This is a genomic window from Pradoshia sp. Z6_59, from assembly GCF_058267515.1.
Window position 1 is genome coordinate 1 of the sequence record NZ_JBZCPP010000025.1, and the last position, 50,570, is coordinate 50,570.

Here is a 50,570-nt window from a genome sequence, read left to right on the forward strand (position 1 = left end):
TTCATTATTCTTAAAGGCCTTCACATTTTTAAGAGCCGGATCCTTTTTCCATTCCTCGACGAATGTTGCTTTTGAGCCATCATACTGCCAATCACTTGTAATAATCACATCTGGATTTAACTCAACTAATTTTTCCTTTGAAAGATTCGGATAATCAGGATACTCTTCACCGGTAATGCCCGCTTCTGTAATGGCATTTATCCCGCCTGCTAAGGTGATGATTTCTCCTATTGTAGTATTCTCAGTAACTGAAGAATTTTGCTGTGTCCAGTAAACCACTCGTTTTTTATCTGTTTGTGCTTTTGCTTTCGTTTGTAAATCTGACATCCTCTTTTTGACATCAGCTATGATTTCTTCTGCTTTATCTTCTTCGCCAACAATGGTACCAACCTCCATTAGACCCTCCAATACACCTGATATAGAGGAATCATCTTTAAGTTGGTAGGTGGTGATGTCTGCAGCATCAATTTGTTTAAGAACCTCAGGATCTACATAGGAAGGAATCAGCACTAAATCAGGCTGAAGTGACAGCACCAATTCAGATGTAACTGATTTAATTTTTGTATCAATGCCATCTGTTAAATCTGCTACATTTGAAATCCCTGAGTCTGTCGACATTTTCGTAACCGCTGCAATTCGGTCCTCTTCAACCAATGGCAGTAAATATTCATCAATAGCTAACGTGGTTGAAACAATTCTTGAAGGTTTTTCTTTTATTGTTATCTCTTCCCCACGACCATCTGTTAATGTTTTCGGATACTCGCTAGTTTCCTGGTTTGTTTCTTTTTTCTGGTTGTTTACTGTCTCATCATTTCCGCATGCAAACAATGCAAAAACGGACAAGAACACCAAAAATGTTAAGCTTGCAATTTTTTTCATCTCACTATTCTCCCTTTAGTAAAATTTATTTATATTTAGCGATTTTACGCTGAAATATTAAACATAAAAAAGCCTGTCTTCCCGGTTAAGGAAAACAGGCTTGATTCATGCACAGACAAAAGAACGCTGTCAAAATCAGCGTAAAGACAAAATCATCTCTACGTTCGCCATCCCTTTTCCCACCGAAAAGTAAGCAATACACATTCATAAGCAGGTTTCCTGACTCTGAGCTTCACTTTACTCTCACACCTTCCCTTATTTAAAGGTGGTCACGTGATTTCATCAGCTCTTACAGTAGCGGGGGCTGTTCCAGATTTACACTGGATTCCCTTTTACCTCACAAAAGTGAGCACTTATGATTGTTTTAAATTTTCGTATTATTAATATATCATGTTGAAAATGTAAACGGAAGAAATTTTCTATATATAAGAATCTCATAAATATAAACAAGCGAAATGACTGTTATAATTGACCCACTGAATTACACGCATCATCAAGTCGGGCTATTACTTTTATCACCATCCAATATATGGATTACTTTTCTGTCCAACCCATATATCTGATTGCTCGATGAACGCGCCTATTTTTAAAAGCCAATCTTCCCTTCCCTTTGGAGCCATCAATTGCACTCCAATAGGTAAGCCTGAATATGTCATATGAACAGGCAAGCTAATCGCAGGCTGTCCAATGATGTTTGCCAACTGTGTAAAAGGTGTATACGTTAAACTTGGTTTAAACATTTCATAGACCATTGCTAACTGTTCAGAAGGTTTTAGTTCATTCACCTTTAATAGGTCTATACACTGTTCAGCCGTATGCGTCAATTCGCCCACCTTTGGCGCTGGAAAAGCTGTTGCCGGCGTCAAATATAAATCATAATCCTCATTGAACCTGGCCATTTCTGCAGCCGCCGTATCCCATTCAGCTAAACTGCGTGTAAACTGAACAGCTGAAACATTCTGCCCGGCAGTTCTGAGTACCCATGTGACGATTTCTATATCATTAACGGTAATCGGCCGTCCCATAGCTTCCTCAATCGACAGTATATCTGCTGCCATTTCTCCGCTATTCATAATATAGTAATTTTCCATTAGGCGGATTCCATCTACCCCATTATCACATTCTTCTATGGTGAATCCTGCCTGTTCCAGCCATCGGACTGTCTTATGTACTGCTTCTACAGCTTCTTCACTAACGGGTGTTCCCACCGGAGATTTTGTGGAAAAAGCAATTTTAAATGTTTCTTTCAATGGATTCGAAAGCTCGTTCAAATAGCTCCCATTATATAAAGGTACCTGAAAGGCAGTATCTGGCTGAATGATTTGCAGAGCATCCAGCATAGCTGCGCTATCACGAACCGTTTTGGTTAAAGCGAAATCACCCGCTGCTCCATGCCATTGGCGCCCTACACCCGGACCAACGGGTGTCCTCCCCCTTGTTGGCTTTAAGCCTACTAAACCAGTGAATGATGCCGGTATTCGAATAGAGCCTCCGCCATCACTGGCACCGCTGATAGGAACCATACCTGAAGCTATACTGGCTGAAGCTCCGCCGCTTGATCCACCCGATGAATGCTGCAGGTTCCATGGATTACGTGTCGGTCCATATACAGCTGGCTCAGTAATATTTTTCAAACCAAACTCCGGAGAACTCGTCTGTCCAATAATGACAAATCCTGCCTCACGAATTTTTTTCACAAAATTAGAATCCCGTTTAGCAATCCGATTTAAAAGTAATTTTGAACCGGCTGTAATTGGTTCTCCTTTAATGGATTGAGATAAGTCTTTTAATAATATAGGTACTCCCGCAAAAGGTCCGCGAATAGATTCAGACCTTCCAGCTTCCATCATTGCCTTTTCGAATCTAGTTCGAATAACTGCATTTGTTTTAGGATTTAGTTCATTTATTTGTTCAAATGCGTCCTCTATTAATTCTATTGCGGATACTTGTTTTTCTTTTACAAACTTCGCTAACCCAAGTCCATCATATTGGGTATAACATTTAAGATTCATTGCTGCGACACTCCTACTTTTTTGCTACAAATCCTGTTTAGTTTTCTGTTTTTATGATTTTTTTCGTATATAGAATATTACTTACTATTTGAACATTAAATTTTATAGGTATCAATCAATTCGTACAAGCGTTCCAGACCATCTTCTTCCTCAAAATGTTTCATTTTATCGATAATCATCTGTTTGTTTCTAAATATAGCTTCCACCTTATCAGCTAGCATGTTAAACGAAAGCTCATCCTCTTCAATAACATAGGCAAATCCCTGCTTTTCAAATGATTCGGCATTCATGATTTGATCGCCTCTGCTGGCTTGCTTTGATAATGGGATTAAGACCATTGGAATCTTTAAACTTAAAAATTCAAAAATAGAATTTGATCCGGCCCTTGAAACAGCAATAGCTGTCATAGCCAATATATCTGCCAAGCCTTGGTTCATGTATTCAAACTGAGCATATCCATTACGATGTATGGTGGAATCTACTTTTCCTTTTCCACATAAATGAATGACATTAAAGGTTTTGAGCAATCTGTCCAAGTCCATACGCACAGCCTTATTCAATGCTTCAGAACCCTGACTGCCTCCCATGATTAATAATCCTGGTTTTCTTGCAGTAAATTGGCACATTTTCATTCCATTCGATGGGTCACCCTGACGCAGTTCATCTCTTACAATCGGCCCTAAGAAAAAAGACTTTTCTGCGGGAATATGATTTTTAGCCTCAGGAAAGGTATAACAAATTTTTTGAACAAAGGGCAGCGATAGCTTATTGGCCAATCCTGGTGTAATATCTGACTCATGTGAAATAATCGGTATGTTCCTGCTTGCTGCTGCAAGAATGACAGGAACGGAAACAAAACCACCTTTTGAAAAGATAATGGACGGCTGTACCTGCTTAATAAGCTTTCTAGATTGCATAAAGCCTTTCAAAATATTAAAAGGGTCTTTTACATTTTTTATATCCATATATCGGCGAAGTTTACCTGTGGATATAGGAAAATAAGTGACACGATCAAACTCCTTTATCAAAGAGACTTCAATTCCATCCTTAGACCCTATATAGAATATCTCCCAATCCCTTTCAAGCAAATAGGGAATGAGCGCTAAATTGACAGCAACATGCCCAGTTGAGCCCCCACCTGTTAAAATGATTCTTTTTTTCATTTTATAAACCTCCGACAAATTTAAACGAGTTATGGAAAATACCATTATTGCTATGTATGTTAAGATATGAAATTTAGTATTTAATCTCTCCTATTCATCCTTTAATCAAAATCGGGAATTTTATCAGTGACTTATTTCCACACCCTTTTGATATCGATTTGATTCCCATCTAACATCAAACAATACACATCCGGATTAGTCAGTCCCAACCATGTATCGTAACCAAAGGATTCATCCAGATGATTTAAAATTAAAGTCAGTAAATTACCATGTGTTACAATTAATGTATTGGTATACTCGCTCTCCAATGTCTCCTTTATTACAGAAAAGCCTCTTTTAGCAGCCTCATTGCTTGATTCTCCTCCGGTTAATTTAACATCCCGTTCCAAAAACGATTCGTATAATCTTTTTTCCAATCAGGTAAATCATGTTCAGATAAGATTCGTTCCTTTAAACGTTCATCATACTCGAGCTGTACATTCTTTTCTTCAGCAATCGCTTTACAAGACTCAATCGCCCTTTGATATGGACTGCAAACTATGCGCTCTATTGAAATAGAGTTAAAAAAATCTGCCAGCTCACTTGCCTGTCTTTTTCCTTCTTCAGTTAATTTACACTCCGAACCCTGACCGGCAGCCTCACAATGTCTAACTAAATATATGTATTTCAACATGTCACTCTCCTGCTCTCTGCTCATTATATTTACTATATTCTACCATATAAGAGTTTTCACGAAAGCTACAGATTGTGATTCATCCTATTGTTGATAGTTAACTAAAAAATAAGTACCATTAAAATATAGGAATATACATTTAAAAACACTATTCTAGTGTTGAGGTAGCTAGTCGTGTACATACATCAAAATTCTAAATATATAGATACTTGGATTCTATCTATGATTAGGAGGATAAATAATGAAGCAATATCATATTATCGTCTCTGGGGTCGTTCAAGGTGTAGGATTCCGCTATTTTACTCTGCTTACAGCAAAAAATTATGATATACACGGGTGGGTGTGTAATTTAGCAAATGGTGATGTAGAAATTGTTGCACAAGGGACAGAAGAAGCATTAGATCATTTTCTTGGTAAAATTAGAATTGGTCCAAAATATAGTCAAATAAACCATGTGGAGGTTAACACCCAGGCCGGTAATGAATATAAAAATTTTACAATTAAGTAAACTTATCCAAAACACAGAAAACTCACTTTTATTACAATAAACTTTCTGTTTTGTTACATTTAGGAAACATACCTAGTAATTTTTTGTCGAATCTACTACACTAGGCTAGTACTTTAAAATTTTACTAAGTTTAGTGGGGGTCTACATGAAGAAAAAAGTTTTATCTATTACTGCTACCGCTGTCCTGGCGTCTTCTATCTTTGCTGGTGCTGCTTCTGCTGCTACCGTTACAGTTGCCAAAGGTGATTCACTATGGAAATTAGCAGTTAAATATAATACTACTGTGTCTGCAATTAAAAAAGAAAACAACCTAACGTCTGATACTATTTACATAGGTCAAACACTTAATATAGGTGAAAAAACGACTGCAAGCACTTCTACAAAGAAATATACGGTAAAATCCGGTGATTCTTTATGGAAAATTGCAAATACCTATAATACAACTGTTGCAAACTTAAAATCTTGGAATAATTTAAAAAGCGACACCATTTATGTTGGACAAGTATTGGTTGTAAGCAAATCAACTACTTCAACTGGTACCACTTCAGGCAGTACGGTTACAAAATCAGAAGCTGAGCGCATGGTTGCTACGGCAAAAAGTTTAATTGGCACTCCTTATAAATGGGGTGGAACAACACCATCAGGATTCGATTGCAGCGGGTTCATTTACTATATCGTTAAACAAGAACGCCCAAGCTTTACACGTACTAACACAGCAACTTACTTCTCTACTATGAAGAAAGTAAGCACACCTTCTGTAGGTGACTTTGTATTCTTTGAAACATATACTTCCGGTGCTTCTCATATGGGAATCTATGTTGGAAACAATAAATTCATCCACGCTGGCTCCAGCGGTGTTGTACAGGCTGATATGACATCATCCTATTGGAAACCAAAATACTTAGGCGCAAGAAGCCTATAATATATTTAATCGGTGAGCATATCTGGCTTGCCGATTTTTTATTTTTTCTCAAGAATTATGATCTCATTATTTGAGGATTTATCTAAATTTATACAATTAGAAATTAGCCGTATAGCCGAATATCATTCGGACATCATATTCTTAAATCGGTTATGCAAGGAGATTGTCAGATGGCTAAAGTATTTGGAAATGACCCATTACATATACTATTTGCATCCATTCCCGGAGAAACTGAGCTGGATTTCTGGGAGCAACAAAATAATGGCTTATCCTATCATAAAGGGATATCATGCCTGGAAGACGGCAGTTACCTAATTATTGAACAAAGGCAATGGGTTGAACAAGAAAGCATCGGCTACCCCATTTCAAAAGAAGATGCCCTAAAGGAAATTCTCTTATCAGATAATCTTCATTTATTAAATCACCCTAAATTTTGTGATTTAAAAATTCTTTATGAAAAGACAAAGAATACTCCATAATCAAAGGAGTATTCCAGTTAAATGAACCTATTCTTTTTCTACCCATTCGCCATCATCGTTTTTCTTGTATTTATTTTTCACTGCACTCCAAGCTACTTTAAAAGCTGTTTCTTCTTCATCGTATTCTTCTCTTGCCGAATTAAAGGCTTCTTTAAATATTTCCTGAGCATGATGCGGCAACGAGTCCTTTACGGAATCAGGGAGTTCACTAACAGATTTGTAGGGCATATGATAAACCTCCAGTAATAAATGTTTTAACATTCTATTACCTTGTACCCCATTCTTTAAACAAAAAGTCTCTCCAAAGGAATACCTCGGAGAGACATTAAATAAAAATTATTCACCAAGATCAACATTATGATAAACTTGCTGAACATCCTCTAAATCTTCAATTGCATCAATCATTTTTTCAAATTGCGCCTGTGCATCTGGATCCAATGTTACATCATTTTGAGCAAGCATGGTAAGCTCTGCCACAGTGAATTCTGTAATTCCAACATTTTTCAATGCTTCTTGAACAGCATGGAATTGATGCGGTTCTGCATAGATAATAACCGCCTCATCTTCTTCCAGGATATCACGAACATCTATGTCTGCTTCCATTAGCAATTCAAGCACTTCATCAGATGTTTTCCCTTCAATACCAAAAACTGCTGTAGCATCAAACATATAGGCAACAGATCCGCTGACACCCATATTCCCGCCATTCTTACCAAACGCTGCACGGACTTCTGAAGCTGTACGATTAACATTATTCGTTAATGCATCCACAATCACCATGGAACCATTTGGCCCAAAACCTTCATAACGAAGCTCATCATAGTTTTCTTCTGCTCCGCCTTTAGCTTTCTCAATCGCACGATCAATAATTGCTTTTGGTACACTGTATGTTTTTGCACGTTCAAGTACCATTTTTAATGCTTGGTTAGATTCGGGGCTTGGTTCACCCTGTTTTGCAGCTACGTATATTTCACGTCCAAATTTGGCATAAATACGACTGGTATTAGCATCCTTAGAAGCCTTTTTCTCTTTAATGTTATTCCATTTACGTCCCATTATGAACACTCTCTTTCCACTATATCTACTTAAAAATAGTAATACGAATAAGCTTTTACTTCAATACTTTTTGTTACAATCCCTTCGTTTCTCCAAGATTCTATGTATAAATGAAGCAACTTTACTATTATACCTCATATATTATACATTTTACGGTTAAGATAATGAAGGAATAGAGATTTTAAATTTAATATCAGGGAGCGATTCACTCAGTAAAGAAACCCTTTAATTAATCTTATTAATGCTACTCAATATCTAACACAAAGGTATAAGAAATCGTACCATCATTCCATTCAGCTAAAACTTCATATATATAACGGCCTTTACTTGCAGGAATATAAAACTGATTATTTTTATGTTCAATTTCTTGTCCTCTTCCCTTTTCATTCCATAAATAAATTTTAATATTCGGGTTGTCTTCAATTTCAATAGTGGCTTTTTGAATAGATTTAACCTTAATTGGTTCCATGTTGTCTGCTATTTGGTAAGGAGAGGCGTAATCTGTTTGCACCATTTCCTTCTCACTCCCGATAATCCTTTCCCAATTATAATTCCCTTTTTCCATCTGATACTCAATTCCATTAACCAATACTAGTCCCTTCATAGATGGAGGAAATTCATTCGCAATGGTTTCTTTATCGGCATTATTTGAACAACCTGTCATTAGAAGTATAACGAATATTAACATACCCATAATATAGTTTCTCATATACTGTTACCTCCATTCTCTTAACTCTCAAAGAAGACTTATTGGGATTTTAAAACTGTCACCTTTTACATCTATACAAAACCATAATTATATTATGTAAATTAATAACCCTCTTACGAGTATGGATATTTTAATAAATCTTATTCTATAGCGGACAATGCTGATGAACAATCTCCAATAGATATTTAGATTTTTCCAAGGAAAAACTCATGTAGCTTCCATTGCAGACATTACTCCAAAAAACAATAATATATATCACCTGACCACTTCTTTATATTTCAACAAAAACTGTGTAATTCCTCTTTCTATAGTACGTTTAATTACCGCTTATCAACAATAGAGCCTCATTTAAGGATGCATTTAATATGGCTTATTATACAAAAATAAAGTTTGCAATTAACTTCTTATAATCACAATCTATCCATTCATTCTGGCAATATGGACATTAGGAAGTTGCTTTGGCCTAATCCGTAAGTATTCGAATTTCTTTACCTTGACGTAGTCATCAATAAAATGTAACTTATTACCAAAATGCATAAAACTATTTCTTTCTTCCCTGATGTTCATTAAAATGTAATTACAAAAATAGGTATCTTACGTAAGAAAGGAAAAAAGGCATGAAGAAATTATTGTTTATAATACTTACACTTGTAATGTGCATGGGATTAGTTGCATGTGGCGGTTCATCTAGTAATAAACAGGAGGAAAATACACCTGCTAAACCACTAGATCTTTCAGGTACTTGGGTTCAAATTAATAGCAATTCTGATGAAGCATGGCAGGAAGCTACAATTACAGATAGCACAATTGAAATCAACTGGATCAGTGATAAAGGGGAAACCAAATCATTGTACTGGTCTGGCACATATAAAGCGCCAACTGAATCCACTGATGAATATGAATGGACATCTAAAAATGATAAAGAAAAAACTGACAGTGCCTTATTAGCATCTGGTGCTGACACTAAAGATTTCACTTATAAAGATGGTGTGATTTCCTATGAAGCATCAGCTATGGGAACTACTACTACTATCAAATTGGAAAGACAGTAAATCATCCTTAAAAGCACTTGGAAAAATACAGGTCAGAGGCCAAATGCCCTCTGGCCTTTTCTCATGAACATCATCATTTTTTTAAATTGAACACCTTTTCAAAGGAAGTATCCCTTTAAATTAGCAACGCCAACTGTACATGATCATCTACTTTACCTCCCTTTCTCTATTTGGGTTGTACTTTCGCAAACTAACTACACACTGCACCGATTGCTAATAACAAAATCTGAATAATTTATTTTCCACCTTTTTACTTCCGTAAATTTCATGCAAACAATGAATTCCTGAAAATCAGCCATGTGTAATTAAGGATCTCTTAACAAATAAAAATATTAAGCATTATTTGTTCACAAAATATACACAATCTGTTACGATAATTGTAACAATTTAAATTGTTTTACTATTCCTACAAAGGGTGGGGTTCAAATGAAATTAAAAACATACGGACTATTTATACTTTCCATTATTTTTGCCGCTATAGGACATTTTAAAGTTTCCGGAAGCATACAGCCAAATGGTGTTGAGGTATACTCCAACACAACCGTTTTGGAGAGTATTTCCAACGGAGTTTTGTTAGGTGGATTTGTCTTCTTTATCGGAATGGCAATGCTAGGATATTCTGTTTATAACTTTTTAAAAGAACATTCTTAATGTATGACCCTCAGTTACCTGCTGAGGGTTTTTTATTTGCTTTCCTTTCGGCCCTATACCTCTTTAACTGTTAAGCTACAACCTTCACTTTTTCTACCGCAAAATACCCCAAGCTTTCCTGTTTCCCCCTTTATCGTGCATTTAATTGCCATGCCTCGTCCCTATTATGAATCCTTCCCAGCATTCTCTGTTTTTAGATAGGTAAACCTCCCGAAATGAACATAAAAACAAGGACTCTGAAGAAATACAACTTGTTTTGATAGCTTTTGTCATGCAGCAGGAAAAGTATATTGCCTGTGAAGAATACATGTATTAGAGAGATACAATAAACCCAAATGACAAAGGGAAAGGATTGTTAAATATGAAAGATAATCAAATTTTACGAGCATATTCCATTAAAGAAGTTTCACGGAGAATAAATGTACCTGCAGGAACAATCCGCCAATGGGAAAAAGACTTAAATGGTGTATTAATTATTCCGCGTTCTAAACAGGGAGCCCGTTTTTATACAGAAGTTGAAATCGCAATTTTAAAAAGAATAAAAGAAATGCGTGATAAAAATCTCAGTAAGGAAATTATTAAAGACATGCTGCAAAAACATTTAACTCAAGAAAAACAGCCCGTTTCAGAACCCGCTTCTGAAGATTCCGGAACCTCATTGGCTGTTGTAGAGAAACCAGCTGAACCAAGGATGGAGGATTTCTTGGTAGCCATGGATGATTATAAGAATAATTTAATGAAAGAAATGTCTGCAGAGTTACGAAATAATCGGAACCTTATGATTGAAGAGGTAAAAAAAGAAATTTCACAAGGTTCAATTGATACGATTAAAGGCCTATCGAAAACAATTCAACGATCCAATATAAAAACAAATGGGGAGTTACGAAAGCTTTCTTTAAATGTTTCAAAAGCATCAGAGCGTACATCCGAGACATTCGGAGCGCTAACGACCACCATTGCGAGGTCTTCAGAGGGAGCCTTTGAATCGTTTTCCAAACGGATATCCGAAGCGGCCGCAGACGGTTATCGCGACTTACTTGCAGATCTCTCTGCTTCCGTAACAGAAACACAACAGGAAATTAAAAGTGTAACAGAGGCCATGTATCAGGATCGTGAGCAATATTTTGAAACGATGAATAATGAATTAGACCAATATCGAAATGACATCCGTCAACGGGAGGAAGCTTTTAAACAAATGGTCATGAGCTTCAGAGATGCGGCACCTACAAAAGAATTAGAAAAACCAAAAACGGTGAAATTCAAAGATGTTAAAAAGAATAAAACAAAGGAAAAAGGAAAAGTCAAACCAGAAAAAAAGAAGCAGGATAAACAGACTTTAAAAGAAAAGGATACGGTTACAGCAGAAAAGAAATGGTGGAGTTTTCGACGCAAGAAGTAAAAACTAAAGGTGGTGTCAAAATGAATACAAACGAAGTAGCTAAAATATTAGGCGTTTCATCAAGTACAGTTAAACGTTGGGTTAAACACCTATCTATTGAACCAGCCAGAAATTCCAAAGGGCACTTTATCTTTACAAAGGAAGAATTCAGCCAATTGGAGCACTATCATAATCAAGATCAATTTCAATCCGTTCAAATGCTCCCTCATCCAAATAACGAAGAGGTAGAGAAACTGAAATTAAAAGTTAATGAGCTCGAATTAAAACTATATAAAAAAGCTGATGGTGTTGCATCCATCCAGCTATTGCAGCATCGAAATGAACTTGAGGATTTGTTGGCTATCGTTAATGAACTGACAACTAGAATCGATCATCTTGAGACCCAATTAAGCGGAACAAAAAAACCTCCCGCTATTTCTAAGCCGATTGCACTTGAAACCATAAAGTCCAGGCGAAAAAGGAAACGAAAAATAACACAAATCATGTTTGGGTTATAAGGATATTAACTTAGAAGTATAACGGGACTTTTTCAATAAGTTCCGTTATTTGCTTTATTATTGTCTGTATACGTCCAACCGCCGAAAAATAATACAGCGGAGTATTTATCAGTGTTTCCATTCCGGTTTCGTAATTGAAAATACATAGGCATCATGTGATTGATTTCTCTGATATAAATATCCTCGAAGTGTCCCTTCTAATGTAAAACCCATTTTCAGCAACAAATGATTAGATGAAGTATTAGCCGGATACGTAATAGCCCCTATCCGGAATAAATCAAGTTGATGAAAGGAATAGTTTACTACTGATATAATAGCTTCTGTTGCATATCCTAACCGCCAAAAATCCGGATGAATCTCATACCCAATCTCGGCACGTTTGCTTTTTAAACTAAGATTATTTAAGCCAACTGTACCAATTAACTGACCAGATTCCTTTAAAGTAATACCCCACCTTATGGATTGCCCAAGTGCCAGCCCTCTATCCAGAGTTACAAAAATTAAAGCAGCATCTTCCTTTTTGGTCAAAGGCTCCATCCCATAATACTCCATTACTTCTTGTTTAGACATGATCGTAAAATACTGGTTTAGATGAGAGGTATTTAATCTTACTAATTGTAAACGCTTAGTTTCTAATTCTACAAAATCCATTTAAACTCCTCCATTTCTTATCCCCTTTAAATCTTCAAATGCAAAACCATTTGTTCTCCTCTTTTCCCCATTCTCCTCTCCCCCATATCCTTAAAGCCGCAGTTTATGTATAAGGATTGAGCAGGGATATTTTTCAAATTCACTAGCAGAACAACTTCATCAATTTCCTCAAAATGATTTTTGATAAAGCTGGAGATCGAGTATAATGCTTGTTTGGCAAACCCTCTCTTTTGGTATTTATAATTAACTGAAAAACTGGTTAATAACAGTGCTCTATGGTTTGTCGACACTTCAGCCACCCTTTTGCCACTGTATAAACAGAAAAAGCCGACTGCCTTTCCGTTATTAAGAATCAACACTGGAAACTTATCACAATCCTGATATACTTGTTCCAATACTTCAAGCGGATATGATGTAAATAGATATTGTTCAGGGGGTAGCATATAATCTCTTATACCTTCTATATATTCGTCGGAATAACTAGCTAATGTAATTTTAGAAGTATCCAAATTTCATCCTCCATATTTTTCAAAATAGAAGTAATAATTTATAATACCTAATTTATTTTAAAGATTCAATTTTTTTATGAACAATATACTTTTGACGAACATATTAATTAAAGTATAGAATTATAATCTATAGAGTTATATTTTGATTTTACTTGATTCAAAAAGGTACACTATGTTTAAGTTATAAGATTAGAGAGGTTTTCATAATGGATCAAACTATTTTATTTGCCTTTGCATTAACACTCATGGCTGGTTTAGCAACAGGAATCGGGAGCTTGATTGCTCTGTTAACATCTCGTACCAATAAAATGTTTTTATCCGTTTCCCTTGGCTTTTCTGCCGGAGTCATGATTTATGTTTCAATGGTTGAAATTTTTGTTAAAGCAAAAGATTCTCTTGTCAGTGCTTTAGGTTACGAAAAGGGCTATACAATGACAGTGGTTGGTTTTTTTGGCGGTATCTTACTTATCGCCTTAATTGACCGTTTCATCCCTAAGCAAGGGAATCCTCATGAACCAAAAAAAGTAGAGGACATGAATAAGCCGCGAAGTGAAATTCATAGTGATGAGCTTATGAAAATGGGTGTGTTTACCGCTTTGGCTATTGGTATTCACAATTTCCCGGAAGGTATCGCTACATTTACATCAGCAATACAGGATCCTGGCTTAGGAATAGCTATTGCAGTAGCCATCGCTATTCACAACATACCCGAGGGGATAGCCGTTGCCGTGCCTATCTATTTTGCGACTGGGGATAAACGAAAAGCCTTTAAACTTTCATTTCTCTCCGGATTGGCAGAGCCAGTCGGTGCTCTAGTAGCTTACTTACTGTTAATGCCATTCTTAACTGATATGTTGTTTGGAATTATCTTTTCGGCGGTTGCGGGGATTATGGTATTCATTTCGTTGGATGAATTATTACCTGCAGCTAAAAAGTATGATGAAGGACACCATGCCATCTATGGTTTGATAGCAGGGATGGCGTTAATGGCAATCAGTTTATTATTATTTATTTAACCAGCTATTTCAAAAAAAGCAGCTCCTGAAAATTCAGGACCTGCTTTTTTTTACTAAAAGTTTTAAAGAAATCTTTTGATAGCTTGTTGAAGGCTGCCCATGGTAGTAGCTTTGTTTTCAAAATTAATCCCCATATGGATAATTTGCTGTACAATATCGGGGCGAAGTCCTGTGATAATGGATTCACACCCCATCATTGAAGTACCCTCAATTAACTTCATTAGTTGATCAATAACATCAGGATCCATCTCAGCTATACCGGATAAATCAATAATTAAGGTTTGGATATGGTGTTCTCCAACTGCCTGTAACGCTTTCTTTTCTATAATTTTCGACCTATTATCATCCCATACACCGATTAGTGGTAAGATACAAATCGTCGGTGTGATCGGTATAATCGGTACGGATAAATTTTCAACCATTTTAGTCTGCTTTTCAATTAATATATCTTTATAATTCGAATAGCTGATAAAGAAAGTATTCAAGAAACTATCAATTTGATTATTAATTTGTTTCTCCATAATAAAAAAATCTTCCATATTAAAAGATTCTTCTGATTGTTGAACAAATTGATTGATAAATGCCCACATCGTTCTTCTTATTGCCTGTACCCATTCCAATTTAAAATTCAAAGTAAGGGAATGAGTAGCCCAAGCTATGCCTTCTTGCTTAGCAAAATCAATAACTTCTTTCTTCTCCTGGTCAAGAACGTATATAACCAGTTTATGGGCGTTATTTATCAAATCAATATTGCCAATCAGTAAAATTTCTTCTATTTTCCGCCTGACATTTACTGCTTCAGATAATAACATATCGCTAAAGGACTGGCGATTTTCCACGATATATTCTTTGATCATGGCAGCTTTATCCAAGGTTGTATCCATTCTATCCCTCCTATTATAGTCGTCTGGCTACATAAATTTTATCAGACACTTCAATAATCGTAAAATTTAAACTCTTCCCTTTCTAAGGTATTTAATAGGTCATCTTATTAATTCGTATGACAGAAAAGCTACAAAGGATATTACCCTTTATAGCTTTTCATATAGTTTGTTGTTAGTAGTCAAAGGTTGAGTACGAAAATCCAAATTAAAGGAAAATAAAGTAAAAAATTCAATAGATACGAAGATAAATGTGATATAAATATTTGCAGTATTTTAATTAGATAGGGGATTCAATGTATAAAAGATTTTGGGGAGTTTTAACATTTTTGAGCTTATATGTAGTTGTTCCTATACGTGTTTTCCACACCTAAACTCTTTCCTAATTTAAGCCAGCGAAACCAATTGAGGCAGTTATTCAAATATTAAGTTGGCAATAACTTAAATATGCTAATGGATTTTCAGTCTACTATAAAAAATATCGTTATTCCCTCTTTAAGCTTATTATATCAACCCCCTTTTCGTATCACCACTACGAAAACAGCCTTTAAAAAAGAAAAGTCATGAAGGATTATGTATGCTGGAACGAATCGTTGGTCACTTAGAAGAACATAAAAAAAACTAGAATGAACCCATATAATCTCGCTTACAGAGTTCATTTTAGTCTCATAGTAATTGTTATATTATAAATAGTTAACCTTGATTTCACTACTTTTTTGTAAATACATTCATATACTAATATGGATTATGAAAATTTTTAACGGAGGTTCAGGATGCTAACGATAAAATCCTTATATGGAGTCACAGCCATGAATTTATTTATCCTTTTGCCCTTATTAACAGAGTCCTTATTTCACGATTGGTCATTTTCATTTTCCCAGCTCGCTTATTTTGTCTGTCCCATTATTACCTTGATCATACTTATGAAGATTGTCCAATTAGATTTATTAAAATCCTATCATGGTGCCTTCAACTTTGTTATTCAACTGCTAATTGGATGCACATCAATTATTATCGCGTTCAATGAGTCTGGCTAAGTCACCTCTATTTACTCTTTTAGTTCTATCAACTAAAGAGTAATCTTCCAGCTATACGGTACTATTCGCAGCTGAATGACTCCTTTTTTGAATAGCATTTACACCCATAACAACAGCTATCATTTCACCTATTTCAATTTCATCGGAAGTTTTAGACAATTCATAGGCAGGACTTGATAGGATGGAGTTGACTTTTCTAAATCGGCCAACTTGCTTTCCTTTTTCACTGAGGATTTCATATCTTTTAGAAAAGGTTTCTGAATCGATGCGGAATATACCCCGATCATGAGCTGTGTATTCATATTTTTTAGCAAAAAAGCTAAATCTCGCACGTACAAAACCAAGTTCATCCCCTTCTTGATTTGTAACAATCCACCTGTTGCTGAAAAGCGGGAATTTGCCGCTTATCAAAATATTCCCCTTCAGATCTAATACATCAATCGTGGAAGTAAAAGCACTTTTTAAATCTAATTTACCAACAATGTGTTCATCCTTTGTATAAATATCTTTTTGACCAGATGAAAAAAAACTATCTGTAAAGTATAAATTCTTATAATCCATATTGCCACTCCCTGACATTCTTAATTCCCTCTTCATTAACATTTCTACATCTAAAACCGTATTCCTGCCTTAAAATATATATTGCCACTGAAGTTTGTCTACCTTTATAATGAATACAAAATTATCCATTTTGACGATATACCCTAAATGAATCGCATTCGTTGATGAAGCCCTTTATCCTGCTGTCCACCAATCATTTTTCAACTATTAAAAGAATAACTAATAAAGGAGTGGAGACATTGGATTGGAATTTATTTGGCGCCTTAGCAATTGCTCTCTTTCTTATTCGCTGGGATCAGAACAGCATTACACTTATTAATTTATTTAAAGAACTGTTGATGATCGGCTTGTTTGTATTCATTTTATCCTTTAGCCTTAAAGTTGAGAACCTAGCATTTTTCGTTTTCAACTATGTTCCTGAACAATTTGAAATATGGACTGGCGCTCTTCTCTTCATTTCCTTTATTGGTGCATTGACTCACAGAGGCTGGCGCACTTTCACCACAAACCATATCAATCGTCATCATTAAATATCCATTCCCTACATAAACGAAAGGACTGCCATACTGAGCTAGCTATTCAGTGTGGCAGTCCTTTTTATGGTTAAGCGGCCAATCTCATTATCACTGTTATATTGAAGCTTTTCAAATTCTTCTCAATCGCATCATAAGTCTATTTTGCACTGCCAACCCTCTACATATTTATAACATCATTTAAAGACAGTTTATTAACCAGCTCTGTTAAATAGTCAGGGGCTGTCAAATACAGCAAGCCATTTCCCTCTAATTTAGGTGAGTTCCCAAGCGGTATTGTTCTCTTAATTAATTGTGCGTATATTTCAGGCTCACTTAAGTTACGTTCAAAGCTGTTATTGGTCATAACCTTAATAAGAGCCATTGCTCCTGCCACATGAGGCGTAGCCATAGAAGTTCCACTTAAAGTCGCATATTTTCCGTTCAAATAAGTGGATAGAATTTTCTCACCAGGTGCTACCAAATCGATTTCTTTATTGGAATTAGAAAATCGGGATGACCGGTGTTCGAGATCAATCGCGCCAACACTGATGACTTCGTTGTAAACTGCCGGATAGCAAAGCTCTTCCGTCTCTTCTTTACCATCTCCATCATTGCCTGCGGCACAAATAACTGCAATATTATTCATAACTGCCTTCTTAATTGCTTCATGCAGCTCAGGTACATCTTCTGTTCCCCCTAGAGACATAGAAATAATATCTGCTTTTTGCTCGATCGCATAAAGAATCCCGTTAATAATCCAGTCATATTCACCGGAGCCATCCTTATCCAATACTTTCAGAATAAGCAGCTTGGCAGCTGGAGCTACCCCAACTACCCCACTTTTATCTTGCGTGGCTGCAATTGTTCCCGCCACATGTGTACCATGCCCGTTATAATCCTGGAATTTATCAGGGTCACTATCATCGTCTGCAGTAAAATTCCGGCCGCCAATAATTTGCTTAGCCAAATCAGGATGGCTCACATCACAACCAGTATCCAACACTGCAATGGTTACACCCTCACCCATCGTAACATTCCAGATTTCAGGGGCTTCAATCATTTCAATTCCCTTTGGCACCTCATTGACCGAATCAAGCTGTTGATCAATATGATATGGTATAACTTGCACTTCTCTCTTCATCTTATCTCCTCCACTTGAGATTAATTTGAAGCCGGTACCAGTTGTTACCCATATTTTAACAATATATACAAAATTATTATAGATACATTCGAACTGATTTTAAATCTGTTTTTTTACATAATTATTCAAAATTCATGGTTACTACTAATCAATCTTTATATTTTGACAAGTAACGTTATGATCTACCTTTAGTTTAAAACTAATGAACAATTTCTGATATTCAAATATGAAAGACAAATCCTATTTATATCACTATTATATAATCCGGTTATCTCACCTTTTCCCTAATTGCAAAAACCAATAAACAGTATAATGAATATTCAGAAAATAAAGTTTAAAGCTAGATAGATTATTTTATTGAATATTGAATTGCATACCATATACCTTTTTTAATAAATCCTTAATAAGCTACCAGCTTCCTGATCTAATAAGAAAGTTGTATTTTGGTGTAAAGATTTCTTTTGAGTATGTAAGTGTAAATTGTCCTTTAGTGTTTTCCTGATTATTTGTGCTTTATGCAAACCATTCGCCAACACAATAACTTCCCGGGCTCCCATTATATGCTTATATCCTACCAAGTAAGCTGCAGGCAGGTCCTGTGAATTAAACTGATTATAATAGGCCTTATCTCCTATACGGCGAACATGTGAATAACAAGAAAAAGAGCTACTGGCACTAATAAACCCAATCTTGCAATCTCCACCAATTCCTAATAGGACTAAATCTAATCCCCCATTTTTAATGATATCATTATCAATTCTCTTACATTCCTTATGAGGTATCTCAGATTTCCCGTTAAAAAAAACCAATTGTGAAGCTTTGACATTAACTTTAGAAAAAAATTCTTTATAAAGGAATTGATTGCAGCTGCCTTCATCATAAGTGCTTCTGCCCATCCATTCATACATAACTGCAAAGCGGCACTCTGAAAAATCAACCTTCCCCAATGAATATTGATTTGCTAATATCTCCAATATTCGCCTAAGACTATTTTCGGCTGGGAGACCTATAAAAAGGTTCGGTTTTTCACTGATTTCTTGTATGATTATTTCAGCCGCAGATGTAGACATCTCTTCATAATCTTTAAAAATTGTATAATTCATTTTCTCACAATACTCCTTCCAATGTTTAAACAATTAATTCATTATCTAAAAGATGTATATCTATTCGGTCATTCATTAACTAATTCAATTTGTGAAATTCAAGTGAAAGTATAGACGCGGAGTAAGTAAACATTATGTGAAAAACCGAGGAGGTAATATACTGTATTGAAGTTAGAAGTTATAAAGAATTGTTGGTTTATCAAACTATCTTTCCAATAATACAATGCTTCTATCCTCCTAGGCAAGAAAAATGTCTGAAATTTTTGTTAAATTAATCAGAAGAAAGTCTTACTAGGAATTAAAAAAAGAAAAAATGTCAATTTCAGCAGAATTAACATTACAAGTGGATTACTATTGATATATTTCTACCTTTTTACATATCTTTTGCATTAATCGTATTCTCTTTTTTCTCAGAAGAACTTAAACTATGCAAGACCATTCCAAATATGACAATAAATATTCCAATCATAGCCGAGGTGGAAGGAAATAAAATAGATAAGAATAACATTTCACCTGCTAAAGCAAACAAAATTTCCATGGATTGAGTTGCCTCTACCGCTGCCATCTTTTTCATATCACCATTAACGAGATCAGTTGCTTTAAAAAATAGAACGGTGGCAATGACTCCTGAAGAAATAGCAACTATTAATGTTTGAATGTTTTGCATAGGGCTTGGCGATCCAACTGTAGACAGCGCCAGAATGGAGATGATAATCCAAAGAGGTAAGCTAGCCAAGGTCATTCCAAGTACTCGTTGATATGCATCCAACCGACCTTTTGTAATTTCCATCATTTTACGGTTTCCTAATGGATAGGCAAATGCTGCAATCAGGATTGGAATAAAACCGAATAAGAAATCATTTATTGTTAACCGATTCATATTTTCCATCTGTATCAATAGAATCCCCAGTAAAATAATGCATGAGAAAAACAATTGCTTTTTAGGTATGATACCTTTTTTTGAATAAATCCCCTTTGCAGATTCAAAAAATAATGGAGTCAATAAAGTTCCTGCCACTATAGTAATTTGCCAGGTTCCCGCTATAAGCCATCCTGGAGAATACGCTGCCGCAAAACATAAAGGCAGATAGAACATACCAAAACCAATGAAACTCCAAAAAAACCATTCCTTTAAGTTTTCTCGCATAATGACAAACAATTGCCATAAATTCTTTCGGAAATAAACAATTGCCATTAAAAATGGAATCATATAAATATAGCGTAATGACGCACTCCAAAGCCAGCTACCTCCCGAAAGCTCCATTGACCTGTTTAGTATAAATGTCACCGCAAAGAAAAAAGATGCCAATATGCCTAACAATATAAATTGCACCCACATCAAATCCCTATATTGGAATTCTTTTCAAAATTACTATCTCTTCCTCTTAATTCATCTATTATAAAAGGTATATCAAAGGGAAAGATGTGTTTGTTAAATGTTTGTGGAGTTATTAACCACTTTATAATAAAAAGCAAATTATTCCTTTCCTAAAATGTTTATTTATTCAATGTGTAATATACAGAACGAAAAATAAGTTGGAATTTCACATTAATCAGTCAGCTTTTATCGAATACAGCCTGTATCTATTATCACCGGTATCCAAACTGTATACATAATGAATAATGATTACTTTAAGCCCTTTTCCCTCAACTAAAAAACTCCATATGCGTTTTCAATTCTTTATAATAAGAAAGCGATCTTCTAAATTCCCGGTATGAAACTCAAATTTATGTCCATCAGGATCAGTAAAATAAACAGATTGCTTATCTTTTAGATCTCTTCTTCTTCCCGGAAGAATATTTACGTTTAACTTTTTTAATTGATTTATACATTCATCGAAATCTGCTTTTTCTACGGAAAAAGCTATGTGGGTATATGAATGTTCTATGTCCCTCCGAGGTATGGTTGTTTCTTCATTCAACGCTAACCATAAACCATTTAAATTAAAATATGCGGTTGTTTTTCCTTTAACAAGTAATTTTGCTTCAAACACTTGTTCATAAAATAAAATGGAATTTTCCAGATTGGATACAGAAAATAACAAATGATTAATTCCTTTTATATTCATCCTTTATTCACCCTTTGTTTTTGCTTCATTATACTTGAAAACAGATCAAATTCCCCGGATAAAAGATACTTCCAAAATATTAAACTCATGTTTTCATACTCTCTTCTATACATATAATGGTAAAGTATTATAGAATGATTTATTAGGTGTTTAATTTAAACTAAAGGAGTCAGATGGATTGGTAAATACAGAAGATTTAAAAAATCAATCGCTATTTTCTATATCATGGCCATTATTTATAGAGCTTAGCTTACATATAGCAATGGGGTTACTGGCTACATTGATGCTTGGACATTATTCTGACCTAGCTGCCGCAGGTGTAGGTGTCGCCAACCAATTAATGAGTATTTTTATCTTAGTTTTTAATGTTTCTTCTATTGGTGCAATGATCTTAATTGGACAGAGGATCGGAGCACAGCGTCTTGATAAAGCAAGACAATTATCAAGATCTGCGTTTAGCATAAATGTATGGTTTGGTATTCTCATATCTCTTATTGTCGTTATTTTCGGGCCGAGTTTATTAGGTTTATTTGACATTAGCGGAGAGGTTTATGACTATGCCCTTCTATTCATAAGAATTGTAGGATTTTCTTTATTTCTGGAGTCAATTTCACTTGTCCTTAGCGCTATTCTCAGGAGCCACGGGAGAACAAAGGAACCTATGTATGTTTCACTCTTCATGAATATTATCAGTACAATAGGTTATGTCATTAGTATTTATGGAGTATTCAATCTTCCGATAACCGGTGTAACTGGTGTTTCATGGACAATGGTTATTGCTCGAATTTTTGCAGTGGTCGCTTTATTAATGATCGTCGCCAAAGAGCTTGCATTACGATTCCGATTAATTGATTTATTTCATATTAACATTGAAGACATGAAAAATCTGTTTCAAATAGGTATTCCCTCTGCCGGTGAAAATTTATCCTATCATTTTTCACAGCTGTTGGTAACTGCCTTCGTAGCCACCCTTGGTGATGCCTCGTTAGTTGCACGCGTTTATTTAACGAATATTACAATGCTCTGTTATTTATTCAGCGTTGCGATTGGCGAGGGAACACAGCTGTTGGTTGCAAGATATATAGGGGGCGGTCACTTTGATCAGGCTTTAAAAAGAGGATTGAAAACCGTTAAAATTGCTGTATTTGCCTCTACAGCTGTGTCACTGACACTTGCATTAATGGGAAATACATTGATTGAGTTATTTACCTCTGATGCGGCCATCTTAGCGATTGCTTTGCCTGTCCTCTGGGGAATTGCCTTTGTTGAACCTGGCAGAGCTGTCAACATTGTTTTAATGAGCTCATTGAAATCAGCGGGTGATGTTCGTTTCCCGGTCATAATTGGTATATTATCCATGTGGATATTCACTGTAGGCTTCGGCTATTTGTTTGGCATTACATTCGGGCTTGGTTTACTCGGAATTTGGATTGCTCAGGGAATCGACGAATGGTTCCGTGCAATCTTTGCAGTCAAACGCTGGCTCAGCCGTCCATGGGAGAAAAAATTTGCTCATCAAACAAAAAAACAAAATCCTATTCATATATCTTAACTGACAAAAAGCCTCTAAATCCATTGTTGTGGATTAGAGGCTTTTTCAATATTTGAGTCTTCTTATTGAATTCGATCCCAGTGGCGATGCTTAGCAACCGCTTCAATAAACTGCTCAACTGACTTATTAATTGATTCGTCAGCAGCCGAGGTAATAATACCGGCAGCTCCATTAGATGTCCGGATAAAAGGAGCAACCAAATCTGCAGCTTCTTTTGGGGCACCTATTGCTTTAAAGTGATTAAATGCATCCATTATAAACTCATTCACTTTGTTGATCGTTTTTAGAGCATCTACACTATGTTGGCCTGAAGCAAGATAGATAGCATCATATAAAACTGAATCTGCTGTCAAAAACGTCTGATCTACCTTTAACTCAGCTCCATTAGCACTGGTTATTTTTCCTTGGTTCTCAGAAACAATTTCCGCTGTTAAACCGGCTTCCTCAAAGGCTACCAACACCTGTTTTAAATCAATCCCATCAAATCCATTATGGACAAGTACAGCAACCTTTCTTGTCGCGGCACCCATGGTTGTATTCAGTTGACTGAGTGCAGGTGATGAATCAGTTACTTTTGATTCTTTAACTTCTGTATTTGATGGTACCTCAAGACCTAACCCAATCGCAATTTGTTCAGCCAAATAATGATCCACATTCGCGTACATATTAACAACTTGTTGTTGGATATCCTTACTTAGACATTTACCAAGCTCAAAGCGGAATGCATCGATGATATGTTGTTTTTCTACTGAAGACATACTGTTCCAAAATAACTTAGCTTGGCTGTAATGATCCTTAAAACTTTCACTTCTCTTACGAACTTTAGATCCATCTACCTTTTCCTGATAATGCTCGAAACCGCCTTCTTCAGGAGATGCCGGTGATGGAGAATTATGGGCTAACCCATTTTTATTGTAGCTAACCTGTCCTTTATCGATACGCATTTGATGATATCCGTCACGTTGGTGATTGTGCACGGGTGAAATCGGGCGGTTAATCGGAATTTGTTGAAAGTTAGGTCCCCCCAGTCTTAGCAGCTGTGTATCCGTATAAGAGAACAGACGCCCCTGTAATAATGGATCATTGGTAAAATCAATTCCCGGTACGATATGACCAATATGGAAAGCTGCCTGTTCCGTTTCCGCAAATACATTATCTACATTTTTATTAAGCGTCATTTTACCTATTTTTTGTACAGGTATCAGTTCTTCAGGCCAAACTTTAGTTGGATCCAATATATCGAAATCAAACTTAAATTCATCTTCTTCCTTAATTACCTGAATACCAAACTCATATTCTGGATAATTCCCCATTTCAATCGCTTCATATAAATCTCGGCGGTGAAAATCGGGATCTTTACCTGCGATTTTTTGCGCTTCATCCCAAACAAGAGAATGGACCCCAAGGACTGGTTTCCAATGGAATTTAACAAAATGGGCTTCTCCTTGTTCATTTACAAGTCTAAATGTATGAACACCAAACCCTTCCATCATCCGATAGCTTCGAGGTATACCCCTGTCAGAGTTTGTCCAAAGAACCATATGTGCAGATTCGGTATTATTTACAACAAAATCATAAAAAGTATCGTGGGCTGTTGCTGCTTGAGGCATCTCGTTGTGTGGCTCAGGCTTAAAGGAATGAACTAAATCTGGAAACTTAATTGCATCCTGAATGAAAAATACAGGAATATTATTTCCTACGAGATCAAAATTACCTTCATCCGTATAAAATTTGGTTGCAAATCCACGGGCATCCCTTACAGAATCAGCAGATCCCCTGGAGCCTGCCACAGTGGAAAATCGTACAAATACTGGTGTTTTTTTAGATGGATCCTGCAAAAAACTTGCTTTGGTCAGCTTCGTCATTGGTTCATACACCTGAAAATATCCATGTGCACCAAAACCACGAGCATGGACGATTCGCTCTGGAATTCTCTCATGGTCAAAATGGGTCATTTTTTCCCGAAAATGAAAATCCTCCATGAGAGTCGGTCCACGGTCACCCGCTTTTAAAGAATGTTCATCCTCAGAAACTCGTACACCATGATTGGTTGTTAATTTTTTTTCGCTATTATCTACTCTGAAATCATCCAATTGCTTGTCTTTTTCGTTTTGAATATGGTTATCAGCCATTATCTCTACCCCATCTCTTTGTTCTAATGGTTTCAAATATATGTATACCTATGTAAAAATACACATTTTCCATTCTTTCTCAAAAAGTACCACTGATTCATTATTTTTAAACCTTAATAAATTATTTAGAGACAATTATTAAAGCAGTTTTATTTGTGTGGAAATTAAAAGTCATATTGCTGGCATAAATCTAAACTGAGACAGCCGAAGCCATAGAACATTCTGGTTGTTGAATGGGATGGTTATGGAATAATAGCTTATAATTCGCCAACATACGAATTAATTAACCAAAACAAATAAGAGGAATGCATGCTTCTTCCTCATGCATTCCTCTTATTTTCACTATATATTATCCTATTCTCGTAACCGATAAAGCCGGAAATTCATACGTATCACTTGCACTTACTACACTGGCACTTCGTATTCGCAATGTGATAACATCATTTGCCGATAAAGTTCTTTGTATCGTTTTTGATATATTAAATCGCATTGTCAGACCTATAGTTAGTGTCCCAGACATCCCGCTGGTCCCTATACTTAGGTTTTCCTCAGACCCATTAATAAAGACCGAAATAGATGCTAGCTCGTTAGAAATTAATGCGCCCAATTCTAAATTGACACTAATGCTATAAGTAATTATATATACTCCGGCAACCGTTACTGTGATAGTATCATTAGCCGTGTTGAGAATAGTTAATAAACTGGGACCGCTTTGGTTAAAATCCACTATTGCCCCTGGTGTGAGGGTAATTGTCCCGTTGGGTCGATATAAAGATCCATAGCCTAATGCTGTCCCAGCGGTACCAGTAGCTCCGGTCCCACCCGTCGGTCCGGTTGGTCCAATCTCTCCTTGAATCCCTGTTGCTCCGGTTGGTCCCGTTGGTCCCTCTATTTTCATCGGTCCAATCGGACCATTGTAAAATGGCGATGATACCGCCTGAATAAAGGATTGCATATTTATTAATTCTCTTTGAAACCCTATCGGTAAGATATATTGGTTTCCTCGTTTGCTCTCATCGAACGAGTCATTAGTCATCTTTACCAACCCTTTCAAAAAAAGAGTTTTAATGTAAATTATACATAATTTTCCATTTACATTCCAATTAAAAAAGCTTGCCATTCTTACTGATGGCAAGCCTTAGAATTATTTTTTGATCAGTTCACTAAGCATTAAAGGCAATGATTGTATGGAATTATTCAGCATCTCCAGCTTTCCTTCAATACGGTATAAAAGATAAACGGTCACCACAACAGGAAAACCCACATCTTTAATTAACGGAATTAAATCGTTCATGGAATGCCACCTCCTCGCTCAATCCTTAAAAATGGCTAATCCAGCTTATTTGGATTAGCCATCTGTTCATCAATTATACAAATGAATATTCAGTTTTTGCTGTTTCAACTAACTGTGCTTCTTCTTTACTAGCGTAAAAGCCTGTTTTTGTTAAGAATACTTTTGATTCAATAATGGTATCCATTGCCTGTCTAACTGCTTCTTGATCAACTGGCATTTTCGGATTATCAATTGATAGTTTCGCAGTTTTACCTTCTTCTGTCAGAAAATATAGTTCAAGAACATTTTCCATCTGTAGTCCCTCCTTTCTATCCAATATTCCCTTCTACCGATACTAGATTTGCCAAGTATCCAAGCGCCTTACTCCTGCTACATCATGGACTTGAAGTGAGATAATAGCATTCGCACATTTTTTTAATGCTTCACCATCCGCCCCATTATTAATATTGGATAGTGTTCTTTTTTGGGTGATTGGTTCACCTTGTGCATCGACCCCAACAACAAATTCAATTTGCAGCTTTGTTAACTCTAAAAATTGATTTTCCATGTTCTCACCTCCTTTTCATCTCTTATATATAAATAAAGAAGCTAAAAAGGAGCATCTATAAAAATATTATTTCTCATTTCTTCAATAGATAGTCTTTTTGTCTAATGTAGTGTAAGACCGAAGGCAAGATAGCATACATAAAGTGATGCTTTTCTAGGTAGGGGTATTTAAAATCAGTTGTAAAAATTGGCGCTTAACTCCCACTAACCGTTATCACTTCTCATCCGTTTTAGGTGAGAATCTTTGGCTCCAATTTGAACAAAAAAGAGCAAAGGAAAATAATCCATTGCTCTTCTTCTAAAAAGGGATACGATATAGTGAACTTAAGTCGTAAATTGACTTTCATAAAGTCTGTAATAATACCCTTTATTTTGAATAAGCTCTTCGTGGGTTCCATGTTCCACAATCACCCCTTCATCGATCACATATATACAATCAGCATTCTCGATTGTCTTTAAGCGGTGAGCAATTACAAAGGTTGTACGCCCCTTAGTCAAGTTCTTCATTCCATTTTGAATGGCTATTTCTGTGCGTGTATCAATACTTGAAGTGGCTTCATCTAATATTAAAATATCTGAATCTGCTAAAACAGCTCGGGCAATCGAGATTAATTGCCTCTGACCCTGGCTTAAGTTGATGCCACCCGATGTGATGACTGTATTATATTGATTTGGCAAATGTTTAATAAACTGGTGTGCAGCGGCAATCTTGGCAGCTCGAACGACCTCCTCATCAGAGGCATCCAGTTTGCCATAACGGATATTCTCCATTATTGTTCCAGAAAATAAATACGTTTCCTGAAGAACAGTCCCTATCCTTTTTCTTAAATCTTCAACTAAATAATCCTCTATCAATCTGTCATCTATCCATATTTCACCGCTCAATCGATCATAGAATCTTGATAGCAGATTAATAATTGTCGTTTTTCCTGATCCAGTTTTACCTACCAATGCTATGGTTTGTCCGCTTTTAGCTTCTAAAGAAATACCTTTTATTATTTCCTTCTCTTTCTCATAGCCAAATCGAACACCTTTAAATCGGACATTCCCTTTTATAGAAGTTGCTGGTATTGCCCCCTTTTTATTCGTTAGATCAGGTACTTCATCCATAATTTCAAATACACGCTCTGCTCCTGCTATAGCGGATTGAATCGTATTCATCAAATTGGACAACTGATTGATCGGTCTGAAAAATAACCTTGAATACGTAACAAAAGCAGCGATTACGCCTATTGTTGTCAGCTCATGCACTGACATAATGGCCCCGGTACCTATAATTAAGCTCAGGCCGAGATTATTAATAAAGTTATTAACAGGGCCGAGAAACCCACCATATGTATCAGCCTGTATAGCTGATTCACGCAGATCTTCATTTATTTTTTTAAATTCCTTGATGGTCACCTGCTCTCGGCCAAAAAGGGTGATGACCTCTTTGCCGCTTATCACTTCTTCTACATACCCATTCAGATTACCTAAATCCTGCTGCCTCTTAGCATAATTTCGGCTGCTCACTTGGATAATCTTTTTAGATGTAAAAATCATAAGGGGTATCACCAGAAATGAGACAATTGCCAACACCCAATTTAATGCAAACATGGCGATTGAGACACCAATGATTGTCAGTAAGGAAGAAAAAATCTGAACTACACTTTGGCTTAATGCATTATTTAAATTATCAATATCGTTGGTTACCCGGCTCATTAAATCACCGGATGAGCGTTTATCAAAAAATCGGAGGCTTAATGTATGCAGAGTTGAAAATAATTCTTCTCTAATTGTCCGAATCGTTTTTAATGAAATATGTATCATCAAGTTTTGCTGGAGCCAGGTAAGAATCGCACCTGCTATATAGATAACGGCTAATAAGAACGTCATTCGAATAGAACCATCTACATCTTTAACAAGTACATATTCATCAATTGTGATTCCAATATAATAAGGACCAAGTAAACTGAATACAGTCGAAAATAGCACGCATATGATGGACGCTAGCAGAGTTAATTTTCGCCTTTTAAGATACGACCATATTCTTAGAACCGTTTCCTTTTGATGTTTTGCCTTGCTTTTAGGCCCAAATGAATGTCTGTGACCCGGTCTCATATTCACTTGTTTTTGCGCTTGTGTTTGCTGGCTCATTAATGGCTCACCCCCTGCCCACTCTGTATAGAGCATAATTCACGATAGAGTTCATTTTTTTGGTAAAGGTCATTATGACTGCCAATTCCAGTTACTTTACCATCCTCAAGAACCAAAATTTGATCCGCATGTTTTAATGATGAAAGCTTTGATGAAATAATAATTTTAGTTGAATCCGGATATTTATTCATCAATACTTTTCGGATACGGCTTTCCGATATCGCATCCACCGCTGAGGTAGAATCATCCAATATAATAATGGATGGCTTCCGGATAAAAGCCCGAGCAATGGATATTCTTTGTCTTTGGCCACCTGACAGGTTAGTTGCCCCCTGAGTGAGTTCATAAGCATAATCCGGGTCTAACTGTTCTACAAATTGTAGGGCTTCAGCATTTTGAAGAGCTTCTGTCATGTCGTCCTTTGTTGCATTTTCATTACCCTGAGTTAAATTCTGACTAATTGAACCAGAGAACAACAATGCTTTCTGCGGTACAAATCCGATGGACTGTCGTAATTCCTGTATATCCATCTCTTTGATATCTATTCCGTTTAATAGGATTTGTCCTTCATCCACGTCATAAAGTCTCGGCAATAATTTGACCAGTGTTGTCTTTCCGCTACCTGTTGCTCCAATGATTCCAAGTGTTTGTCTACTCGGTACACTAAAAGAAACATTAGAAAGAACTCTCTCCCCATTTTTGCTGTAACTAAAGCTCACATTTTTGAATTCCAAAGTACCTTTATCCGGTACAGGAACAAGAGGTTGTTCAGATTGTTTAATGTCTTGCTCTGTATTCAATACATCAACAATTCGCCCAGCAGATGGAAAGGCTCTAGTGATTTGCATGAGAACATTACTGCTTGTCATAAGGGAGTTCAAAATGATAGTTAAATAGTTAATAAATGCGACAATAACTCCCACATTCAAGCTTCCGTTATCAACCTTAATCGCACCCATCCAAATAGCCGCAACTATTCCCATGTTAACGATAAACAATAGTATAGGCATTAAACCCATAATGACTTGGTCCGCACGGATATTGACCGCTGTTAATTTCTTATTAACAATCTGAAATTGTTTCATTTCATGGTTCTGTGTGCCGAACGCTTTAATTACCCGGATTCCGGCAAGGTTTTCCTGTAATTTCGTATTGACACGATCAATTGACTTCTGTACCAATTGAAAAAGATGACCAGCCTTCCATGTAAATAAAACGATTAATATTGTTAACAAAGGTACAACTGCCAGAAGAATTGGAAAAAGTTCTCTGGCAGTGAAAAATACAATAATAATACTGCCAATGAACATAATGGGGCCACGGACAAATATACGTAAGGTCATCATGACAGCCTGCTGTACGGCTGTTATATCATTCGTCATAATGGTAATCAGTTTTCCAGCACCGAATTTATCCGCATTTTCTCCAGAAAAGTAACCAATTTTTTCGAAAACATCTCTGCGGAGGTCAGTTGAAAAATGAATCGCTGAGCGCGTACTGAATATCGTACTGCCCATCCCACCAAACAGCCCTACAATTGCAGAGAACAGCATAAGTACACTCATTGTTACTACATAACGACTATCACTCGAAGCAATCCCTTTATCAATAATATTTTGCATGATTGTCGGCTGAATCAAGTCCATAGTTACTTCCACAATCATACATAAGGGTCCAAGCAATACAATTAACTTGTATGACTTTAAATATTTGATCAATGCTAAAAATGAATTCATAAAAATACCCACCTTCGCTTATGCTGTCAAACAATCGGTTTCATTTATTTAAGCTAATAGATAGAAATAGTTACAGGATTTTTTCCAGACCTATTCATTTTCAGGCTTTTATATCTCACCATTACACGCTCTACTCAACCTAAAGTTTAAATTTTTCTTTCAGATTGTTGAATAGGATTTTCTTTTGGCTAGCTATTTCTTTTAAAATTAACCATAAATAAACACCCCAAAAGTCAGATCGAAATCCAACATTTGGGGTGTGAAAAAACTCAGAGAACCATAAAACGTTTGAATCAATCCACATGTACTCTTAAACATATGAGTTCTCTTAGTTGTGGAATACCTGAATGCCTTTTCACTTTCCCTGTCATAGAAACCAAAAAGGAATAAAGGCGCAGTAGACTCAATAGGTCATTATTTCTTTTTCATTCCTTTATTAATTTTCTTTTTTCTGACCCGGATCGTTCTCATTTTTTTAAGGCGGAACTTAGGTGTCTTACCTTTAATGTATCGGGCAACGATAAAGATAATATAAATAGCAATGGCAACATAGAAAAATTCAGGAACACTTTTAAATCCTGACTTTGCAATAAGATAAAACATATATAATAGGAATAAAGTTATAATGACCGTATAATAATTTAATTTTACCTTTTTGAAGCTTGGGATTTTAATGGTACTGACCATCAAGATTGCCAAACTAAAGAATATAATGACAAATATGCTGACATGGATCCAGTTTTCAAATAGTACTAAAAAGGCAACAAGTCCCCCTGCAAATGTAATTGGGATTCCTTTAAAATGCTTTAATGATTCCTCAGTAGGTGTAATATTAAATCTTGCTAGTCGATAACATCCAAAAAGCGGGAACAAACCGGCAATCAAAAGACCATATTGTTCAAAATCGTATAAATATGTATAAGATGCCAAAAAGGCAGGTGCGACCCCAAATGATACAATATCAGCCAACGAATCAAGCTGTTTTCCCATATCATCGGCTACCCTTAAAATTCTTGCCATTCTCCCATCCAGCGCATCAAGCATCAATGCAATAAAAATGAGAATAGTCGCATTTCGCACATCCCCGCTGATAATATAAGAAATGGATAGATAACCACAGTAAAGGTTTCCTAAGGTCAATAGATTTGGTATATGTTTCTTCATTCTTCACATCCTCAATTTTGTTCGTACTTCATTTGAAGTTAATTGTTATTATAAGGGCTATTATATCTTAAACTATTAATTAAATTTTATCAAAAGTATCCATATAATGTAATCAAAATAATCTCATTTTAACAATAAGTTCATTTATCAATGGAATAACATCACTATGTATATGGAATAAAATCTTATTCTTTATCGATTCGTTTTATAATGCGGGCTGGATTACCGCCAACAACTACATTATCAGGAATACCTTTCGTTACAATAGCTCCTGAGGCTACTACTACATTGTTTCCAATTGTCACCCCTGGATTAATAACCGCTCGGCCGCCAATCCAGACATTGTCACCGATTGTGACCGGCTTTCCATATTCTTTTCCTGAATTTCGTTCATCTGGGTTGAGCGGGTGTGTGGCAGTATAAATATGAACACCAGGTGCAAGCATACAATTTTGACCAATTCGAACTTCGCATGTATCTAAGATAACACAATCAAAATTAGCATAAAAGTTTTCACCAACATGAATATTGTACCCATAATCGCACCGAAAAGTCGGTTCAATATAGTAATTTTTTGCGGTTGAACCAAGTAACTTTTTTAATAAAGCGGTCCGTTCTGCATAATCAGTTTCCATCGTCTGATTATATAGTCTCGTAAGCTTCCTGGCACGGAGACGGTCATTGACAAGTTCATCATCTAGTGGCCTATATAATTCTCCATTAATCATTTTCTGTTTCTCAGTTGCCATCGTTCAACCGCCCCCTATGAAAACTTCCTTTTAAATCTTCCTCAATTTCACCGAAGAAATAGAATGATCTGAGTCCTTCTTAAGAATAATGTTCGCTCTCGTTTTAGTTGGAGCAATATTTAAATCCAAGTTGATTTTATTAATGGTATTCCAAATATTTGTTGCAATTTCGTCTGCTTCTTCATCCGTCAAATCGGCATAACGATGGAAATAAGACTCCGGATTGGCGAAAGCGGTTTTACGAAGCGTTTTAAAACGTTCAACATACCAATTATAAATATTATTTTCAGTGGCATCGACATAGATGGAGATGTCGAAGAAGTCTGATACGTAAACACTTGGAAAATGATCATCCTGTTTAGGAGTTTGCAGAACATTAATTCCTTCCACGATGACGATATCCGGTTGTTGGATGACGGTATATTGGTTAGGCATTATATCATAATATAGATGCGAATATATAGGTGCCTTCACTTTTGGATGGCCAGCTTTAATTCTAGATAAAACCTTGATTAATTCCTTCGTATTATAACTCTCAGGAAAGCCCTTTTTGTCCATTATTCCTCGTTCCTCCAGCACAGCATTAGGATAGAGGAATCCATCGGTTGTAATAATTTCTACCTGTGGAGTATTTGGCCATCGGGATAAAAGAGCCTGAATAATACGGGCTGTTGTACTTTTCCCTACAGCTACACTTCCTGCTACACCGATTACATATGGCACTTTTCTTGTGGTATTCCCAAAGAAAGTGTCCGTGACCGTGTGCAGCATTTGTGATGAGTTCACATATAAATTTAATAAACGGGTTAACGGCAAATAAATCGTCGTAATTTCCTCAACAGAAAGTTTTTCATTAACACCCTGTAGTTCTTCTATTTCCGTTTGAGTCAATGTCATTGGCGTATTAAATCGCAAGTTAGCCCAGTCTTTTTTTGAAAAATATCTGTATGGCGAAAAATTTGGCATGGTATCTCCCTTTTATCTCTTTCTCAATCAACAGTATAAACTTTGCCAAACGGTTTTTCCACTGCAACAATTATTTTTCCTAAATTTCAACATTTGACCCAATTCCAAGTTAAATGGTATGATTTACATAAATTGACGAAAACTAGAGGGAGATTTTCCTAATGACAAACATACATATCATTCATGAAAATGATGACTGGACCAATCATTTAATTAATAGATTGGAAGAATTAAACCTTCCATATAAAAACTGGCATTTAGCTGAAGGCTTAGTCGATTTGACAGATACTCCGCCAGAAGGTATTTTTTACAACCGTATGAGTGCGTCTTCCCATACACGCGGCCACCGTTATGCACCTGAACTTGCTAGCGGAGTAATCAACTGGCTCGAACGTCATAACCTAAAAGTATTTAATGGCTCAAAAGCTTTAGGAATGGAAATCAGCAAAATTAATCAATACACTGCTCTTCAGGCTGCGGATATCAAAACTCCTGCCACGATTGCTGCTGTCGGTCGGGAGAATATCATAACTGCCGCTAAAAGGCTTGGAATGACTCCTTTTATCACTAAACATAACAGGGCTGGAAAAGGTCTTGGCGTGCAGCTGTTTCAATCTATAGAGGCCCTGGAGGAGTACGTAAACAGCCCTCTTTTTGAAGAGCCGGTAGATGGGATCACACTTATACAGCAATATATCCTCTCCCCTGATTCTTCAATAACACGCTGTGAATTTATTGGAGGAAAATTTCTCTATGCTGTTCGTGTTGATACATCAAAAGGTTTTGAATTATGTCCTGCCGATGCCTGCCAAATAGATGATTTATTCTGCCCAGTTGGAGAACAAGAGGAAATATCGCCACAATTTAAAATTATTAAGGATTTTAATGATCCTATTATTTCAAAATACGAAGAATTCCTTACCTCATCAAGTATTGACATTGCCGGAATTGAGTTTATCCGTGATCAGGATGGAACGATTTACACATATGATATCAATACAAATACAAACTATAATTCCGATGCCGAAGCTGAGGCCGGCCTATACGGAATGCTGGAGCTCGCAAAATTTTTGGGATCTGAATTAAATAAAGTAAATAGGTCTTAACCTATCACAAATATAGGTAAATCCTTTATACACTATAAAGAAACTGCCCCTCCTAATTCTTGCATTTAGAGGGGCAGTTTCTTTATGGCTGCTTGACTATATCCTTATCAATACCCATCACTAATTTCTTAGTTATGCAGCTATAGAGACCAGATGCGCTATGATTTTATAATGAGTAGGTTTTAAGTAACACGGAGGTTTAAAGCTGAAAATTGAAGATTTATTTTTATTTCATTTACTGGATCTTTAGAGAAAGGCTAATCATTCCATAGAGATTACCTAGTACAGGTCCATGGAATTTGTTAATTCCTAGAACACCCCTTATAATAATTTGATAATGCGCTGAGAAGGAGACTAAATCATGATTGAATTTTACAGCTGGCCCTTATTAAAAAATTATTTAATAACAGAATACGATTTTCAGGAGCACGGACTTGAAGAAGCATTCAGTACATTCGAAAGAAAGGTAATTTTAAAGCATGGATTAACAACCAGTGCTCAGCCTGCCACTTTTCCTTTTAATTGGTTAACAGAGGATGGAGTGGATGTGACACTTAACTTTGCCTTTATCTTTGATGAAGAGGAAGAAGAAAAAAAGTATGCGATTGTTATGTATTGATACATATACGTGAGGATTACGCCCAGATAATTATTTATAATACTCTGGATGTAATCCTTCATTAATTAAAGAATATTGATACTTAACATTCTTCTTTCCGAACACTCACCAAATTAACAAATTCCCTTACTGCCAATAGAATTATTCTCATCAATCGTTTTCAACCTGTTTAGCCACTTCACCATGCATCCATCCTCAAAGCTTAGCAGAGCCCCCTCGCTGAATCGCTCCGCTCGAATGGCACCCATAATAAGCGCAAGGATACATTGGGCATCTAGAGAAGCTTCATCCGCATCACGCATTGCTTCCTGATTCCATTTAAGACCATTCTTCTCCAAAATATCACTGTAACTGGTCAAATCGTATTCCGGATGGGATTCGGAAAAGTGATAGAATTCCTTAACAAATAAATTTATAAGCTTTTTATACCTGACAAATGGCATTTGAATTGGTTGCCCTCTTGATTCATCATTCTCACAATCTTTAAACCATTCACCAAAGGAGTCCGCATCACAAATTTTAGGTATATATTTTGTTAGTACTTTGAACTTACCAGGGAGATTTTCATTCTTATTAAAATGACACCAGTTATCGTAAATAGACAGCAGTTCATCATCCAAATAGGTTAATGCCTTTTCCTTCAGGGTTTCAGGTACTCCGTAATACGCTTCTGCTATAGCGCCGGTGATGGCTGCCAAAGTATCACTGTCTCCACCAATCGAAATGGCATTACGAATCGCATCTTCAAAGGAGGTTGATTCTAAAAAAGCAACAATTGCCTGCGGAACAGTCTCCTGGCATATCACATTAAACACGTATGTTTCTCTGATTTCATCAATCGAGAAATCTAACTGATAGTAATTACTACTAATCCTATTTTTAATTTCACTTTTGGTAAATCCCCGTCTTGCCATAAATATGGCTACAGCGGTAGCCTCAGCGCCCTTTATTCCCTCTTCATGATTATGGGTTGTCCTAGTAACAATATTAGATAAATCCTTTGCTTCATTCTCGGTTCTTGCTAAAAAACCTACAGGACTTATTCGCATCGCTGCCCCGTTTCCAAAACTGTTATAAGGTTCGGGATTATCACTGAAGACCCATTTCGCAAACATCCCACCAAACCCACAATTCGGATATTTACGCCCCAATTCTTGCATATATATAATCGACATACTCTCAAGCAGTGTCTCGTACTCACCGTCATAATCCCTTGCAGTGATAGAAGAGTGAATAGACCCTTCTGTCTCCATAAAAGCCTTAGCAATCGCAAGAGTCATAATGCTGTCGTCCGTTACTCGGCACTCTTCGGTAAACAACTCAAATTCCTTGCTACGATGATTATTAAATTCAAAACGAGATCCAACAACATCACCTATAATCGCACCAATCATAAATAATCCCTCTCTCTCATTACTCAACTCACTATTTCAAGGCTTAAAAAACGAAAGGAAATTTAGACAGACAACTGTAACAACCTTTAAGTCATTAGCATTACCTTGGTAATAAAAAATCAAATTTCTAATGTTCCAGCTTCTCTTACTGAGGTTTCATTGTTCACGAAAACAAATATAGTTCGCAAAAGAGCTATTCAAATTTTTAAATATATCTACACTTCAGTAACCACTCACAGTATAAAATTAATTATATATACGTCTCCACCATTATTTTAATATAACATCACGTGGTTCATATACCTATAAATCAAAAATCAGATTTTTAATTTTACTTTTTCACACGGCATATAAAAAACCCTAATCTCCGCTCAGAGATTAGGGTACTTTCATTCGAATTAAAACTGTTTCAATCTGTGTCATTCACTCAACCTAGAGTATACTATATGTGTGTACACATGATCCTGTTGGTTTTAATGACATATGCTCGCTATTTTTTATTCGTCTTCAACTAATCTTTAGACTAGCGTCTAAGTACGCATTATAGCGCCATTAGGCTTTGGTATATCTTGTTCCATGATCTGATTCATTTTACAAAAATGATTAAAGAATTGCTGCGCAAGTTCTCGTTCATTCGGGTCACTTTTCAACGAAATGATAGCAAGTAAAATTTGAGCCATCCATAAATTATCGAAATAACGGTATTTACCTGTATTCCATGTCATTTTTTCTGGATTTTTCTCATTCACATAATATTCCCAGAAAGCCAACTGATCTGATTCCTCTTCTGTAAGTTGGATTCTGTATTTTGAATGAGCAGGAATAATTCCATCTTCACACATCTTTCCGACAAAATTTTCATGCACCATATAGACACCTAAGATACGTCTGTCTTTTTCAGACATATTGGGATCGACTGCAGTTAACAGGACAGCGCTATTTTGATGTAAACGGACTGGCTTGTTCGGATTTCCTTTGTTTTTACCGCTTTTTATTACACCCGAAAAAACCTTCCACTCTGAAAGAGAACTATTCTGTTCTTCTGTGTCACACCAAAAAACCATTTGTGATTCAGGATGTAGCTTATGATGCTTCATAAGTTTTTCGTGTTCTACGCGAAGTTCCTGTTTTTTTCGTTGTAGTTTTTTTTCTTCTTCCTTTTTCCATTCTTCCTCTTTTAGTTCGTCTTCCTTTTTTTGTATAATTTCTTCGAGTGACTTAGCATCACTTTTATCATGTAGTTTTAGATGCTCTCCAAAAACATCAGGGTAAACAAACATTTTATTTTCCGATTCGAAATTTATTTCAATTTTAGACTCATTATGCCCAACTATACTACCCGTTCCAAAACGTTTGTGTGTAACTTTCTTATTGATTAGATTCATTATTAAAGTCCTCCTTGTATATAAAAACTCGTTTACTAATAAAGTGAAACTTTGCTCGGTGAAGGTTTTCTTTCATCCCCTCCCGAGCATTCGTTGAACCAATCGGGTTCTTACCGACGCTTATCTCCGCCTCCGCCTTAACCGTGATTGCTTCTGCTTACGTTTGAAGGCGGAGTCTTAGCACCAGTTTGAACAGGATAAATAGTTTATTGAAAATTTTATTCAACTAACTTACTTTAAAGCTTAAAAACATCTGAATTTTCCTTCGTTTTATAAAAGTATATAAAAAAAAACGTATGCAAATTCTATCTGTAAAGAAAAGTCCAGCGGAATTTGAAATACGATAAAAAACAACTGTAAAACTATTATACCATTTTTTTGATATTTTTACAAATTAATTATTGACAAAACATTTTGTGTTGATGTAAAATGAAATTTTATTCCACGCACTTACGTATAATGACCATAAATTTAAGGTGCATAAAAAGGCGCAAAACTCTAAGGAAATCCGCTTAAATCACCACGGATTACCTGTGATAAACATGGTGAATATGATATACAACAAGTTGATTCCTTTCCTGGAAAATTAACCGATGAATGAATCCGTGCCACGAACCATATATGCGGACATAAAAAAGACCCTGATTTTCACAAAGATTATATGAACGAAATTAGGGTTTTGATTAAAATCTAGATGTTATAACTTCTCAATGGATTAAATGATATTGAGACTCATTAATCAAAGATTATTTACTAAAACAATTGTGACAAACCATTAATGAGTGAATAACCTCCCATTATCGCCATACCAATAACGATAACTACACCAAAAACAGTAAGCCATAAAGGCTGTTTATAGTCTCCTACTATTTTCTTCTTATAGGCTGCTATTAGCATAACACCAAGAGCCACAGGAAGAATCAAACCATTTAATGCCCCCACCAGCACGAGAATCTGTACAGGCTGGCCAATTGTCGCGAACACTGCCGTTGAAATAACGATAAAAGCTATGACAAACCATTTTTGATAACGATCAACAAAACTACTAAAGGTTTTGATAAAGGAAACAGACGTATATGCTGCACCAATAACAGAAGTAATGGCAGCAGCCCACATTATGACCCCAAACATTTTATATCCAACATTCCCTGCTGCTTGCTTAAAGACAGAGGCTGCCGGATTACCGGCATCCAAAACAAAACCCTGTGAAACCACTCCCAATACTGCTAAAAACAAAAATATTCGCATGATGGATGCAATGCCAATGGCACTAACCGCACTCTTAGTAACTTGAGGTAAATTATGTTTTCCCGTAAGCCCGGCATCAATTAATCTGTGCCCGCCCGCAAAAGTTATATAACCACCGACCGTTCCTCCAACCAATGTGACAATCGCCAGCAGATTAATCTCATCAGGCCACACTGTATGTACAAGAGCTTTAGCATAGGGAGGGTTAGCTGTGAACATTACATAAACAGTAAGAAAAATCATAATAAAGCCCATAATTTGTACAAACCGATCCATTACTTTACCAGCTTCACGAACTAAGAATATTCCTACAGCAACTAATCCACTTAAAAGCGCACCCCATTTTGCATCGACCCCAGTGATTACATTGATACCGAGTCCTGCCCCCGCAATATTCCCAATATTAAATGCTAATCCTCCTAATACAATTAAAGCAGCTAAAAAATAACCTAATCCCGGTAGTAATTCATTCGCTATATCCTGCGCCCTCTTTTCTGATACAGCTATAATTCTCCAAATATTTACCTGTGCCCCAATATCTATAATAATGGATATCAAAATAACAAAGCCCATACTCGCCAATAGCTGTTCAGTAAATACAGACGTTTGTGTTAAAAATCCTGGGCCGATCGCTGATGTGGCCATTAAAAAGGCAGCCCCTACTAAAATACTCAAATGCGATTCTTTCTTTTTCATACAACTCCCCCATCCTGCTTTAAATCATTAGTTAGAATATCAACCAGCTGTATTCAAATGTCTTCCAAAGAGATTTTTTATATCAATTCATTTATGAAACGATCTATTTTTTGAATTTCGATACCTTCTCTTTTTAATGTTTCTGAGATTTGCTTTGCAAATTCCAGCGCGTTTTCTCCATCTCCGTGAATACAGACTGTATCTGCTTTTATCTCTATCTCCTCACCCTTAACGGAAGTAATCCTCTGCTCTTTCACCATACGAACAACTTGATGGATGGCATTTGCTGAATCCTTAATTAATGCATTTGCATCCGTTCTTGAGGTTAATGTTCCATCCGCCTGATATGTGCGGTCTGAAAAAACCTCACTGGCAGCACGTAAACCAATACGTTTGGCTGCCTTCACCAATTCTCCACCGGATAATCCAAATAAAATCAATTCAGGATCCACATCATATACTGCTTCTGAAATCGCTTCGGACAGAGCAATATCCTTTGCCGCCATATTAAATAAAGCTCCATGTGGTTTTACATGCTGTAGCTTTCCTCCCTCTGCCTTTGTAAACGCATATAATGCACCGATTTGATAGATTACCAGATCATAGGCTTCTTCAGGACTAACCCTCATTTCCCTGCGTCCAAAACCTATTAAATCCTGAAACCCCGGATGTGCTCCTATTCCAACTCCCTTTAAAAGCGCTAACCGTACTGTTTTCTTCATTGTTGATGGATCGCCTGCATGAAAACCACAGGCGATATTAGCTGAAGATACATAATTTAGTATCTCTTCATCTCGCCCCAATCGATAATGTCCAAAGCTTTCTCCCATATCGCAATTAATGTCAATCTTATACATATTGTTTCCCCTTAATAAATTTCATCCCAATTCCCCTTTTTAAAATTTTTAGTTGTTTTTCTTGATTAAGATAAAGCTGCTGCGCCTCATCCAATGTGACAAATTCAAATTGCAAAGAATCACCTGGCTTGGCCTGGGCAACAACTGGCAAATCAACCGAAATAACTTCTGCTATTTTTGGATAACCGCCGATCGTCTGACTATCAGCCATCAATATAATTGGTTTCCCATTTGCAGGAACCTGTATCGTTCCGAAAGTGACCGCTTCTGAAACAATCTCTTTCCGCTTAAAAAGTTCAAGCGAGACTCCATCAAGACGATAACCCATTCTATCTGACTGAGAAGAAATTTTATACGATTGCTTAGTAAAGGCATCTATACTCCTTTTTGTAAATTCTTCAAAATGTCTGCCTTTTAAAACCCTTACCTTTTTAAGGCCTTCTGGCTCTATATGCAACAGGTCCGAAGCAAACCAATTCGTGCTCATTACATCCCTCTCTTGTTTAAAAGGAACAACCTCTAAGTGATCGCCTTTTTGCAGAGGTCTCCCTTTGAATCCTCCTATTTGTGCACGTAGATAGGTGGAATAGCTCCCCATCACCTTTGGAATCTTTATACCGCCGCGTATTGCTAAATAAGCACGGCAACCTGTCTTAGGCTGGCCGAATGTCAGAACATCCCCTTTTTGAATATGAATAGGACTTGCCATTTGCATTGGCCTGCCATTTAAAGAAGGGGATAAGTTTCCTCCACACAAAGAAATGATCGTGTTCTCTAAAAATCGTATAGTTGGACCAGAGAGGGTCATTTCAATTGTCGGTTCATTTTCATGATTCTGGACCAATAGATTTGCCATTCTATGAGATAATGGATCCATTGCTCCGCCTGTGATAATCCCATATTTTTTAAACCCGTACCTTCCTAAATCCTGAATGGAGGTTAACAAACCCGATTTTTCAATGATCAACATTTCCATTCCCCTCCAGACTGAGATACTCCTCATAGCTAATTGGTTTAAATTGAACCCGGTCCCCAGCTTTCAATAGAGTGGGTGATGAATCAGTTGGATTAAATAATTTTAGTGGAGTTCTGCCTATCAACTGCCAACCTCCAGGTGTTTCAATTGGATAAATTCCTGTTTGCTCACCAGCAATCCCTACCGTTCCCGGGGGAATATTTTGTCTTGGAGATTTTCTTCTTGGTACTGAGATTTCCTTAGACATCCCTCCTATATAAGGGAATCCAGGTGCAAATCCAAGCATGTATATAAGATAATCACCATTTGAATGAATCTCAATAACTTCCTGTTCAGTTAAATGATTATATTCAGCCACATATACTAGATCCGGACCCAAATCTCCGCCATAGCAAATTGGAATTTCCACTCTTCTTTGTTCACCTTTAATTGATGGTCGAGAACGGTCTAGCAATCTTTTTATCTCACGAGTGATTATTTCATAGGGAAGCTGACTTTCCTGAAATTCTCGATTAACATATTCAGGAGAATAAAATAAGGTAAGTGTTGTATATGCGGGAACCAACTCAATCAGCCACTCAGGTTTCTCACTTTCTAATAGATTGCTTATCTGTCGTACCGAATTATAGGTTACTTCATCTATCTCTTTGCCAAATTCAATTAAAATTGCTCGATCTCCAAGTGGATGTAACGAATAATTCATCTAGCATCCCTCACCTTCTATACCATTCAAGAGAAATATGTAATGTTTTGTAGAAATAAGACCAATCTCCAGATATTCCATTATTATACTTTAATTATTTAAATTATTGAAATATTTTAAATAATTAATGTCCGTAGGAGGAGATTCTATCTCTTATTACAATGACTGATTTGTTAATTCTTATGGAGAATACTAATGCTCCCTGAAATAAAGGAAAAAGCAAAAAAAACAGAGTACTATTCTCTCTGTCTTCAGTCTTAAAATTAATAAGATTATGATATTGTTAATTGTCCTTTAATCGAAAGAACTACTGCCATTGATTTATTTTGTGTTTAAGTCTTCTATGTACTAATCAATTAGTTTTAAATTAAATCATTCGTCCCTTTCTTATATCCCGCATTATTTTCCTATTGTCTGCATAATCAATCGTTTTATCTCAATTCATCTTCTATCCAGTATTCAGCGCAATTCTTGCTGCGATTCATAAATCCATACACGATAAGCTCTCTTCGAATTGTTGCAAAATCACCGTAAATTGTTTTCAACACTTCGTTAATTTCTATTTCTGAATATATTCTCCCCTGTTCAAAACGTTCACTTATATTTTGTAAAATGATCAGCTTTCTTTTCTCCTTACTCGGAAACGTTTCTAATTGACCCTCCAACCCTTCTTTAAAATAGGCTGACAAGACCTTTTTCTTTTCCTCTTCTGTTGTTACATAGCGTATATTCACCATGTTCCCCCTTTAAATACTCCCCATCCTTTTTTCTATATATTAATAAGGACAAATAGCTGATTATATTTTGCGGGTTTCAAGTACTTGTGGTGTATCCTTCTTCTAACTTTTAGATGAATCACTCACCTACTTAATTTCTTTTAATTTACTAATAATGCTATCTGCAATAACTTGCCATGTATCATGATCTGCCGTAAATTTATTTACAAATTCTTTGAACATCTCAAGTTGCTTTTCTTTAAAATCAGGGGCATCTGCACTTGGTAACTGTGCTTTCAACTCATCAAAGCTTTGTTGAATTTTAGCAGCGCGTGGTCCCCAAACGGCTAATTCATTTCCTTTTTCATCGATGAAAATAAAAATCGGAATCGATCGGGCTGTTCCATTGGTTAAATACTGATCCATTAACTCTAAATTGCTGTCACGCAGGATAAAACGAACGTCGATATTTGTTGCTTCTGCAATACGCAGTAAGATCGGGATATTTACCATTGCATCCCCGCACCAATCTTCCGTCAACACAATAACCTTAATCCCAGTGGTCGGTATAGTTAAAAGCGCCTCTTTATTTTCCTCAGAAAGATGGAAGGATTCATACACCTTTTGAAGATTTTCTTTATGCGTTTTCATACCATCGATATACTGTTCCGTTGTTAAACCTTTTTCAAACCATTGTTGTAATTCCACCCTAAAACCCTCCAGTTATCATTATAAAAACTAATCAACCAATACATTTCTCTATCTTAAGAAAGTTGCCAATGATAAAAAATTCTACCAATCTTTTATTTCATCATAAAATGAATTCCAATAATATTTTTTCTATTTCTTAATTTTAAATATTTTATTTGGGTTCATAAGATTGTCTGGATCTAGTACCCGTTTAATCTTTTCCATCACCAGCAGTGCTTCTCCATGTTCTTTCTCTTGGTATTTCTGTTTCCCTATGCCGACCCCATGTTCTCCTGTGCAAGTTCCTCCTCGTTCAAGTGCATACATTACAATCAATTCATTATATTGATCTGCTCTTTTTAATTCATCAGGATCATTCATATCTATCATTAAAAGAACATGAAAATTGCCATCACCGACATGCCCAACAACACCGCCTGTAAGCATTAACAAATCAAGTGATTCTCTTGCATGAGCAATAGCACCAGCTAACTCGGAAAGCGGTAAACACACATCGGTTATCATGAGTTTTTTTCCTGGATGTCCATGAATATAGGAGTAAGCTAGATTATGGCGAGCTTCCCATAGCTGATTTCGAGCTGCATTATCGGTCTCAAATACAATATCTTCACAATTGTGAACCTCTACTATCTCTTTCATAAATTCAACATCTTGCTTTAAGCCAGCCTCATTACCCTCAAACTCTAAAAATAAAGTAGGTTGTTCCTTATAGACTGTTTTATTATGCAAGTTTACTTGTTTCATAGAAGGTTCATCTACAAGCTCAACTCTCGCAATTGGAATACCCGCTTGTAAAATACTCAAGACTGCTTCGACAGCATCATTAACAGTCTTGAATGAAGCCCGTGCTGCCATAATATTTTCAGGAATACCGTAGACTCTTAATGTCAATTCAGTAAAACATCCAAGTGTACCTTCCGATCCTACAAATAAACCATTTAAATGATAGCCAGAAGAAGACTTTTCTGCTAAATTACCTGTATGAATCAGCGTGCCATCCGCAAGAACAACCTCTAAATCCCGAACTTGGTCACGCATAATTCCATATTTAACAGATGTTGTTCCACTGGCATTTGTAGCCGCCATCCCACCAAGTGTTGCATCTGCCCCCGGATCTACGGAAAAAAATAATCCGTATTTTTTCAACTCTTTATTCAATTGAGAACGCGTCACCCCTGGTTGAACTTTCACAAGAAAGTCCTTCTCCCTGACTTCCAATATTTTATCCATAAGAGAAAAATCAATCATGATTCCATGGTCATAAGGAATAACATGCCCTTCCAAGCTTGTTCCCCTTCCAAATGGCACAATCGGTACTTTATATTGATTCGCTATAGTCATTATCTTTCTCACTTCTTCTGTGTTTGTCGGAAACACTACTATATCAGGCAGACTGGCACGATGATACGATTCATCTATGCTGTGTTGTTCTAAAATAGTTAGATTGGTTGTTACTCGGCTTTCTTGAATAATATTTCGTAGAGCAATCAACAATTCTTCAGTGGTATTAATCAATTTATTCGCCCCTTATTCTTATTTACCGTGATATTTGTTAATGGTATATTGGTCTTTTCAATTATTAAAATATTTTCTACCAACTCCAACCTCTACCATTATATCAAATATTTAGAAAATACCAGCGATTCACATTCCCTTATATTGGTTCTAAATTAAGCTTTAGGGGGTAAAAAAGCAGATCATACAGCTCCGATATAACAGTCCAATAAAAAGTCATTATAATAAGAATTGAGTTTTTCACTTAACTTATAGGGGATAAATAACAAAGTGCTAGATGTAGATTGTGGTGAAGGTAATTTAGTTAGATTAGCATTATCTTAATTCTGGGAGACGAAATATCTCAGTTTCATAAAAAAGCAGGGAACTATGTCCCCTGCTAGGCTTTTTTGCGTGATACATTCCATACGGCGAGAGCGAAAAATAAAATGGTGACTCCTACGAGAACAAAAATATGCGTGCTGGCTTGGGCAGTATAGTCGCCATATGTAAGCATAACACCCAGCTCTTCTTTAAACCCATCTACTGCAGTACTTGGTGCACCGTCGAATGATATTTTTAAGGGCTCTTCCATAAATACCTGACGAAATAAGACACCTGCATGGGTTACCGGAAAAATTTTCACAATCATTTGAACAGCATCAGGAAGATTGCCAATTGGAATGTAAATGCCGGTAAGAAACCCGATTAATGTCCCGATGACAGTACTGCCGGTTGCAAATGCATTAACACTTGAAAAGAAGCTAACTAAGAAAAACACCATTGCGCTTGAGGCTAGAACCGATAAGAAAATCAACACAATGATTTTTAACATACTTATGAGGGGCAAAAGCTCCCCACCGTTTGCGACAATATATATCTCCGCTAAGACAAAAGTGACCATACACATGATGAGGCCGACCATAAATGAACTGATTATATAACCACCAGCTATTTGATACCTTTTTAATGGCGAGGCATAGAAATCTTTCATATTGCCATTTGCCCGATCCTCTACCATTGTGCCAAAAGCGCCCATGGTCGTCGTGACTGAGGTAACGGCAAGTAGACCGCCCATAATCCAGCTATCCATTAAATATCGAGCTTCCTTAATTTCGGTCATGTCCCCTGCAATGGTATCTCCAAGAAAGAGAACATATAATCCAATGATAATGAAGACGGCCAATAAGGAGAAGAAGACCGCGCTTTTATCTCGAAAAAATAGTTTTAGATTACGCTTTGCTAAATTAAACATCAGCACGTATTTCCTTTCCTGTGATTTCGATGAACACATCATCCATTGTCCCATGTAACACTTCAAAATTTGCAATCAAGGGCTCTGCCAATTTCAGAATCGAGAGGGCCTCTTTTGTATTCGCTATTTTAATGGACATCAGTTGATGCTCGTTTTTGTACTTGATTCCATTGGCTTGAAAAAGCTCATCGAGAGCGGCATGGTCAGTCGGTTCAATTTTCAGCATATCTGAGCTATATGTATTTCGCAGTTCATAAGGAGTTCCCTTTGCCACAATCTCACCATCATCAATGATTATGATATAGTCGGCAGAGGCCGCTTCCTCCATATAATGTGTCGTCAGGAATACAGTCAGTCCCTGATCTACTTGCAGGTTCGTAATTGTCTCCCAAACACTTCTTCTTGTTTGGGGGTCAAGACCGGTAGTCGGCTCATCCAGGAAAAGAACCTTCGGTGTGTTCACAAGAGCTCTTGCTATATCAGCACGGCGCCTTTGCCCTCCTGATAATTTTCCATAAGGGCGATCAATAAAGTCCATGACATCAGCTGCAAGCGCTGCTCGTTCCACTCTGGATTTAAGCTCTGATTTTGGAATCTGATAGAATTTAGCTCTTGTTAGGAGATTTTCCCGTACAGTCAGGAGAGGATCGAGCAGGCTTTCCTGGAAGACTACCCCGATTGATTCACGGATTTTAGAATCATTTTTAGCAATCTGATAGCCATTAATGATGATTTCTCCTTCATCTGGCTTTAAGAGCGTACATAACATATCAATTGTCGTGCTTTTGCCTGCGCCATTAGGACCGAGGAAGGCAAACAGCTTTCCTTTCTCTACATAAAAATCAATATCATTTACCGCCGTAATGTCACCATAGGTTTTGGTAAGGTGGCTTACCTCAATGATTTTTTCCATATAAACACCTCAATTCATATAAATAGTCAGATTAGAATGTTTTTTTGTTGGAGAGTTTTAAAAATGCAGTCAATTTTACTATTTTAATTATATTATAGCTTGGATTGAAGCAATTTGGCGATGGAATATATGCGATGAAATGAACATTCTAACCTGAATAAAACATATATAGACTGAATTTACAGACTGAGGAAAAATGAATCGGGATATTAACACGATAATAAGAATGCTCCGCATTTTTCATATGTATTAAAAAGCCCGCACTGCTGTATTAAATAAACCGATTAATTTTGTAAAACCACTCTATAATTATGTAAAAAGGTACATGAAATAACGCGTAATTTCTTTAAATAACGAGAACAGCCACTTCCTTCCTGGAGGTGGTGGTTTATCACTCAGAATAAATTATGCAATAGCAACATCCTTACAAAGGCAGTCTTATTTTTTTACTGTGGTGATAGATTAAGACTAATATCAGAGAGCAACAAAAAAATTGTTTAATATAATCTGGATGTGTAACCCTCCTTTAATTGGATTTCAATGTCTTCAGCTCTTTTTTTCAGTTGGCTGGCATGTGCTGCAAGAATCTTTGCAGCTGAAGGTAGAGAGCCTTTATCTGGCCAAGTTGTCGGATTCCATAATTCTGATCTAATAAATGCCTTTGCACAATGAATAAAGCATTCCTCTACCTTAACCCCAATACCGATGTTTGGTGTCTTTCCATTAACACCTAAACACTCAAGCAAGTCTGGATCTTTTACTACGTACCCTTTTCCATTTACTCGGAGGGTTTCACCCAAGCCTGGAATAATAAACAACAAGCCTACTCCAGGGTTCATTAAAAGATTGTATAAGGTGTCCATTCTTTTATTGCCTCTCCGTTCCGGAATTATCAAATGATTTTCATCCAATATTCGAACAAATCCAGCTCGGTCTCCCCTAGGTGAAACATCTAAATGCCCGTTCCCGTCTGTTGTACCAATAAACACAAACGGGGATTTGCTTATGAAATGCACACAATGATCATCCAATCGGTTAATCACTTTATTTTGTACTAGTTTACTTGGTTCTCCTATAAGGGCACGCAGTTCATTTGCCTCCGTTATAATCTGGTCGAACATTCAATCCCCCCCTTTTTTATTTAATCAAATAGGTTTCAACCAACTCCTGATTCAAATAGCGGGCCATACCTGTTTTCAATGGGGAAAATCCGCTTTTTTTATAAATTTCTTCGTTTCCGACTGTCGAAATTAAGTGAATACAGGATACTGATTTCAATTGCGTTAATAGAGGATTAATGATTTCCTTAGCTATTCCATTACCCTGTTCGTCTTTATGGACTACGAGATCATAAAATAATTGCTCCATTAAATACACCATCTGATAGCGCTCTACCAAAACCAATTAGTCGATCTTCTTTAAAAGCAATGGCAACATGCGTACTTACTGCGAAAACTTGTTCAATCACATCAATAGTATGCTTATTCCAGCCGACAGATTGATAGACTTGTTGCATAGACTCTGCATATATTGAGTTATAATTTACTTTAAAATGCCTATCACTCCGCATCTGTTCCTATAATAATCACTATGATTCTATATCCATTCCAAGATACAGTTAATTATGCCACTGATTGTTATCTTTTTTCAGCAATTCCTCTATTTAAAGCTTTCCGGTTCGAGCAAATAGCTTCTGCCACCGTAACAAAATACTGCTCAGAATGCGGTACAAACTGGTCTTTACTGATTATTTCGTTAAACCAAGTTTTACCTCCGCTAGAATCCTGCTTATAGCCTTCAATCTCCAAATAATCTGAATCTCCCTTATAAAAAGTAATAAAATCATATAATCGAGCTTTTGCCAGATACTTCTTCTGGCTGCAGGATAAAAGTCTTCATAGGTTCTGTCATTTCATAAAGAAAAACATGGCTTAATTCATGGTCTTTGATTTTCTCTGTTTCAATTACATTAGGAATTATACCAAGGCTGTCTAGTTGATTATAGGTAACATTTAATCCAAGTTCCTCATTAACTTCTCTTACACCAGCAGCCACTGTTTCATTTGAAAGAATATGTCCCGCTGCAGTTATATCGTAAACATTAGCAAAATCTTTTTTTAAATGACTTCTGAGTTGAAGATACACATATTCTTCATGATTTTCTTTCCCAATCACATAACATTGAAAGGTTTGATGCCAATACGCTTTGTTATGAACTTCTTCGCGTGTTGCTACCCCAATCGCGCATCCTGATTCATCAAAAATAGTTAGCATTTCTGTTTCCATACACATACACACTACTTCCCATAAATTTACTTTCACCTTTATTATATACCTAGTTTTTCTATGTAGTCTAGATGGAAAAGGAAGTATTTTCATAATAATCAATTAGCTATTCCTTTGATTATCTGTTTAATAAAACCAAAATAGGGAAAAGTGCTATATATCATTAATTAAGGAGTTGGTTTGATGGAACCATTATATACAGCAACTGTCACATCCACTGGCGGCCGAGAAGGACATGTAAAATCTGAAGACGGGATTATAGATTTAGATGTGAGGCAACCAAAAGCATTGGGAGGCAGCGGAGAACAAGCTGCAAACCCTGAATTACTGTTTGCAGCAGGATATGCTGCCTGTTATGACAGTGCATTAAATCTCGTATTACGTAAGGATCGAAAAAAAGTTGATACAACAGTTACGTCTAATGTTACGATCGGTAAGGATGAAGAAGATGAC

Annotated in this window: 55 protein-coding genes, 1 pseudogene and 1 riboswitch; of the genes and pseudogenes, 14 read left to right on the forward strand and 42 right to left on the reverse strand. The window is 36.4% G+C overall.

The annotated features are described in order from the left end of the window. The 5 genes from AC4D4B_RS17755 to AC4D4B_RS17775 all read right to left on the reverse strand — a co-directional run. On the reverse strand, window positions 1–879 hold an 879-nt coding region (locus tag AC4D4B_RS17755; protein ID WP_490997256.1), incomplete at its 3' end, for an ABC transporter substrate-binding protein. Window positions 880–1,071: 192 nt separating this feature from the next. Continuing rightward, window positions 1,072–1,251, reverse strand: a riboswitch (cobalamin riboswitch). Window positions 1,252–1,394: 143 nt separating this feature from the next. Beyond that, window positions 1,395–2,891: an amidase gene (locus AC4D4B_RS17760; protein WP_491000664.1), complete on the reverse strand. Its 1,497-nt coding sequence runs from the start codon at window positions 2,889–2,891 to the stop codon at window positions 1,395–1,397. A 95-nt stretch (window positions 2,892–2,986) separates the two neighbouring features. Beyond that, a complete protein-coding gene (gene murG, locus AC4D4B_RS17765) occupies window positions 2,987–4,054 on the reverse strand; it encodes an undecaprenyldiphospho-muramoylpentapeptide beta-N-acetylglucosaminyltransferase (RefSeq protein ID WP_490997258.1) in 1,068 nt (355 codons plus the stop codon). A gap of 131 nt (window positions 4,055–4,185) precedes the next feature. Beyond that, window positions 4,186–4,443 (reverse strand): histidine phosphatase family protein, encoded by a 258-nt coding sequence (locus tag AC4D4B_RS17770; RefSeq protein ID WP_491000665.1) that lies wholly within the window; start codon window positions 4,441–4,443, stop codon window positions 4,186–4,188. Beyond that, window positions 4,422–4,727 carry a histidine phosphatase family protein gene (locus AC4D4B_RS17775; RefSeq protein ID WP_491000666.1) on the reverse strand — a complete coding sequence of 102 codons (306 nt, stop codon included), beginning with the start codon at window positions 4,725–4,727 and terminating at the stop codon, window positions 4,422–4,424. The genes AC4D4B_RS17770 and AC4D4B_RS17775 overlap by 22 nt, the downstream gene beginning before the upstream one ends. Before the next feature lie 241 nt (window positions 4,728–4,968). Between AC4D4B_RS17775 and AC4D4B_RS17780 the strand changes: the two genes are divergently transcribed. The 3 genes from AC4D4B_RS17780 (at window position 4,969) to AC4D4B_RS17790 (ending at window position 6,636) form a co-directional block, all read left to right on the forward strand. After that, window positions 4,969–5,235, forward strand: a complete 267-nt coding sequence (locus AC4D4B_RS17780) for an acylphosphatase (RefSeq protein ID WP_491000667.1) — start codon at window positions 4,969–4,971, stop codon at window positions 5,233–5,235. A 145-nt stretch (window positions 5,236–5,380) separates the two neighbouring features. Further along, complete coding sequence (locus tag AC4D4B_RS17785) at window positions 5,381–6,157, forward strand: C40 family peptidase (RefSeq protein WP_490997261.1); 777 nt, start codon at window positions 5,381–5,383, stop codon at window positions 6,155–6,157. A gap of 170 nt (window positions 6,158–6,327) precedes the next feature. Continuing rightward, window positions 6,328–6,636: a hypothetical protein gene (locus AC4D4B_RS17790; RefSeq protein WP_490997262.1), complete on the forward strand. Its 309-nt coding sequence runs from the start codon at window positions 6,328–6,330 to the stop codon at window positions 6,634–6,636. Between the two features lie 27 nt (window positions 6,637–6,663). On the opposite strand, the gene AC4D4B_RS17795 is transcribed toward AC4D4B_RS17790, so the two are convergent. From AC4D4B_RS17795 to AC4D4B_RS17805, 3 genes are all read right to left on the reverse strand, one after another. Continuing rightward, window positions 6,664–6,864 carry a ChaB family protein gene (locus AC4D4B_RS17795; RefSeq protein WP_066102205.1) on the reverse strand — a complete coding sequence of 67 codons (201 nt, stop codon included), beginning with the start codon at window positions 6,862–6,864 and terminating at the stop codon, window positions 6,664–6,666. A gap of 108 nt (window positions 6,865–6,972) precedes the next feature. Beyond that, window positions 6,973–7,692 (reverse strand): YebC/PmpR family DNA-binding transcriptional regulator, encoded by a 720-nt coding sequence (locus AC4D4B_RS17800; protein WP_066099835.1) that lies wholly within the window; start codon window positions 7,690–7,692, stop codon window positions 6,973–6,975. Window positions 7,693–7,936: 244 nt separating this feature from the next. Continuing rightward, entirely contained in the window at window positions 7,937–8,401 is a 465-nt protein-coding gene (locus AC4D4B_RS17805; RefSeq protein ID WP_148629613.1) for a hypothetical protein, read from the reverse strand. A 617-nt stretch (window positions 8,402–9,018) separates the two neighbouring features. Between AC4D4B_RS17805 and AC4D4B_RS17810 the strand changes: the two genes are divergently transcribed. The 4 genes from AC4D4B_RS17810 to AC4D4B_RS17825 all read left to right on the forward strand — a co-directional run bounded on the left by AC4D4B_RS17810 (window position 9,019) and on the right by AC4D4B_RS17825 (window position 12,000). After that, window positions 9,019–9,453, forward strand: a complete 435-nt coding sequence (locus AC4D4B_RS17810) for a hypothetical protein (protein WP_491000668.1) — start codon at window positions 9,019–9,021, stop codon at window positions 9,451–9,453. Window positions 9,454–9,879: 426 nt separating this feature from the next. Then, a complete protein-coding gene (locus tag AC4D4B_RS17815) occupies window positions 9,880–10,104 on the forward strand; it encodes a hypothetical protein (RefSeq protein WP_490997264.1) in 225 nt (74 codons plus the stop codon). A 361-nt stretch (window positions 10,105–10,465) separates the two neighbouring features. Further along, window positions 10,466–11,503 carry a MerR family transcriptional regulator gene (locus AC4D4B_RS17820; protein ID WP_491000669.1) on the forward strand — a complete coding sequence of 346 codons (1,038 nt, stop codon included), beginning with the start codon at window positions 10,466–10,468 and terminating at the stop codon, window positions 11,501–11,503. Between the two features lie 20 nt (window positions 11,504–11,523). Continuing rightward, window positions 11,524–12,000, forward strand: coding sequence for a MerR family transcriptional regulator (locus tag AC4D4B_RS17825; protein WP_490997266.1), 477 nt, complete (start codon window positions 11,524–11,526; stop codon window positions 11,998–12,000). 108 nt (window positions 12,001–12,108) lie between these two features. On the opposite strand, the gene AC4D4B_RS17830 is transcribed toward AC4D4B_RS17825, so the two are convergent. Both AC4D4B_RS17830 and AC4D4B_RS17835 read right to left on the reverse strand, forming a co-directional pair. After that, the gene (locus AC4D4B_RS17830) at window positions 12,109–12,651 is read right to left on the reverse strand and encodes a GNAT family N-acetyltransferase (protein WP_491000670.1); all 543 of its coding nucleotides are present in this window, start codon (window positions 12,649–12,651) and stop codon (window positions 12,109–12,111) included. Window positions 12,652–12,677: 26 nt separating this feature from the next. After that, window positions 12,678–13,160: a GNAT family N-acetyltransferase gene (locus tag AC4D4B_RS17835; RefSeq protein ID WP_490997267.1), complete on the reverse strand. Its 483-nt coding sequence runs from the start codon at window positions 13,158–13,160 to the stop codon at window positions 12,678–12,680. A gap of 206 nt (window positions 13,161–13,366) precedes the next feature. Between AC4D4B_RS17835 and zupT the strand changes: the two genes are divergently transcribed. After that, window positions 13,367–14,176 (forward strand): zinc transporter ZupT, encoded by an 810-nt coding sequence (gene zupT / locus AC4D4B_RS17840; protein WP_490997268.1) that lies wholly within the window; start codon window positions 13,367–13,369, stop codon window positions 14,174–14,176. 62 nt (window positions 14,177–14,238) lie between these two features. Here zupT and AC4D4B_RS17845 read toward each other — a convergent pair whose 3' ends face one another. Further along, window positions 14,239–15,060, reverse strand: a complete 822-nt coding sequence (locus tag AC4D4B_RS17845; protein WP_066099869.1) for an STAS domain-containing protein — start codon at window positions 15,058–15,060, stop codon at window positions 14,239–14,241. A 770-nt stretch (window positions 15,061–15,830) separates the two neighbouring features. Between AC4D4B_RS17845 and AC4D4B_RS17850 the strand changes: the two genes are divergently transcribed. After that, window positions 15,831–16,094: a hypothetical protein gene (locus AC4D4B_RS17850; protein ID WP_490997270.1), complete on the forward strand. Its 264-nt coding sequence runs from the start codon at window positions 15,831–15,833 to the stop codon at window positions 16,092–16,094. Window positions 16,095–16,145: 51 nt separating this feature from the next. On the opposite strand, the gene AC4D4B_RS17855 is transcribed toward AC4D4B_RS17850, so the two are convergent. Further along, entirely contained in the window at window positions 16,146–16,655 is a 510-nt protein-coding gene (locus AC4D4B_RS17855) for an LURP-one-related family protein (RefSeq protein ID WP_490997271.1), read from the reverse strand. A 239-nt stretch (window positions 16,656–16,894) separates the two neighbouring features. Here AC4D4B_RS17855 and AC4D4B_RS17860 point away from each other — a divergent pair, with 239 nt between their 5' ends. Then, entirely contained in the window at window positions 16,895–17,185 is a 291-nt protein-coding gene (locus AC4D4B_RS17860; protein ID WP_491000671.1) for a hypothetical protein, read from the forward strand. 163 nt (window positions 17,186–17,348) lie between these two features. Here the strand turns inward: AC4D4B_RS17860 and AC4D4B_RS17865 are convergent, their stop codons facing one another. The 4 genes and pseudogenes from AC4D4B_RS17865 to fosB all read right to left on the reverse strand — a co-directional run bounded on the left by AC4D4B_RS17865 (window position 17,349) and on the right by fosB (window position 21,483). Then, window positions 17,349–18,311 (reverse strand): S8 family peptidase, encoded by a 963-nt coding sequence (locus tag AC4D4B_RS17865; protein ID WP_490997273.1) that lies wholly within the window; start codon window positions 18,309–18,311, stop codon window positions 17,349–17,351. Between the two features lie 389 nt (window positions 18,312–18,700). Next, window positions 18,701–19,414, reverse strand: coding sequence for a 6-phosphogluconolactonase (locus tag AC4D4B_RS17870; RefSeq protein ID WP_490997274.1), 714 nt, complete (start codon window positions 19,412–19,414; stop codon window positions 18,701–18,703). A 373-nt stretch (window positions 19,415–19,787) separates the two neighbouring features. Then, window positions 19,788–20,747: a DMT family transporter gene (locus AC4D4B_RS17875; protein WP_491000690.1), complete on the reverse strand. Its 960-nt coding sequence runs from the start codon at window positions 20,745–20,747 to the stop codon at window positions 19,788–19,790. A gap of 314 nt (window positions 20,748–21,061) precedes the next feature. After that, window positions 21,062–21,483, reverse strand: a pseudogene (gene fosB, locus AC4D4B_RS17880) (metallothiol transferase FosB). A gap of 178 nt (window positions 21,484–21,661) precedes the next feature. On the opposite strand from fosB, the gene AC4D4B_RS17885 reads away from it, so the two are divergent. Then, complete coding sequence (locus AC4D4B_RS17885; RefSeq protein WP_491000672.1) at window positions 21,662–23,035, forward strand: MATE family efflux transporter; 1,374 nt, start codon at window positions 21,662–21,664, stop codon at window positions 23,033–23,035. Window positions 23,036–23,097: 62 nt separating this feature from the next. Here the strand turns inward: AC4D4B_RS17885 and AC4D4B_RS17890 are convergent, their stop codons facing one another. The 10 genes from AC4D4B_RS17890 to coaA form a co-directional block, all read right to left on the reverse strand. Then, window positions 23,098–25,167, reverse strand: coding sequence for a catalase (locus AC4D4B_RS17890; RefSeq protein ID WP_491000691.1), 2,070 nt, complete (start codon window positions 25,165–25,167; stop codon window positions 23,098–23,100). A 349-nt stretch (window positions 25,168–25,516) separates the two neighbouring features. Next, window positions 25,517–26,203: a hypothetical protein gene (locus AC4D4B_RS17895; RefSeq protein ID WP_491000673.1), complete on the reverse strand. Its 687-nt coding sequence runs from the start codon at window positions 26,201–26,203 to the stop codon at window positions 25,517–25,519. Between the two features lie 108 nt (window positions 26,204–26,311). Beyond that, window positions 26,312–26,461, reverse strand: coding sequence for a YvrJ family protein (locus tag AC4D4B_RS17900; RefSeq protein ID WP_491000674.1), 150 nt, complete (start codon window positions 26,459–26,461; stop codon window positions 26,312–26,314). 73 nt (window positions 26,462–26,534) lie between these two features. Continuing rightward, on the reverse strand, window positions 26,535–26,753 hold the full coding sequence (locus tag AC4D4B_RS17905; protein ID WP_490995690.1) for a DUF2922 domain-containing protein: 219 nt from the start codon (window positions 26,751–26,753) through the stop codon (window positions 26,535–26,537). Window positions 26,754–26,795: 42 nt separating this feature from the next. Then, window positions 26,796–27,008 (reverse strand): DUF1659 domain-containing protein, encoded by a 213-nt coding sequence (locus AC4D4B_RS17910; RefSeq protein WP_490995691.1) that lies wholly within the window; start codon window positions 27,006–27,008, stop codon window positions 26,796–26,798. A 323-nt stretch (window positions 27,009–27,331) separates the two neighbouring features. Beyond that, the gene (locus AC4D4B_RS17915) at window positions 27,332–29,107 is read right to left on the reverse strand and encodes an ABC transporter ATP-binding protein (RefSeq protein WP_491000692.1); all 1,776 of its coding nucleotides are present in this window, start codon (window positions 29,105–29,107) and stop codon (window positions 27,332–27,334) included. Between the two features lie 35 nt (window positions 29,108–29,142). Next, window positions 29,143–30,879 (reverse strand): ABC transporter ATP-binding protein, encoded by a 1,737-nt coding sequence (locus AC4D4B_RS17920; protein ID WP_490995692.1) that lies wholly within the window; start codon window positions 30,877–30,879, stop codon window positions 29,143–29,145. Between the two features lie 414 nt (window positions 30,880–31,293). Then, on the reverse strand, window positions 31,294–32,043 hold the full coding sequence (pssA, locus tag AC4D4B_RS17925) for a CDP-diacylglycerol--serine O-phosphatidyltransferase (protein WP_490995693.1): 750 nt from the start codon (window positions 32,041–32,043) through the stop codon (window positions 31,294–31,296). Between the two features lie 185 nt (window positions 32,044–32,228). Next, on the reverse strand, window positions 32,229–32,792 hold the full coding sequence (maa, locus tag AC4D4B_RS17930; RefSeq protein ID WP_491000675.1) for a maltose O-acetyltransferase: 564 nt from the start codon (window positions 32,790–32,792) through the stop codon (window positions 32,229–32,231). Between the two features lie 30 nt (window positions 32,793–32,822). Further along, complete coding sequence (coaA, locus tag AC4D4B_RS17935) at window positions 32,823–33,758, reverse strand: type I pantothenate kinase (RefSeq protein WP_490995695.1); 936 nt, start codon at window positions 33,756–33,758, stop codon at window positions 32,823–32,825. Between the two features lie 161 nt (window positions 33,759–33,919). Here coaA and AC4D4B_RS17940 point away from each other — a divergent pair, with 161 nt between their 5' ends. Together AC4D4B_RS17940 and AC4D4B_RS17945 are read left to right on the forward strand one after the other, a co-directional pair. After that, complete coding sequence (locus AC4D4B_RS17940) at window positions 33,920–34,864, forward strand: ATP-grasp domain-containing protein (RefSeq protein ID WP_491000676.1); 945 nt, start codon at window positions 33,920–33,922, stop codon at window positions 34,862–34,864. Window positions 34,865–35,225: 361 nt separating this feature from the next. Continuing rightward, entirely contained in the window at window positions 35,226–35,483 is a 258-nt protein-coding gene (locus AC4D4B_RS17945) for a hypothetical protein (RefSeq protein ID WP_139891156.1), read from the forward strand. A 113-nt stretch (window positions 35,484–35,596) separates the two neighbouring features. Here AC4D4B_RS17945 and AC4D4B_RS17950 read toward each other — a convergent pair whose 3' ends face one another. From AC4D4B_RS17950 to AC4D4B_RS18025, 16 genes are all read right to left on the reverse strand, one after another. After that, the gene (locus tag AC4D4B_RS17950) at window positions 35,597–36,877 is read right to left on the reverse strand and encodes an ADP-ribosylglycohydrolase family protein (protein WP_491000677.1); all 1,281 of its coding nucleotides are present in this window, start codon (window positions 36,875–36,877) and stop codon (window positions 35,597–35,599) included. Window positions 36,878–37,407: 530 nt separating this feature from the next. Beyond that, window positions 37,408–38,262 carry a malate synthase gene (locus AC4D4B_RS17955; protein ID WP_490995699.1) on the reverse strand — a complete coding sequence of 285 codons (855 nt, stop codon included), beginning with the start codon at window positions 38,260–38,262 and terminating at the stop codon, window positions 37,408–37,410. Window positions 38,263–39,015: 753 nt separating this feature from the next. Beyond that, complete coding sequence (locus AC4D4B_RS17960) at window positions 39,016–40,206, reverse strand: NRAMP family divalent metal transporter (protein ID WP_491000678.1); 1,191 nt, start codon at window positions 40,204–40,206, stop codon at window positions 39,016–39,018. A 77-nt stretch (window positions 40,207–40,283) separates the two neighbouring features. After that, window positions 40,284–41,063, reverse strand: coding sequence for a LamB/YcsF family protein (locus tag AC4D4B_RS17965; RefSeq protein WP_491000679.1), 780 nt, complete (start codon window positions 41,061–41,063; stop codon window positions 40,284–40,286). Continuing rightward, window positions 41,056–42,033 (reverse strand): 5-oxoprolinase subunit C family protein, encoded by a 978-nt coding sequence (locus AC4D4B_RS17970; RefSeq protein WP_491000680.1) that lies wholly within the window; start codon window positions 42,031–42,033, stop codon window positions 41,056–41,058. The genes AC4D4B_RS17965 and AC4D4B_RS17970 overlap by 8 nt, the downstream gene beginning before the upstream one ends. Next, window positions 42,020–42,742: a 5-oxoprolinase subunit PxpB gene (pxpB, locus tag AC4D4B_RS17975; RefSeq protein ID WP_491000681.1), complete on the reverse strand. Its 723-nt coding sequence runs from the start codon at window positions 42,740–42,742 to the stop codon at window positions 42,020–42,022. The genes AC4D4B_RS17970 and pxpB overlap by 14 nt, the downstream gene beginning before the upstream one ends. 431 nt (window positions 42,743–43,173) lie before the next feature. Further along, complete coding sequence (locus AC4D4B_RS17980) at window positions 43,174–43,476, reverse strand: DUF2087 domain-containing protein (RefSeq protein ID WP_490995704.1); 303 nt, start codon at window positions 43,474–43,476, stop codon at window positions 43,174–43,176. A gap of 129 nt (window positions 43,477–43,605) precedes the next feature. Beyond that, window positions 43,606–44,166 (reverse strand): thioredoxin family protein, encoded by a 561-nt coding sequence (locus tag AC4D4B_RS17985; RefSeq protein WP_490995705.1) that lies wholly within the window; start codon window positions 44,164–44,166, stop codon window positions 43,606–43,608. A 132-nt stretch (window positions 44,167–44,298) separates the two neighbouring features. Next, complete coding sequence (locus tag AC4D4B_RS17990; RefSeq protein ID WP_491000682.1) at window positions 44,299–45,684, reverse strand: FAD-binding oxidoreductase; 1,386 nt, start codon at window positions 45,682–45,684, stop codon at window positions 44,299–44,301. A gap of 379 nt (window positions 45,685–46,063) precedes the next feature. Continuing rightward, on the reverse strand, window positions 46,064–46,918 hold the full coding sequence (locus tag AC4D4B_RS17995) for an ABC transporter permease (protein WP_490995707.1): 855 nt from the start codon (window positions 46,916–46,918) through the stop codon (window positions 46,064–46,066). Next, the gene (locus AC4D4B_RS18000) at window positions 46,911–47,831 is read right to left on the reverse strand and encodes an ABC transporter ATP-binding protein (protein WP_491000683.1); all 921 of its coding nucleotides are present in this window, start codon (window positions 47,829–47,831) and stop codon (window positions 46,911–46,913) included. Before AC4D4B_RS18000 ends, AC4D4B_RS17995 begins: the two co-directional genes overlap by 8 nt. 497 nt (window positions 47,832–48,328) lie before the next feature. Beyond that, window positions 48,329–48,952, reverse strand: coding sequence for a pyridoxamine 5'-phosphate oxidase family protein (locus AC4D4B_RS18005; RefSeq protein WP_491000684.1), 624 nt, complete (start codon window positions 48,950–48,952; stop codon window positions 48,329–48,331). Between the two features lie 16 nt (window positions 48,953–48,968). Continuing rightward, the gene (locus tag AC4D4B_RS18010; RefSeq protein ID WP_491000685.1) at window positions 48,969–49,199 is read right to left on the reverse strand and encodes a GNAT family N-acetyltransferase; all 231 of its coding nucleotides are present in this window, start codon (window positions 49,197–49,199) and stop codon (window positions 48,969–48,971) included. Further along, window positions 49,180–49,347: a hypothetical protein gene (locus tag AC4D4B_RS18015; RefSeq protein WP_491000686.1), complete on the reverse strand. Its 168-nt coding sequence runs from the start codon at window positions 49,345–49,347 to the stop codon at window positions 49,180–49,182. The genes AC4D4B_RS18010 and AC4D4B_RS18015 overlap by 20 nt, the downstream gene beginning before the upstream one ends. A gap of 121 nt (window positions 49,348–49,468) precedes the next feature. After that, entirely contained in the window at window positions 49,469–49,639 is a 171-nt protein-coding gene (locus tag AC4D4B_RS18020; protein ID WP_491000687.1) for a hypothetical protein, read from the reverse strand. Window positions 49,640–49,673: 34 nt separating this feature from the next. Next, window positions 49,674–50,123 (reverse strand): NUDIX hydrolase, encoded by a 450-nt coding sequence (locus tag AC4D4B_RS18025; protein WP_491000688.1) that lies wholly within the window; start codon window positions 50,121–50,123, stop codon window positions 49,674–49,676. Window positions 50,124–50,300: 177 nt separating this feature from the next. Between AC4D4B_RS18025 and AC4D4B_RS18030 the strand changes: the two genes are divergently transcribed. After that, the coding region (locus AC4D4B_RS18030) for an Ohr family peroxiredoxin (protein ID WP_491000689.1) at window positions 50,301–50,570 on the forward strand (270 nt) is incomplete at its 3' end.

Coding starts and splice junctions, on each gene's coding strand:
- AC4D4B_RS17760 (WP_491000664.1), bottom strand. CDS start 2,891: ATGAATCTTAAATGTTATACCCAATATGATGGACTTGGGTTAGCGAAG.
- murG (WP_490997258.1), bottom strand. CDS start 4,054: ATGAAAAAAAGAATCATTTTAACAGGTGGGGGCTCAACTGGGCATGTT.
- AC4D4B_RS17775 (WP_491000666.1), bottom strand. CDS start 4,727: ATGTTGAAATACATATATTTAGTTAGACATTGTGAGGCTGCCGGTCAG.
- AC4D4B_RS17780 (WP_491000667.1), top strand. CDS start 4,969: ATGAAGCAATATCATATTATCGTCTCTGGGGTCGTTCAAGGTGTAGGA.
- AC4D4B_RS17785 (WP_490997261.1), top strand. CDS start 5,381: ATGAAGAAAAAAGTTTTATCTATTACTGCTACCGCTGTCCTGGCGTCT.
- AC4D4B_RS17790 (WP_490997262.1), top strand. CDS start 6,328: ATGGCTAAAGTATTTGGAAATGACCCATTACATATACTATTTGCATCC.
- AC4D4B_RS17795 (WP_066102205.1), bottom strand. CDS start 6,864: ATGCCCTACAAATCTGTTAGTGAACTCCCTGATTCCGTAAAGGACTCG.
- AC4D4B_RS17800 (WP_066099835.1), bottom strand. CDS start 7,692: ATGGGACGTAAATGGAATAACATTAAAGAGAAAAAGGCTTCTAAGGAT.
- AC4D4B_RS17805 (WP_148629613.1), bottom strand. CDS start 8,401: ATGAGAAACTATATTATGGGTATGTTAATATTCGTTATACTTCTAATG.
- AC4D4B_RS17810 (WP_491000668.1), top strand. CDS start 9,019: ATGAAGAAATTATTGTTTATAATACTTACACTTGTAATGTGCATGGGA.
- AC4D4B_RS17815 (WP_490997264.1), top strand. CDS start 9,880: ATGAAATTAAAAACATACGGACTATTTATACTTTCCATTATTTTTGCC.
- AC4D4B_RS17820 (WP_491000669.1), top strand. CDS start 10,466: ATGAAAGATAATCAAATTTTACGAGCATATTCCATTAAAGAAGTTTCA.
- AC4D4B_RS17825 (WP_490997266.1), top strand. CDS start 11,524: ATGAATACAAACGAAGTAGCTAAAATATTAGGCGTTTCATCAAGTACA.
- AC4D4B_RS17830 (WP_491000670.1), bottom strand. CDS start 12,651: ATGGATTTTGTAGAATTAGAAACTAAGCGTTTACAATTAGTAAGATTA.
- zupT (WP_490997268.1), top strand. CDS start 13,367: ATGGATCAAACTATTTTATTTGCCTTTGCATTAACACTCATGGCTGGT.
- AC4D4B_RS17845 (WP_066099869.1), bottom strand. CDS start 15,060: ATGGATACAACCTTGGATAAAGCTGCCATGATCAAAGAATATATCGTG.
- AC4D4B_RS17850 (WP_490997270.1), top strand. CDS start 15,831: ATGCTAACGATAAAATCCTTATATGGAGTCACAGCCATGAATTTATTT.
- AC4D4B_RS17855 (WP_490997271.1), bottom strand. CDS start 16,655: ATGGATTATAAGAATTTATACTTTACAGATAGTTTTTTTTCATCTGGT.
- AC4D4B_RS17865 (WP_490997273.1), bottom strand. CDS start 18,311: ATGAAGAGAGAAGTGCAAGTTATACCATATCATATTGATCAACAGCTT.
- AC4D4B_RS17870 (WP_490997274.1), bottom strand. CDS start 19,414: ATGAATTATACAATTTTTAAAGATTATGAAGAGATGTCTACATCTGCG.
- AC4D4B_RS17890 (WP_491000691.1), bottom strand. CDS start 25,167: ATGGCTGATAACCATATTCAAAACGAAAAAGACAAGCAATTGGATGAT.
- AC4D4B_RS17895 (WP_491000673.1), bottom strand. CDS start 26,203: ATGACTAATGACTCGTTCGATGAGAGCAAACGAGGAAACCAATATATC.
- AC4D4B_RS17900 (WP_491000674.1), bottom strand. CDS start 26,461: ATGAACGATTTAATTCCGTTAATTAAAGATGTGGGTTTTCCTGTTGTG.
- AC4D4B_RS17905 (WP_490995690.1), bottom strand. CDS start 26,753: ATGGAAAATGTTCTTGAACTATATTTTCTGACAGAAGAAGGTAAAACT.
- AC4D4B_RS17910 (WP_490995691.1), bottom strand. CDS start 27,008: ATGGAAAATCAATTTTTAGAGTTAACAAAGCTGCAAATTGAATTTGTT.
- AC4D4B_RS17915 (WP_491000692.1), bottom strand. CDS start 29,107: ATGAGACCGGGTCACAGACATTCATTTGGGCCTAAAAGCAAGGCAAAA.
- AC4D4B_RS17920 (WP_490995692.1), bottom strand. CDS start 30,879: ATGAATTCATTTTTAGCATTGATCAAATATTTAAAGTCATACAAGTTA.
- pssA (WP_490995693.1), bottom strand. CDS start 32,043: ATGAAGAAACATATACCAAATCTATTGACCTTAGGAAACCTTTACTGT.
- maa (WP_491000675.1), bottom strand. CDS start 32,792: ATGGCAACTGAGAAACAGAAAATGATTAATGGAGAATTATATAGGCCA.
- coaA (WP_490995695.1), bottom strand. CDS start 33,758: ATGCCAAATTTTTCGCCATACAGATATTTTTCAAAAAAAGACTGGGCT.
- AC4D4B_RS17940 (WP_491000676.1), top strand. CDS start 33,920: ATGACAAACATACATATCATTCATGAAAATGATGACTGGACCAATCAT.
- AC4D4B_RS17945 (WP_139891156.1), top strand. CDS start 35,226: ATGATTGAATTTTACAGCTGGCCCTTATTAAAAAATTATTTAATAACA.
- AC4D4B_RS17950 (WP_491000677.1), bottom strand. CDS start 36,877: ATGATTGGTGCGATTATAGGTGATGTTGTTGGATCTCGTTTTGAATTT.
- AC4D4B_RS17955 (WP_490995699.1), bottom strand. CDS start 38,262: ATGAATCTAATCAATAAGAAAGTTACACACAAACGTTTTGGAACGGGT.
- AC4D4B_RS17960 (WP_491000678.1), bottom strand. CDS start 40,206: ATGAAAAAGAAAGAATCGCATTTGAGTATTTTAGTAGGGGCTGCCTTT.
- AC4D4B_RS17965 (WP_491000679.1), bottom strand. CDS start 41,063: ATGTATAAGATTGACATTAATTGCGATATGGGAGAAAGCTTTGGACAT.
- AC4D4B_RS17970 (WP_491000680.1), bottom strand. CDS start 42,033: ATGTTGATCATTGAAAAATCGGGTTTGTTAACCTCCATTCAGGATTTA.
- pxpB (WP_491000681.1), bottom strand. CDS start 42,742: ATGAATTATTCGTTACATCCACTTGGAGATCGAGCAATTTTAATTGAA.
- AC4D4B_RS17995 (WP_490995707.1), bottom strand. CDS start 46,918: ATGTTTAATTTAGCAAAGCGTAATCTAAAACTATTTTTTCGAGATAAA.
- AC4D4B_RS18000 (WP_491000683.1), bottom strand. CDS start 47,831: ATGGAAAAAATCATTGAGGTAAGCCACCTTACCAAAACCTATGGTGAC.
- AC4D4B_RS18005 (WP_491000684.1), bottom strand. CDS start 48,952: ATGTTCGACCAGATTATAACGGAGGCAAATGAACTGCGTGCCCTTATA.
- AC4D4B_RS18010 (WP_491000685.1), bottom strand. CDS start 49,199: ATGGAGCAATTATTTTATGATCTCGTAGTCCATAAAGACGAACAGGGT.
- AC4D4B_RS18015 (WP_491000686.1), bottom strand. CDS start 49,347: ATGCAACAAGTCTATCAATCTGTCGGCTGGAATAAGCATACTATTGAT.
- AC4D4B_RS18025 (WP_491000688.1), bottom strand. CDS start 50,123: ATGTGTATGGAAACAGAAATGCTAACTATTTTTGATGAATCAGGATGC.